Here is a 57671-nt window from a genome sequence, read left to right as displayed (position 1 = left end):
TAGATTTTTCCTTGATAATGAGGTAAATAAAAAGATTGAAAAGAAGTACAAAGAGAATAATTCCGAAATAGATTCCGCGAAGCAGCCTGTCTTTTTCATCGCGTAGCGATAATTCTGCATTTGTCCAAAGGCCAATTGGCACTTGAAGTTGCTCACCTTTAGCAGAGACTTTGAGAATAAATTCGCGTGTACTATTTGGCTGCAGCCACACTGGAAATTGATAATTTATATGCGGAACCGGGCGCTCCGAAAAGTCTTTCTCATCGCCTGCCTTAAAAAGCACCCTAGCTGTATTGCCTTCAATTTCGTAGAGGTTGCAAACGTTGAGGATGGGATTTTTAACTTCCAGCACCTTTTCCACGGCCCGGTTTTCAAAATTAAAAACGCGGAGTTTGATATATTGTGGCACATCGCTAAAGCCAAAGGTGGGCATTTTGCCTACCGGCAAAAATTCGATATCGCCCAATTCAGCGATTTCCTGAACAGATGAAACAGATCCGCTACCGGCAATGGAGCCTATGAGAAGCAATGGATTCTTTACACTGTGTGTAAATCCGGCTCCTTTTACTTCGTCCTTACCGCCGATAAAAATTACCGCAATAGCAATCAAAATAATTATTACAGGGAGAAGCAGGCGTTTCAAGGGCGTTCTTTTTGATGTTCAGTTAATTGATTGAGTACGTAGAAAAGGAGTGGAAGGTTAGCTTCCATATGCTTTTTACTTCTGAAATTAGGGTTCAGTTCAACTCTTTTTTATTCGATGGATACAAGAGCTTTTTAAGGACAAAGTGAAATATGGTCATCGGAACATAAGTTAGTTTTTGAAAGAGGGATTCGTTGCCAACGACTAAATGTTAACCAATAATGATTGGCCCAGACCCGATCCGTGCGGATGGGGTCTTTAATTTGGCGCGAAGGAGGTTGAGACAAGCTTTCCTGCTACTTTTAGAGTTCCATATAGACCTCAAAGGAGAAAAAAATACCTTTGAGGTCTTGCTAACAACTTAATTTTATTACAAAATGAGAAGGAAAGCTAAATTGAGGAAAATCACTTCTCCTTTCCGTAAGCAAGAAGCGCTTCGGCAATAGCCAAATCTTCGCTGGTAGTAATTTTGAGATTGGTGCGGTTTCCTTCTACAAGTTCTACGGCAAAATTGGCGGAAGCCGCAACCGAAGCATCATCAGTAAACGCAATATTGTAACTGGCCTGATATGCCTTTTTAATAAGATCTGTTTTAAAACACTGGGGCGTTTGCACAGCCACCAGCTCGTGGCGCGGTATGGGAATGCTGGTGCTGCCTTTTATCTTTCTAATGCTGTCTATCACCGGAAGTACGGGAATGGCAGCACCGAATTTTTCTGCGGCTTCCATGCATTTTGAAATCGTGCTTTGCGAAACCAGCGGGCGAACTGCATCGTGTATGGCAACAATCTCAACATCGGGAGCTAGCGCTTCAAGGCCGTTTCGCACCGAGTGGAAACGCTCTTCTCCGCCGAGTACTACAGTATGGTTAAGCTTAAAATTATGCGTTTTTGTCAGCTCTTCCCATTGATCTATCAGGCCCGGAAAAAGCACTAGAATAAATTGCATCTCGGAATCGAAACGCGCAAAAGCTTCAAATGTGTGAAAAATGACAGGCTTACCGGCAAGAGGCAAAAACTGCTTGGCAATCTTAGAGTTCATGCGGGTGCCAGTGCCACCCGCCACTATGATTACTGCTCTTTTTGGCATTTAGATAGTGTATATCGATATATTGAAGTGTCTAGGTCAGAAAGTTCGATAGCAAGGCGCACGTAGTTTTGAATACCAAGGAATTGAACTTTGTCAATGACTGTTTTCAAGACAAGTGCAACGCAGATAGCGGGCTTTATGGACAGACACTAGATGATGAGCATTGCATCGCCATAGGCCAAAAAGCGGTATTTTTCTTTAATGGCTTCTTTATAGGCTTTTATAACATGATCGTAACCGCCAAATGCCGCAACTTGCATAAGCAAAGTGCTCTCGGGCATGTGAAAGTTTGAAACCATGGCATCTGCAATTTCAAAATCGTAAGGAGGAAAAATGAATTTATTTGTCCATCCTGCATAAGGTTTTAGGCGACCATCTGTAGAAACTGATGTCTCTACCGCACGCATAGCCGTAGTGCCCACCACACATACCTTACCTTTGGCATCTTTGGTTCGGTTTACAATTTTGGCAGCAGCATCTTTAATTTCCATCTGCTCGCTGTCCATTTTATGCTTTGTAAGGTCTTCTACCTCAACAGGTCTGAAAGTTCCCAAACCGATATGGAGGGTTACTTCTGAAAAACTAACTCCCTTAAGCTCAAGGCGCTTCATCAGCTCGCGGCTAAAGTGTAGTCCGGCAGTAGGAACTGCTACCGCACCTTCTTCTTTGGCAAAAATCGTTTGAAAACGTTCGTCATCAATCGCTTCTACCTTTCGGTCAATATATTTGGGTATTGGGGTTTCGCCCAATCGGGTAATCGTTTTTTTGAAGTCTTCGTACTCACCGTCAAAAAGGAAACGGAGGGTTCGCCCACGGGAAGTAGTATTGTCTATTACTTCTGCTACGAGATCATCGTTTTCACCAAAGTAAAGTTTGTTACCAATTCTGATTTTTCGAGCCGGATCAACTAAAACATCCCATAAAAGGCTTTCGCGGTTGAGCTCACGAAGTAGAAATACCTCGATTTTAGCACCTGTTTTTTCTTTATTTCCATAAAGGCGGGCAGGGAAAACCTTGGTATTATTCATCACAAAAGTATCCTTGTCATCAAAGTAATTTATGATGTCTTTAAATGTTTTGTGTTCTATCTTACCGGTTTTGCGGTGTAGCACCATCATTCTGCTCTCATCGCGGTTATTGGCCGGATATTTTGCAATTAATTCTGGTGGTAAATTGAATTTAAACTTCGAAAGCTTCATTCAAGGCGTGTTTTTAGTGTCCAAAAAGCGGGTGCAAATGTAGTTAATATGTTTTAGAATTGACAGACAAGAATTATCTTATCCTTTTTCTCCTTCTAAAAGCTCCTGAAAGGCAATAGGATCTATTGCATTATCCAGATTGAAATGACCAATTGCATCTCGCCTCAATTCAGATAAATAAGCTCCCGTTTTTAGCTTTTCACCCAAATCGCGTGCAATAGATCGGATATAAGTGCCTTTTGAGCAAATAATCGAAAACCGAACCAATGGAAGTTCACTGCAATCCACGTCAAAAGTTTTAATTTCGACCGTATTTGCTTTAAGGATAACCTCTTCTCCTTTTCTCGCCGACTCGTAAGCCCGCTTTCCATCCACTTTCTTTGCCGAAAAAATGGGCGGCACCTGCTCCTGTTTTCCGGTGAGTTCTGCCACAGCAGCTTCTACATCTTGAGTAGTAATATGATCTGTAGAAGTTTTATTTTCTACCTCACTTTCCAGGTCGTATGAGGCTGTTGTAGCTCCAATGGTAAAAGTTCCTGAGTAGGATTTCTCTTCGAGAGTGAGCTCCGTAATTTTCTTGGTAAACCGTCCTGTACAAATAATTAATAATCCCGTAGCCAAGGGATCGAGCGTACCGGCGTGGCCTACTTTTATCTTCTTTAAGTTAAACTTTTTACGAATGGAATACCTGATTTTTTTTACGGCATCAAAAGATGTCCATTCCAGAGGTTTATCGATTAAAAGAAGCTGTCCTTCCAGAAAGTCTTCGGCAGATAATTGGGCGTAATCTTTTTTCAAATGCTTTATAATATTCCGTAAATCAAGGCAATAAGACCTATTGCAAAACAGTAATAGGCAAAGTAATCGAGCTTAGAGCGTTTTACAATTTTAATCATCCAGCTACAGGCAAAAAGTCCGGCAATAAAGGCGGCAACAAAACCCGCAAGCAGGCTGTAATTGTCAATTGATCTATCGGGCTGTACCTCGATAAAATCTTTAAAATCGAGTATCATGGCGCCAAAAATAACGGGCAATACCATAAGAAACGAAAATTTTGCGGCCCTCTCGCGGCTTACCCCTGCCAGTAGCGCAACAGAAATGGTAGATCCAGATCTGGAAACACCCGGCAAAACAGCTACAGCCTGAGCAACACCGATAAGCAATGCCCGCTTAAAGGTGAGTTTTCCATCTTTCTGAATAGGAATACGCGTAGTACTATAAAGAAGAATCGCTGTGAAAATCAAAGCCGCTCCAACCAAAATTATATTTCCTGTAAAGAGCGATTCTATTTCCTTTCTAAAAAGCATACCGATGATAAAAACCGGAATCATGCTGACCAGAATAAACGCCGCAAACTTGGTCTCGGCATTCCATTCAAACTTGAAAAGTCCTTTGAAAATATCTGCTATTTCATTTCTGAAAACCACAACTGTACTTAGTGCAGTAGCACCGTGAAGCACAATGGTGAAAAGCATACTCTCCTCGGCTATTCCTTCCTGACCGAATATAACTTTCGCAAGTTCGAGGTGTCCGCTGCTACTTACCGGCAAAAACTCGGTCAGTCCCTGAATAATTCCAAGGATAATTGCTTCTAAAATACTCATTTTGAATTAGGCTGCAGAAGATTTTCGTTCTTTATGAAGAATCGCATAAAAAATAATCCCGTAGCCAATAAGCGAAACAATTGGTGCGAGGGTTATTCTTCTAAAGCTAAATATCTCTTCATTAAAAACCATTGGGTCCTCACTCCCTCCGCCCAACATTAAAAGAAAACCGATGATAACGACTGCTATTCCAATAATCATAAACTTATAATTGCCTTTGCTCAAAGCAAAAGTTTCTTCTTTTGGCGTATCGGGTGATTTTTGATCTAATGTTGACATGGCTTTCTATTAGTAAATTTTACGCGCATCCATTCTCAAATAACGGCGCACTGCAAATAAAGTTGATAATCCGGATATAATGATACCAAGAAGAGCTACAAGTCCAAAAAGTTTAACAAACATTAAAATGTCGGTGAACTCAAAAAACTCGGGAATTTCCATTCGCACAGCGTAAAGAACGCCAAGAATTAAAAGTATTGCGATGAAACTGGCGTACAATCCCTGCATAATACCTGCAAAGATAAACGGCCGTTGAATAAACCCGCGTGTGGCTCCAACGAGCTGCATACTTCTAATTATAAACCGCTTAGAGTAAATGGTTAAGCGAATTGTATTGTTAATTAAAGCAATTGCAATAAGAAGCAAAAGCGCGCTAAATCCCAAAAGCACCAACCCGATCTTATTCACATTCTGGTTAATTTGCTTAATCAGATTTGGGCTGTAAACCACTTCGGCCACAGCCTCGCGATTTTCTATTCCCTCCACAATATTCTCTATACTGTCGGGATGAGCATAATCGGCATTTAGGCGCAAATCTATCGCTGCCTGCAGTGGATTATAGCCCAAAAACGAAATAAAATCTTCGCCCAGGTCTTCAGTTAATTGTTTTGCAGCCTCTTCTTTGCTCACATAAGTTGTGCTGCGGGTAAAAGTTTCAGCGTCTATTTCTTTTTTTAATCTGATTACATCGGCCTCTTTTACATCTTCATCAAGAAAAACCTGAATCTGGATGTTTTCCTTAACTGTATCTGATAATTTCCTGGCATTCAACACCAAAACACTTAATATGCCGAGCATAAAAAGCACCAACGAAATGCCTATTACCGTTGATATTGCGCTTGATCGCGCTCGTTTTCTCGCGTATTTGTCGGGACTTGCTGCCATATTTTGCGGCTAAATTAGAAATAATTAAGCGTTGATGGAATAAGTTTTGAAAACCTTTCAGCGAATAGATTATCTGGTATGAACATTGAAAAAGGTAACTTTGCGGCTTCAAAACGATCAGAATGAACTACAATTTCAGAGAAATTGAAGCCAAATGGCATAAAAAGTGGGCCGAAGAAGGCACATATAAAGTAACCGAAGACGGTGATAAAGAAAAATTCTATGTCTTGGACATGTTTCCTTATCCCTCCGGCGCCGGCCTTCATGTAGGTCATCCACTTGGTTATATTGCCTCTGACGTAATTGCGCGTTACAAAACACATTTAGGCTACAATGTATTGCACCCAATGGGTTACGATTCTTTTGGCCTTCCGGCTGAACAGTATGCCATTCAAACCGGTCAGCACCCGGCCATTACCACCGAAGAAAATATTTCCAGATATCGTCAACAACTTGAAAAACTGGGCTTTAATTACGACTGGTCACGCGAGGTTCGTACCAGTAGCCCTGAATACTACAAATGGACACAGTGGATTTTTATACAATTGTACAATAGCTGGTACAACGAAAAAACCAACAAGGCAGAGTCAATAGATGCGTTGGTTAAAGCATTCGAAACAAACGGATCTTATGCTGTAGATGCGGCCATTGAAAAAGAATGGTACAAAACTTTAGACTTATCGCAATTTGCCTTTGGCGAGTATTTTGCCGGTGAGTTTACAGCTACCGACTGGGAAGTAATGAATGATGAGCAACGCGAGCTAATCTTAGCGCATTATCGTCTTGCATTTCTTTCGGATACATGGGTAAACTGGTGCGAGGAGCTGGGAACGGTCTTGGCAAACGACGAGATTAAAGACGGATTAAGCGAGCGCGGCGGACACCCCGTAGAGCAGCGCCTTATGAAACAGTGGAGCCTGCGCATTACCGCTTACGCGGATAGATTGATCAATGATTTAGAAAAACTCGATTGGCCTGATTCAATAAAAGAAATTCAGAGAAACTGGATTGGAAAATCCCGCGGCGCCTCGGTAAGCTTTACCTTAGAAAATTACAATGATAAGATCGAGGTTTTTACCACCCGTCCCGATACCATTTTTGGAGTTACTTTTATGGTTTTGGCTCCGGAGCATCCATTGGTTGCTAAAATCACAACTGCCAATAATAAAGATGAAATTAATGCCTATGTAAAACAGGCAATGGCGCGCAGTGAGCGCGATCGGCAAAGTGATGTAAAAACTGTTACGGGTGCTTTTACCGGCGCTTACGCAAAACATCCATTTTCTGGCGATTTAATTCCGGTTTGGATTGCTGATTATGTTTTGGCAGGTTATGGCACTGGTGCAATTATGGCAGTTCCATCGGGCGATCAGCGCGATTTACATTTTGCCGGCACTTTCGATCTGCCTGTTGTTAATATTTTCGAAGGTATAGAATTAACAAAAGAAGCCTACAGCGAAAAGACAGGAAAACTTCAAAATTCTGGTTTTCTAAGCGGTATGACTGTAGAAAAGGCCACCGAAGAAGTTATTCGCGAACTGGAAGCAAAAGGTATCGGCTACGGAAAAACAAATTACCGTCTGCGAGATGCTATATTTTCGCGGCAGCGTTATTGGGGAGAGCCCTTTCCTGTTTACTATGAGAATGGAAAGCCCAAGCTTTTAAGCGAAAGTGAATTGCCACTTACCTTACCAAAAGTTGATAAATATTTGCCCACCGAATCAGGTGAGCCGCCACTGGCAAGAGCGCGACGCGAAGACTGGCCGATTTTTAAGGGCGACGCCATGGAGTGTAATACAATGCCTGGATGGGCAGGATCGTCCTGGTACTTTCTGCGCTATATGGATCCCAATAACAAAAATGCTTTAGTAGCTCCTGAAAAAGTAGATTACTGGGGTGCCGTAGATCTATATATGGGAGGTGCCGAGCACGCCACGGGTCACTTGCTCTACTCTCGTTTCTGGACGAAGTTTTTAAGCGATCGCGGGGTAATTCCTTTTGACGAGCCTTTTAAGAAAATGGTAAATCAGGGAATGATCCTGGGCAGATCGAGCATAGTTTATCGTTTGGAGCTTAACTCTTATATGATTCCCGGGCTTGATGATGATCCAAATCTCCCATCGCCAAAAAGCTTTCCAGAGATCTTTGTGACCAGGGAAATATATCTCGACTGGGAAAAAGACCAAAAGGTAAACGAGTTTAAATACAACGTAGAGCATCGTCTTGGCACACTGCTCCACGAATTGCTCCCGGAGGAGTTTCAAATGGATTTGTCAAACACCTTTTGGGAATACACATTTTCGGCCTTGCACGTAGATGTGAGTATAGTGCACAACGATGAGCTTGATATTCCCGCTTTTCGCAAGTGGCGGATAGATTATGAAGATGCCGTATTCATTTTAAATGAAAACGAAAAGTACAAGTGTGGGCACGAGATTGAAAAAATGTCAAAGCGGTGGTTTAACGTAGTTACTCCCGATTCGCTTTGCGAGGAATACGGTGCAGATACTTTGCGGATGTACGAAATGTTTCTTGGGCCGGTTGAGCAGTCAAAACCGTGGGACACACAGGGAATAAGCGGAGTGCACAACTTTTTACGGAAGTTCTGGCGACTCTTTTACAATGAGAAAGGCGAATTTGACGTAAGTGAAGGTCAGGCATCAAAAGCGGCAATGAAAACGCTTCATAAAACGATTAAGAAAATCACCGAAGATTTGGAACGGCTGTCATGGAATACAGTAGTAAGTGCCTGCATGATAGCTGTTAACGAGCTAATTACAGAGAAATGCAACAACAAAAAGGTGCTTGAAACCATGCTGATTCTGGTTTCGCCTTACGCTCCGCATTTTGCCGAGGAACTATGGGAAAAACTCGGGAACAGCACGTCCATAAGCAAGGCTCCATGGCCAAAATATGATGAAGCATGGCTAAAAGATTCTGAGTTTGACTATCCGGTATCTTTCAATGGAAAAATGCGTTTTAAGTTGTCGCTATCAACCGAATTATCTAAAGAAGAAGTAGAAAAGGCAGTTCTGGAAACAGAAGATGCTGCCAAATATTTGGAAGGAAAGTCGCCAAAAAAAGTAATCGTTGTGCCTAAGAGAATTGTAAATATTGTGGTTTAATTTTGTGGAAACACAATAAACTACGGTATGAATACGTCTTTTAATCGATGCCAAATACTGACATAAAAGAGGTTTTTATAATTTGGAACGGATTTTGGGAACAAGGGTACTATGAATAAGATCTTTTTAATTTCAATTCTGTTGATTTCGACCTTTGCAGCGTTTGGGCAAAAGACCCCTCAGGTAGCAAGCCTTGATACCCTTCCAGTTATTGAGTTGGCAACTGTTCAAAACGAAGCCTTCACAGCCGGCGAATACCTGAAGTTTGTTTTGCATTATGGTATTATAGATGCGGGCGAAGCTGAACTTACCGTAAATCATGCAGGGAAAAAATATATGGGTCGGTCGGCGTATCATATTGTTGGAACCGGAAAAACCCTTGGTGCTTTTAATTGGTTTTTTAAAGTTCGTGATCGATACGAGACCTTTCTCGACGCGCAGGGAATTTTTCCATGGCAGTTTGTGCGCGACATCCGCGAAGGCGGTTATGAAAAGAAACAGGAATACGCATTCTATCAGCACAAAGCGGCAGTAAAAACCAATAAAGGAAAGACCTATAAAATTCCACCATTTTCGCAAGATATGCTCTCGTCGTTTTATTACGCCCGAACTTTTGACTTTTCAAATGCCCAATACGGACAAGTTTATACAATCCCTACTTTTGTTGATGATGAGGAGTATCCCTTACAAATTAAATTTATTGGTAGAGAAGAGGTGAAGGTAAGATCAGGAACATATAAATGTTTAAAATTTGTTCCCGTGGTTCAGGAAGGTCGTATCTTTAAAGAAGAAGAAGACATGACTGTTTGGATTACAGACGATAAGAACAAAATTTTGATTTTGGCGCAGGCCAAAGTTTTGGTGGGAAGCATTAAAATGGAGCTTGTAGATTATAAGAATCTCGCCAATCCAATTTCAATAGTCAGCAATTAACGGTTTCAATTTTTACCTTCGTGAAATATGAGATCCCTTAAACTACGATTTTCATACTTCTCATTCTTGCCTATACTTCTTGTTTTGGGTTGCACCCCAGATGAAAACACGGATTTAGAATACAGTGATATAGAGCAGTCAATTGAAGTAGAAGAGATTGCCGAAAGGTACGGCATTCCTGAAGCATCGTTTAAAATTTACGATGGCATTATCAAAAAAAATCAGTTTCTCGCTGATATTTTATTGGGATACGGTGTGCCTTATGGCAGCATTGCATCTTTAGAAAATGTTGCTAAAGACGTTTACGATGTTCGCAAATTGCGCCAAGGCGATCCATATGCGATGTTTTGCACAAAAGACAGTACAGAATCTGCCTGCTACTTTGTGGTAGAGACCAGTCCCGACACCTATGTGGTTTATCAACTCAATGATTCCATAGCGGCATATATTGGTAAAAAGCCCGTTGTAACAAAAATCAGAGAAGTCGGCGGAGTGATTAACAGCTCTCTTTCTCAAACAATTGCAGAAAACGATTTAAGCCCTACGCTAGCAAATAAGCTAAGCGATATTTATGCATGGACCGTAGATTTTTATCGTATTCAAAGAGGCGATTATTTTAAGGTAATCTTTGAAGAAATCTATGTAGATGGCCAGAGCATTGGTATAGGCCATGTGCTTGCCGCAGAATTTGTACACCGCGATGAGGCATTTTACAGCTATCGTTTTGTGCAGGATAGCGTAGCCAACTTTTTTGATCAGAATGGCGAGAGTTTACGCAAGGCATTTTTGAAAGCACCGCTTAAGTTTTCGCGTATTTCTTCTAAATACACCATGAAGCGTTACCATCCTGTACAGAAAAGATGGAAAGCACACCTTGGTACAGATTACGCTGCACCTCCCGGCACACCCATTATGGCGACAGGAGATGGCACTGTAATAGCTTCTGCTTACAGCAAATACAATGGCAATTACGTGAAAATTAAACACAATAGTACTTACACAACCCAATACCTGCATATGAGCAAGCGCAAGGTTAAAGTTGGCCAGCGAATTCGTCAGGGAGATGTTATTGGTTTGGTAGGTTCTACCGGTTTAGCTACAGGGCCGCACGTGTGCTATCGCTTTTGGAAAAACGGAAATCAGGTAGATCCTTACAAACAAGATTTGCCACCCAGCGAGCCAATTGAATCAAAGTATAAAGACGCGTTTAAATTAGCTATGGATACGCTGGCACCCTTGCTTGAGCGAATTCATATTGAAAGAGAGGATGTTTGATGGTTTATAAACTCCTTTCGGATAATGCGCCAAAACGTTTCAATCGAGTCTCATTATTGTAATCCTTTGGTAAAATACTCGTACTGCATACCTTTTACTTTTACTCCTAATAACAAATCAATAGACATACCTTTGAAAGTAATTTAAAGACGATGTATAACATAGTTGATTGTACGGTATTAAAGGAGGAAACAGACTTTAACGTAACTGCTTCTATTAACAGTTTAGGGGGCAGTTTGGAGCTGGAATGTAAAATCCCTATTGATAGAAAAATTGCGCTGGAATTGCTCTCTACCACACGTAAAAATCTCGTTGGCAACCGGTTTTATAAATCAGGAGAGAAGATCGAAATACCATTGCAGCAGCATAATGCTGATTCATTTACGCTCGAAATATCAGATGAAAATGGGAATGCCATTACCCGGTACCGCATTATGCGGTCGTACTGTTGATTCAATCTTTACATCCTATTCATTTTAATTCTTATCAAATCAGACCGGAAAAGGTCAGATTTCGGAAGATTCATTTACCTTGTGCCATTCTGTTAAAAATTATGTCTTATATGAAGATTTCTAAAATCCTATTGGCAGCAGCTCTGGCACTGACCTGTATAACAACCTCTGCTCAAAAAGATAAAAAGTTAGTAGATAAAACTGTTACACGTCAGGGAGTAGAAGCAGCTATATCGTTTATCGCATCAGATGAGCTCCGCGGTCGCCAAACCCCTTCGCCCGGACTGGATATTGCAGCTAAATATCTCTCTACATCGCTTTTTGCGGCAGGCGCATTGACTGTCCCGGGAATTGACACGTATTTTCAGGAGGTAAAAATGGTGTCATCTTCTCCACCGAGCAAAGGCCTATTTGCAACAAGAGACTCTTCCTATTCTGTTGATAATGAGCTGATATATATTGGCGGAAGCTCAGTAAATATTGAAGCCCCGGTAGTATATGCAGGATATGGAAATGAAGACGATTTCTCCGATTTAGATGTAAAAGGAAAGATTGTGGTATTACAAGCCGGTCAGAAAACGGATCGGGGAGCCATGTCAGCTTTTAAATCGGGTGCGACAAAAGTTGCGCTGGCGAATGAAAAAGGTGCGCTTGCCGTTATTGAACTTTTTAATTCGCCCCAGCCAAACTGGAAAATATTGAGATATTATCTCAGCAATACGAAAGTAGCACTCGATTATGGGGAGCAGGACGATGAATCCATTCCTCATATTTGGCTCGAGGATGTGAACAATAATAGAAGACCGTATTTTGAATCATATGTGGGAAATGCCTCATTAACGATAGCCGGAAATGAAATAAAAAAATTCACAACCAAAAATGTAATTGGATATGTGGAAGGAACAGATTCAAAACTCAAAGATGAATTTGTAATTTATTCAGCGCATTACGATCATGTGGGCGTGGGTGAACCCGATTTAGATGGAGACAGCATTTTTAACGGTACGCGTGACAATGCAATAGGAACGGCTACAGTGCTCAAAGCGGCTGAAAATATTGCAAAATATCCGCTAAAGCGCAGCTCAATTTTTATCTTCTTTACCGGCGAGGAAAAAGGATTGCTCGGTAGTGAATGGTATGTCGATCATCCATTAGTGCCCTTAGAGCAGGTGGTGTATTGCTTTAACAGCGATAATGGCGGTTATAATGATACTTCAGCCGCTACAATTATCGGTATAGAGCGCACTACTGCAGAATCTGTATTGAGAAAAGCATGTGAGGCCTATGGATTGCAAGCAACAAAAGATCCGGTGCCAGAACAGAATCTCTATGACCGGTCTGATCAGGTGAGCTTTGCCAAAGTGGGCATTCCAGCACTAATGTACGGTATGGGAATTACCGATTTTGGAGAAGAAATAACGCGATACTATCACAAACAAGCTGATAATCCCAACTCTGTTGATTATGATTATCTCTATAAATTTACCAAGGCTTATGTGCTGGCCTGCCGCCTGGTGGGCAATATGCCCGAAAGACCTTATTGGATAAAAGGAGATAAATATTATGATGCTGGTCAAAGTCTGTATGGGAAATAAGTCTTTTAAAGGATGATTTTTTTGTAAAAACGCGAAAAGGAACCGTTGAATAATTCCCTAGTACAACAGCCCAAACAGCCATATCGGAATTTTATTCCCAAACCCAATCTCAATATTATCACTGGCCAGAAAAGCATCGTCAAGTCCTTTAATTTGGCTTTTACCTTTATTCTTGCCGCCCACCTCAAAGGTGTATTGATTATTTACAAGAAAGTCGCTTATTTTACTTGTGTTTACCTGGTTTGCTCCACTCAACTGGTTTAAGAAAAAGGTCTCCCTGATGTTTCCCTCTTCATTCGCCTGGTCTCCAAGGGCAACCATCAAATTGGTATTCTCGAGGTAAATTTTATCGGGCTTTACAAGGTAGTTGTTTCCCTTGGCGCTCGTTTTCAAATTAATTATCAGATTGGCTTTTTCCAGATAGTCTAAATATTGCAAGGTAGATGACCGTGAGGTTGTATCTATCTTTTCGGAAAGCTTTGTGATATTGGGCTGGAAAGGCACGGAAGTCGCTATTACATATAGCAACTTCTTAAGCTTGAGAATGGTCTGATATTCTGCTCTGTAAACCGACGTGACATCAGTCTCTAATATCAAGTTCACAATATTGTTTAGCTTTTGATGATATGAATTTTTTCCCTCTTTATAAAATGGGTAATAGCCCATTTTGAGGTATTGCTTAAACTCCGGTAATATTTTTAGCTCTGCAGTTATCTCGGTAGCAATTTGGTGATGATTGACGAGTATATCGCTCAAATCCAAAGGAGCGAGGTCAGCTTTTTTTTCAAAGGTGAGGTACTCCCTAAAAGAGAGCCCTTTCAATTCGTAGCTTACAGCTCGTCGGCTCAAATCTGCATCACCTTTATAAATTTCAAGCATCGAAGAACCGGTAAAGACCACCTTCAAATCTTGATAGTTGTCATAAATATTTTTGAGCTCTAATGACCAATTCGAATACTTGTGCACCTCATCAATGAATAGATGTTTTCCTCCATTTTTGTAAAACTCTTCCGCCAAATCAACCAAGCTATGCGCTTGAAAATAAATATCATCAAGACTGACGTATAATACTGTTGCGTCTATTTTAAAATTCTCTTTAATATGTTGTAGTATGAGTGTTGTTTTACCAACTCCTCTCGCTCCTTTTATAGCAATCAGCCTATCGCCCCAGTCAATGCTGTGTAGTAAATACCTCTTAAAACTTAAGGACGTATTACGCAATCGGATGGCAAATCGCTCTATTAATTTTTCCATAAGTGTATTTCTAAAAATACAAATATACGAATTATTGTATTAATAATAATACATTAACAGATTTTTATGCGTTTTTCAAAATACGATGGTATGCAATAAACGTATTTCCAAAAATACGCTATGCGGCGCTAATCGTATTATAATAAATATGTTTTATAGAAACTGAGATATGCCTGCATTTAATAATCCGCCAGGTTTTCCAAAGCACGATATTATTTTGACATTTCAAGAATCGCATCATATTCCAAAACTCTGATACGGTCAGCTTCAGTCTTCGCTTCTGCACTCATTGCCTCAGCAATATGCGAAACATGAATGGGATGATACTTTTTGAGTGAGCCAAAAAGAAGCGGCGAAAATATTTTTCCTAAAACTATACCAACCCTTTCTCCAAAGCGGCTTTCTTCACGCGGGCCCAGCAATAATGATGGATGAAAAATGATTAATTCATTAAACCCCAGCTCGCGTATGGCTGCTTCCATCTCGCCTTTAACCTGATTATAAAAAACCTTTGATTTTGCATCGGCACCCATAGCAGAAATAACAGAAAATTGGCGAATACCATTCTTCTTTGCAGCTTTTGCTAAATCAACAACATACTGAAAATCAACCTTATAAAAAGCTTCTTTAGAGCCGGCTTTTTTCATTGTTGTACCCAAACAGCAGAATACTACATCCGCCCCTTCAGTTGCACTTTCAAGTTTACTTTCCAAATCAAAATCAACTACTTTCCAGGTTGTTTTTGCCGAATTCTGTTTGGGTTTTCGCGTAAGTGCTACAACCGCATTAAATGCAGAATCATTCTCTAATTCGGTAATCAGATAACCGCCAATAAGACCTGTTGCTCCTGCTACTACTGCTTTCAATTTCCGTCCGGGTTTAGTGGTTCAATCCAGTCGCCGTGTAATTTAATTAACTCGATAAGCTCATCAACGGCGTGTTCTGATGATACGTTTCGCTTTACGACATCTTTTTCTTTATAGAGGGTTATTTTTCCGACACCAGTACCAACATAGCCATAATCGGCATCGGCCATTTCGCCGGGGCCATTTACAATGCAACCCATAATACCGATTTTCAACCCTTTTAAATGATCAGTTCGCGAGCGGATTTTTGCGGTTGTTTCCTGCAAATCGAAAAGTGTTCGTCCACAAGAAGGGCAAGAAATATACTCAGTCTTACTAATGCGTGTACGTGTAGCCTGAAGGATTCCGAAAGTCAAAGCATTTTGCGCCTTGAGCTCCATAACATTTGATTTGAGCCAGATTCCATCGCTCAAGCCATCTATAAGCAAGGCGCCAAAGTCTGTGGCAGAATACAACTGTAGCTCCTCTTTATTCAGCTTATTGTACTTTCGGTAAATCATGACAGGAATACGACATTCAGCATTCATCAATTCCATAAAAACGCGTCGCAAAGCTGCGACTGCATGAGTGTTTTGAGTTGATAATACCAAAACTGAATGCTGCGTTTGTTTCAGCTTATCGATAAATCCATCGTTGTATATTTCAGTGTCTTCTGCTTGGATAAAATTGAGTTTTTGGCTCAACTCGCCTTCTTTCTCAAACTCCGCTTTTGTGATTAGCGGATAATAACGCGGCTTAGCAGGATCTTTTTTCCAATAGTCAGCATTGGCAATGATGCCCAAAGTACCCGGTATTTGAAAATCGACTTCATTATTGCCGACAAAAATAAAATCAGTTGCCTGATCAGTAATATTCCACTTATCGAGTGGAATGCTATAATTATAGCCAAATGCAAAAAGCGATGCCGGCTTAATCGTTTCTCGTTCTGAAAGGTCGCCAATAATGCGTGGCACTTCTCCTTTTCCGATATTAAGAATTACATCCGTTTCACGGCGGTTAAATTCAAAAGGATTTATAGGGTTGTGAATAATTTCTGGAATCGGATCATGATCTCCGCGCTCGGCATACCGTTTCACCAACATTTCAGCAACCGGAATTTCTGCTTCCGGCTCTTCGGTTAGCGAAACGCGCACAGTATCGCCAATTCCATCTTCCAAAAGAGTTCCGATTCCAACTGCAGATTTCACACGTCCATCTTCGCCTTCACCTGCCTCGGTTACACCTAAATGAAGCGGGTAATTCATATCTTCGCGCATCATGTAAACCATCAACAAGCGATAAGCCTCCACCATAATCTTGCAATTACTGGCCTTCATGCTAAGCACTATGTCGTGGTAATCATGATCGCGACAAATACGCAAGAATTCCATAGCCGATTCAACCATTCCCTGCGGCGTATCGCCATAGCGGCTCATAATGCGGTCGCTCAGCGAACCGTGGTTTGTCCCAATTCGCATCGCAGCGCCATTTTGCTTACAAAGCAGCACAAGTGGAGTAAATCGTTTGCGGATTCGCTCTAATTCCGAATTGTAAGTCTCATCGGTATATTCAATGTTTTCAAACTTCTTCTTATCGGCGTAGTTTCCGGGATTTACCCGCACTTTTTCAACTATTCCGGCTGCGATTTCGGCAGCATTTGGTGTAAAGTGGATATCTGCAACGAGCGGAGTGGCGTATCCTGCAGCACGAATTCCATCTTTGATGGGGCCGAGATTTATTGCGTCGTTTTTTGTCGGCGCAGTAATTCGCACAATTTCACAACCGGCTTCAATCATCCTGATAGATTGATCGATAGTTTTTTGTGTGTCCATGGTATCGGTTGTGGTCATGGACTGTATGCGAATGGGATTGTCGCCACCAATGCCGATATTTCCCACTTTAACTTCGCGGGTCTTAAATCGGTGATAGGTAATCAGGCTGGTGGTATATTTTTTATCGTCAGAGATGGCCGTTGACATAAGAATACGCATTTTTGGAAGTACGAAGGTAACGCTTTCGGTGGATGATTGTTGTTTTCGTAATGAATTGCCAACTTACAATCGGCAAATTGAGAGATGGGGTAGGTTTAATAAGCAATTACTTGCTGCGCTGCGTGAGGTCGCTTCGCTTAGTTGGCAATGAGCAATAGGCAATGAGCAATAGGCAATGAGCAATGGGCAATTTTCAATAACGATCTTAATTACTACTTAAATCCTTCCAATTAGATTCTAATTTTTATTATACCGTGAGGTAAACTCCCTTCCTGCATCCGACGAGGCTTTTCGCCGAGAGGAATGCACGAGGGCAGCAATGAGCAATAGGCAATTTAAATTTAGGGTAGATTGCGCAGTCGCCGAGCTTTAGCTTGGGGACATTTCGTCCGGAGTCTCGCTGGGTTATTTGGTCGAAAAATTGGTATTGAAAGTAACTCTTGGATTAAGTAAATATGTCATTATGCATCCTAACAAATTTTAATCAACGTGAGCCCGGCGGGACGCCGGAATAATAAAGCCTCGCGAGACGCGAGCCTTGGCAACTACTCGCTCATATAATCAACTGCTTCTGTCGTTTCAATTTTCCCTTTCGGTGAAGGGCGTTCAGATATAAAGCTGCCAGAATCAAAACCGTTCCGGCATAGAAACCCCAGGTCATTTTTTCGCTGCTGCCAAAAATGAAAAAAGCTAGAATAATTCCGTAAACCGGCTCGAGATTTACCGTGAGTGAGACAGTAAAAGGGCTTATTTCTTCCATTACTTTTACGCTTACCACAAATGCAAAAGCGGTTGCAACTGTTCCCAGAATAGCTATCCAAAACCAATCCATTGGCGGAAGCTGAAACAAACTGACATTAAGCTTGCCTTGTATAAATAACCAAACGGTGATACCCAGCGCACCTGCCATCATTTCTACCAAACTGATGCGATATGGGTTGTCTTTTTGTATCAACTTTCCATTGATGGTGGTGAATAGCGAGGCAAGTAATGCGGCTGTCAGGGCCAGAATAATTCCGAGTTTATACTCTGTTTCGAAACTAAAAATAAGCAGTAGACCACTAACAACCAGCGAGCCAAAAAACAGCTCGTATTTGTCTACACGTCTTTTGAAAAATATGGGTTCGAGAATGGCCGTAAAAAGCGATGAAGCACTAAGGCAGGCCAGCGTTACAGATACATTCGATTGCTTAATGGCTTCGAAAAAAGTAACCCAGTGCGCGGCAATGATAATTCCCACCATACTGTAAATGAGCGCATTTACTGAAAGATTTTTTTTGATTTTACCGGTAGCGTATACAAAAACCGCAATAGCTACGCTGGCAATAATCATGCGCCACCATACCAGAATGTCTGAACTCGTTTCTATTAGCCGTCCCAAAATTCCGGTAAAACCGAAAATAAAAACAATGAGGTGAAGCAGGAATAAATTACCGAATCTCGACTGTTTCATCTTCCTCTTTATGACCCAGATCTGTAACACCACCAGAAACAATGAATTTCATTACCTCGGCTGTATTTGCCGAAATTGGAGTTACATTTTCGATTGGAACGATATATAAATTTCCAGAAAAATTGTAGCTATGTGGCAGATAAACAGCTATTTTTCCTTGCGGAAGATTTAGCATACTCAAGTCGTCATTGGTTACAAACCCCAGCTTTTCGATATTGCTGCTGCGGCTCATTTTTACCAATACGGGTCGCGAGAAACTTTTTTTTTGTCCCACGAAAGCCGAAAGAAGATCTGATATGGCGGTATAAATCGTCTTAACCAAAGGCACTCTGTCAAGCATCTTATTAGCCCTGCGGCGAATAGGTTGTGAAATGAAAGACGACCCGAGATAGCCGAGAACAGTAATACCAAGCAACAAAGTGAGCAGACCCAAACCGGGTATGGCTATGGGAATGAGCCGGTCGAGGAAAATAAAAAGGCTGTAAATTACGTAGATAATTACCGTAATGGGAACTACCAATAGAAGGCCACTAAAAAAGTAGCCCAATATGCGTTTATAAATGAATTTTTGGTCTAACATAAGACCGCAAAATTAACGCATTATATTTAGTTCGTCACGAAGTTTTTTGGTTAAACTTTTAACGATCAAATCATATGAATTATCTATCAATTCAATCAAGAGATGGTGCGGAACGCTTCCATCGCAGAGCACCCCATTCCAATGGGTTTTACTCATATGGTAAGCCCCGGAAATACCGTGGGGATACTCTTCGCGTAGCTCAATAGCTCTTTCGGGGTCGCACTTTGCAGAAAATCCGGTAAAGTCATCAATGTTACATATCGTGAACATCTTTCCCATCACTTTAAAAACCAATGCAGAAGGGCCAAAAGGCAGCGATTCTTCTACTCCTTTTTTGGCAAGACAATAGGCCCTAAATTCTTCTATATTCATTCTTTTTCAATTTTGTATAGTACCGGTTTGCTCGGCGATGCATCGTTTTCGAATGAGACAATCTGGAGGTTCAAGAGATAAGTTCCGTCGGCTACCGAATCAGGCACATAAATAAATTCAGTGATTGTACATTCCAGATCATCGGGGCGGTTTCCATGCCAAAAAGCGCGGTGGGCAAGCAGCTTTCTGCCATCTTCTTCACGATCTACAGATGGTAAGTCGGTGAGCAAGTGTTTTATTCCTTTTGCCCGCATAAAATTTAGCGCTCCCGGTTCAAAATAAACCGGATTTGTATTGGAATAATTTTTTGAAAGCTTTTCGTCTGTGTTTGGTACTGATCTGATTATGAGCGCTTCGCATTTTCTATCTCCAATTGCCAAATCCACATCTGCCTGTGTGATGATTCGGTCGCCGTGTTTTTTAAACTCTTCTTCCCTTCCGGTAAATGGCTTTGGCGCGATGGTAAGTAGCTCTGCTAAAAAGAAAAACTTATTCAACGTTCTATTAATCGAAATGATCTCATTATCAATATGCCCCACTGTTTCGGTATGGGTACCATGTCCATGCGGATTAAAAGCGATATTCCTAAAATTTACTGCTCCTCCTTTGGCTACACTTCCAGTAAATCGATCTGTCATTACCGGCTCAATGGTCATTTTATCTACATACCAGGCACGCGGCCCATCTGGGTGAAGCGGAATAGAGATATCTATCGGTTTGGAAAGATCAGTACTATATGATTCTCCGAAGGTTTCGATGCTTGCAATCATGCGATAAAATTAAAATATTTATGACTTCAGATTATTTCAATCTGGTTATTTAGAATTTTCTTCCACCAGAAAAAATTCAGAAGCTATTCCATCAGCCAGAAAAAATCCTCTTTTGGTGAGTCGGAAAATACCATTATTTAACTCCGCTTTTTTTTCCTGGACGAGTTTTTCAATCAGGTTTTCATTTCCGGTTCTTAAATCTATTTTGAATCGTTGAGTTCCGCCTAAAATATCAAGCCCCCACTTGGTCCTCAACCCGGTCATTACCCATTCATTAAACTGATCTTCAAGGCTAAGATTTTCACTGGTTATTGGCAATTCATCGGCTTCAATTTTCTGAATATACCGGCTGTTGTTCGCCACATTCCAAGCGCGCTCTGCCGGTTTAAAACTATGTGCCGAGGGGCCAAGACCGAGATATGGAATACCAAACCAATAAGAAGTATTGTGTTTTGAATAAAAACCTTCTCGCGCAAAATTGCTCACTTCATATTGTTCAAATCCTGCGGCAGCGAGTTTTTCAATTAGAACTTCAAATTGTTGAGAAGCAGCTTCATCGTCTACAGGTTTTTCGGTGCCTTTTCTAACTCGGAATCCCAGCGCGGTTGCTGGCTCAACGGTTAGGCAGTACGCCGAAATATGGGTTACTCCAAGAGCAAGCGCATTATCTATTTCAGACTTCCATTGTGAAATCTCAAGGTTTGGCAATCCATAAATCAAATCGATAGAGATATTGGTAATGCCAGCCTCATGAGCACGCTTCACGCAGGCAACGGAATCGGCACTTCGGTGCGCACGGTTCATCCACTCAAGGTATTTATCATCGAAAGATTGAATGCCGATACTCAAGCGATTCACTCCATTTTCAACTAACATGTTAAGTTTTTCAGCACTCAAATCGTCGGGGTTGGCTTCATAAGTGAATTCTATCTCATGTGCAAAATTGTAGTTTTCACGAAGGCTTTTCAGAATTGATGTCAACTCATGGGCGTTTAACAAACTCGGTGTACCTCCCCCAAAATAAAGTGTTTCAATCGGTTCAGTTCCCAGATAATCCACACGCATTTTCGCCTCTTTCTTTAAAGCATCCAGCACATTTTGCTTATTGCGCATAGAGGTAGAAAAGTGAAAATCGCAATAGGTACAAGCCTGCTTGCAAAATGGAATATGAACATAGATTCCAGCCATTAAGCTTTTGTTTTTAGCACGATTCTAAATGTGGTGCCATTGTTTGGCTCACTGCGTTTTATAAAAATCTTGCCACTGTGATAAGTCTCAATTATTCGCTTAGCAAGCGATAAACCCAGACCCCATCCACGCTTCTTAGTCGTGTAGCCGGGGTGAAAAATAGTTTTATGGTTTACACTGGGGATCCCTTTTCCGGTGTCGCTTATATCGATATAAACGTTTTGAATTTCATTGTAAATCTCTACGGTGATCTTCCCTTTTCCATCCATGGCATCAACGGCGTTTTTGAAAATGTTTTCAATTACCCAACTAAAAAGCGGTGCGTTAATCATGGCATATACTCCGGTCTCCTGATTTTGATTTATCTCAATATCCACTTTCGTTGATATCCGCGGACGCAAATAAGAAGTAGCCTGAACCATCAACTCTTTAACATCCGTTTCTTTGAGTTCGGGGGTCGATCCGATTTTAGAAAAACGATCTGTAATCATTTCAAGGCGCTCAATGTCCTTGTTTAGCTCTGTAATTGTTTCCTTATCTGTGCCTCGCGCTTCCAGAAGCTGCACCCACGCCATAAGGCTGGATAAGGGCGTGCCGAGTTGATGAGCAGTTTCTTTGGCCATTCCTATCCATACCTGATTTTGCTCCGCATTTCTAAAAGTGCTAAAAATCAAATAGGAAATAAGGAGAAACAATCCAATAATAATCAGCTGGATATAAGGGAAATATTGCAACTGAGTAATAATCACCGAGTCAGTATAAAACACATAATTTGTTTGATTTTCACCAAAATGAATTTCAATCGGCTTATTGCTGGCTTCCATTTCTCCGATTTTTTTCTGTAGTAAAAGGGAGTCCTGAACGATTGTAGAGTCAATATTGCTGTAATTTATAACATGCCTTTTTGCGCTGTCGGTTACGAGCACTGGCACCGAACCGGAGTTCATGACGGTTTCGCTGATAAACGAATTTATCAGGTTATCGATTGTCGTTTCCAAATCGGAAATAATACGAGAATCTTTGTAATACACCTTTTGCTCAATTCCTTGAATGCTTAAACCAATGGGCTCATACATTTCTCCAAAAGCAGTAATGAGACTGTCTCTACTTTTTGGAGTTCGCAAATATTTTTCATCCACATTTCTGTAAAATGGAATTTGCCTTTTAGCATCGACAACCAAAACCGGTATTGTCGTATTCTTTGACAAAATATCCTGCAAAAAACGGAGCTCGTTGTCGCTTGCCGTCAAAACCCTTCCTGTAGCTTGCGCCCAGATCTTGGCTTTGGTGCGCTCTTCGCTGCGCATATCTTTAAAAAGATTTTCGGTATAGTTTATGAGCGAGAGGCGCTCCTTAATAGCCTCGCTCCACAATTGTACTTTTTGACGTTCTTCCTGCCGTATTTTGTTTACGATATGGTTAGAGTACCATAGCGAAAGACCCACAATAACGGTAGCAAACACGAGCAATCCGGCTTTCCACCGCTGCTTTTTTGTGTATAAATTCATTTTGGAATGCTGTATTCTTCAGGTAGAAGTCTCTTCTATAGTGGGAATTTTCACCTAAAGTATAAATCTTTTCGATTTTATAAGCCAAAGATGGTGTTTTTTGCGCTCTTGCAGCTTAAACGGATTCTAAAAACGAACCTGCGATGCCTTAATTAATACCCCAGAGACTCTATAAATCATCATCTTTATCGTAAAGATCCTCATCTTGCTTTGAGTTTCCTTTTTTCTTCTTCTTTTGAGTGTTTTCCTTACCGGCAGATGTATCGTTTGCATTCTTAAACTCTTCAAAGTCTACAGAGAATTTTGCATCATTCTTTTTCTTTTGCTCCGGCACACCCGTGAGTGTTGTATCTGATTTAAACAGGCCAAACTCTTCTTTTAGAATGCTCTTAAAAGTGTTCTTCTCTTGCTCAAATTGCTGCTTGCGTTTGTTGCGTGCGGCATCTCCATCGAGGCTGAATTCGGGATTATCAACAGTTCCCTGCATCTTTAGAAAAAAGCGTAATCCGGTATTGTCATCTACCACATATCCAAATTCGTTCTGCTGTTCTCTCTTTCCTGTACGAAGCAATTCATTGATCCTGAAATTTATAGAATAGTCAATGGCGTCATCAAAGCTATGCGTGCCTGAAAGATTAAGCGTAAGTGCGGACGAACCAATCGTCATAGCCGGAATTTTAATGACACGGTTTTCGATAGCAATCGTATTGCTAAGTGTATCAAAAGCCACAACCCTAAGTTTTTTCTCAAACTCATCTACTTTTATAAGTGAGCGCCACAGTGCGTTTCCACGCAAATAATCGGAAATTGCTTGAAGGGATTCTACTTTTTTCAATTTTCCATCTAGCACCATTAATTCAATATTTGACTTAATGCTCTCTGATGCAATGGAAAGATCGCTTTTAAACAGAGCCGAAAATTCAATGGTAGCATCTGCTCTTCCTTCCAGGTTATTTGCCTGAATTACACTCTGTCCAAAATTTTCGAATGCCACAAAAAATTCTTCTAAATCAATATTTTTCAATTGGGCTAAAGCTTGAGCTTCAAATTGATTGTCAGATTTCTGTATGAAATGCACATTTGTATTTACAGTTCCTGAAGCAAGCTTAAAAGCGAATGGATTTAAAGTAAGTAATCCGCTCTTGTAGTAGGCATTGCCTGTAATATCGGTGGCTATAAATTTTCGAAATGTCATTTTTCCCACTTCCACACTTAAATCAAAAGCCACATCTTTTGGCAACTGAAAATTGTAAGTGGTATCGCGTTTTGATTCATTCTGAGTAAGAATATCATTAAAATTGAGCTCTTTAGCTTTGAAGTCGGCCTGGATACTCAATTTCTGACCTTTTCGGGAAATGTAAGGAAGCGCATTTTTTATAGTTCCCGATATTTCAAAAGGGCTTTTGTTAACCCGCGCTTTAGCCGATTTTATTATTACTGCATTGTCTTTTAACTGAATGTCTCCTTCTATTTTATCGTATAGCTGGTCCTGTCCTTCCATTTGAAAAATTCCCTCACTGAGATTTATCTTTCCTATAAAGTCTATTCCTTTTAATAAATCGAGTGTTTCATTTGTAGATTCACGAGGCAGGTTTCCTTGAAGGCGACCATCTAGCTGCACTCGTCCCTCCAGTTTCTCGAGTAGGCTTATATTTAAAAGGCTTTTTAGTTCTTCCAAATCTATTTCACCTTCCAGATTTAAATCAAATGAAGGAGCATCAAAGTCAATTATTTTGCCCCATACATTCATGTCGCCGGGGCCGATTGAGGCCTCAAGCTCATCCAGAATAAGTGAAGAGATACCATTGCGCATTTCAAACTTTCCTTTCGCTCCGCTTATTTCTGCAGTTCCAAGAGCTTCGTTGTGTTGAAATTTTCCCGAAAGGGAACTAAAAAACGCATCTAAATCGAAACGCTCCCCTGAACTCAAATTCAATTTTAAATCGGTCTTTCCCTTCGCCTTATACTTCGCAAATCTATTTCGCAGGTTTAGGGGAAGCAGATGGGTAAGCTTTTCAAGATCGGCATTTTGGGCTTCTATATTCAGATTCCACGACTGCTTGTTTTTTGGGATATAACTTCCTGTTAAGCCAATGTCTTGTCCGGCTAATTCTAAATCATCACTATTAAAGGTGTACGAATCTTTAATACGGTCTATGTCAATATTAAGATCGCCTGAAAATTTTTCAGCTTCATACAATGTATCAGATTCATAAACCACAGTTCTAATCCACATATCGCTCCCCGATTCAATAGTGTACTCTTCACTTCCAAAATCTCCGCGGGCTTTTGACTTTACCATTAGTAAATCTAAAGCGAGTTTATTTGAATCTTTAAGCCGATAGTTGAAATCTCTAATAAGAACCTCTGTTATCGAAAAGTTTGTTCCACTGCTGCTGGTGTCGTCACTGGCTTTCCAGAAATGGAAATTATCGCTTCCATTTTCATAAAAGGCCATATCAAAAAAGCCAGTGTTTATTTCTGCTTCAGATACCACATAATTCTTTCGCATGAAATTAAGCAAGCCCATTTGCAGATACATATCTTTTATATAAATCAATGTATCGGCCGTAGCTTCTCCGTTTTTCACTTGCGGAATTACAACATCGCTAAAGCGCAGCGAAGCGTATGGAAACCGCTGCAGCAAACTTAAATTTATATCGCCTACTTTTACAGGTACAGTAAGCTTGCGATTAAGCTCATACACAATTACTTTGCGCACTTCGGGCTCATACTTCTTGGCCAGGTAATACGCCACCACAAGGAGAACTGCGATGAGCGCAGCAATTATGGCAACATATTTCAGGAGTTTCTTCAATGCTGTCTGGAAAGTAAATTGGGAAAGATTTCGCCTATTCTGTTACAGCATTAAACGTACCAGTACGGTCATTATTTTAACATCTTTAGATTTATTACCTCTTGGGTAGTAAGTGCTCGCCACCTTCCGCGAGGCAAATCTTTTTTTGTAAGCCCCGCAAACATCACGCGGTCAAGCTTTACCACATAGTAACCCAATGACTCAAGCATAAGACGCACCGCTTTATTTTTTCCACTTTTCGTCTCAATTCCTATTTGCTTCTTGTCATTTTTATCACCTACGTATGATATTTCTTCTGCTTTCACAAAACCATCTTCCAGCTCCACTCCTTCAAGCAGTTTATCCATATGCTCCTTTTTCAAATTCTTATCGAGATGCACATGAAATAGTTTTTTCACTCCCAGTTTCGGGTTGCAAAGCTTCATGGTAAGGTCGCCATCGTTTGTATAAATAATCAATCCCGATGTGCTTCTATCCATTTTACCTACAGGAAGTACGCTGTGATTTCCAATTCCGCGGAGCAGTGTAAGTCCATTTCTGCGGTCCATCGTACTCTTCATTTCAGCCGTGTAGTCTTTTGGCTTATTCAGCAAGAAGTAAACCGGTTTTTCGGGTGTGATTTTCTCGCCGGCGTATTTTACAATATCGTTTGGTTGAACTTTATAGCCCATTTCGGTAATGGATTTCCCGTTTACCTCTACCAATCCGGTTTTTATTAAATCATCGGCTTCGCGGCGCGAGCAAATTCCAGAATTAGAAATATACTTGTTCAAGCGCATCGTGCCGTCTTTAGTCACATCGGCTACAGCCCGCTTACCCCGGTATCCAAAGGGTTTGCTGGCGGCGTATTTACGCACACTTGGTCGTCCACCGGGTTTACTTCCTTGTTCGTCACTTTCAGGCGTGCGCTTCCGCGAATCTGGCCATTGTGTATTTTTATCTCCCGAGCGATCATCAAAAGGTTTATCGGTGGAATATTTGCGCGCATTTGGTCGTCCTCCGGGTTTCTTTTCGTCCTCATTGGTATCGGGGTAGCGCTTCCGCGAATCTGGCCTGCGCGTATTTCTATCGGTCGTGCGTTCTCCAAAAGGCTTTCCTGTGGAGTATTTGCGAGCATTAGACCGATCACTGGTTTTGTTTTCACCTTCTTCATTTTCAGAAGTGCGCTTCCGCGAATCTGGTCGGCGCTCGTTTCTATCTTCATTCCGGTCGCTATACGGCCGACTTCCCGGACGTCTTTTATCATCAGATTTTCTATTTTCCGATCTATCGCTTTCCGGCTTCCCTCCCGGTCTTCTTCTGTCAGAATTGCCTCTTTTATTATCTCGTTCGCTCATTTATAGGTATAGCGCTCCTGAATGAACGCCGTGATTTATTGTATTAGAAATTCCAGTAAGTACTTCAATTTAATTGGCAAAGAACTTAAATTTAAAATTCATAACAACTCAATTTCAATCCTATTATAATAAAAACCTGGTTAAAAACCTACTCCTACCTTATACTATCGGGTAAAAAGCATTTGGTATATGCACTATTTCACAATTTTCATCCAATCCCGTTACAGCCACAATATCAAAGCGCGCTTCCTTATCAAGCTTTTTGCGAATAAGGTATTCATTCGCAGCCCTAATTATAAAGGCTTGTTTCTTTCTGGTTACGAATGCTTCAGGGTTTCCGTAATTATTATTTTTCCTGGTTTTTACTTCCACGAAAATTATAAACGTCTCATTTTCAGCAATAATATCTAATTCATCGTGAATATGTCGCCAGTTTCTGTCACGTATTTTGAAACCTAGTTTCTCTAAGTGCGTACAAGCATGAGATTCGCCTGCTTTACCGATTGAGTTAGTCGATTCTAAAGACATGTTAAAATTATTAATTGTGAATCTAAAGGGTTCCTTTAAACTTTCAAGTTATGAAACATTTTATGAAAAAATTTGCCGCAATTGTGCTCGGGGTTACGCTAGGTTCTATGGCTTATGCCGGTGGACCTTTCCAAGGCACCATCAAATTTACCAAAACTATTGGTCCCGTTACCGCAAATTACATTTATTACGTTAAAGGTGATAAAATTCGCGTAGAGGAATTAAGTGAAAATGGAGAAATCCAGGGTATTATGATTGTTGATACCAAAGAGAATACTGTAAAAGCGCTCAGTCCTGAGCGAAATATGTTTATAGATGTGCCAAATAAAAGGCCAGCACGTGAAACTGAAGTATTTGTTCAAAAAACGAACAACAAGAAAACGATTAACGGATATGAATGCACCGAGGTAAAAGTTACAGGAAAAGACGACGGTCGAGAGGTAACGTTCTGGGCTGCCGATGATGATTTTAATTTTATGGTTCCTATGCTGGAAACGCTAAACAGAAAAGATAAGCTGGCGGTTTACTTTATGAATATCCCAAACTTTGAAGGAGCTTTCCCGATGGTAGGAATTGAGAAAAAGACCGATGGTGTAGAGCTTACAAAGCTTCAGGTTGTGGATGTAACAAAATCTGATTTGAGCAATGATCTCTTTACAATTCCGGCAAATTACACGAAATTCGAAAGAGAGTAAAAGTCTATATTCTAAAAAGAAACTATTTCAGAAGGCTGATCGTTTTTAACGATCAGCCTTATTTTTTTGCCGTGAATCCACGCACGATTGTCATCGAGATGGCCGGATGGAAAATTGAAACATACCGGAAAATCATATTCCGCAATATGCTCACTAATAATTTCTTGAGCCGTTTTTCCAAAAGGAATTTTATTGTCATTCATATCACTCATACCGCCAATAATCAGCCCGGCGAGATTTTCAAGCATTCCGCTTCGCTTTAGTGCCATCATCATGCGGTCTATGTGGTAGAGATATTCGTCCAGATCTTCTAAAAACAAAATCTTTCCGTTTGTATTCAGTTGGCTATTTGATCCTTGCAGGCTGTAAAGCATACTCAAGTTACCACCTATCATTTCTCCTTCAGCTGCACCAGTTCTATTAAACTTATAGGTTGGAGCTGTGTAGAAAAGCTCTTTTCCCGTAAGGGCACCAACCAAAGTTTCTAAACTCTCCGGCGTGTTTTTATGAAAATCTACCGGCATGGTACTGTGTATTCCTGCCAGTCTTGCATTCATATAAAGATGATTTAAAATTGCAGTAATGTCGCTGTACCCCGCTATCCATTTCGGATCTTTTTTGAGTGCCTCCAGATCGATTGAATCAATAATTCGCACAGATCCATATCCGCCGCGAGCGCAAAGAATGGCGCGACATTCAGGATTGCGGATGGCAGCGTCAATATCTTCAAGTCGTTCGGCATCGCTTCCTGCAAACTGATTTTGCTGCTTGTACAGGTTTTTTCCTACCTCTACCCTAAAGCCAAAAGCAGTCAATTTTTCTAATGCTAGATCAATTAATTTACGATCTACAAAGCGTGCCGTAGAAACAATTTGGATTAAATCGCCTTTGGCTAAATTTTTCGGAATAATTACTGACATAGAAAAGATTGATTGAGGTGTTTATCTTTGCGCATCACAAACAAGCACATTCCTTTTGAATAATCCAAAAAGATATACAATTACAGCGGCCCTGCCTTACGCAAATGGCCCCTTACATATTGGGCATATTGCAGGCGCTTACCTCCCTGCCGATATTTTTGCACGCTACTTAAGGCTTTGCAAACGCGATGTAGTTTTTGTTTGCGGAAGCGATGAGCACGGCGCCGCTATTACGCTCAAGGCAAAAAAAGATAAAGTATCTCCACAGGAAATTGTAGATAAATACAACAATCAAATAAAAAATGCCTTTGTCGATTTCGGAATTAATTTTGACATTTATTACCGTACATCAGAGCCACTGCACCACAAAACAGCGAGCGATTATTTTTTAACCCTCCTCGAAAAAGATGTTTTTGAAGTAAAAACTTCAGAGCAGTATTATGACGAAGAGGCAGAACAATTTTTGGCTGATCGATATATTACCGGTACCTGCCCAAAGTGCGGGTTTGAAAATGCTTATGGCGACCAATGCGAAAACTGCGGAAGTACGCTTAGCTCTCAAGATTTGATCAATCCAAGATCTACCTTAAGCGGCACCCTTCCGGTAATGCGTGAAACTTCGCATTGGTTTTTACCTCTTCAAAATCACGAAACGTGGCTGCGCGAGTGGCTCGAAAATGGAACTTTGAACGGCGTAAAGCAACACAACCCTTCCAAATGGAAGAAACAAGTGCTCGGACAATGCAAATCATGGATAGACGGCGGCTTGCAACCACGTGCCATGACGCGCGACCTTGACTGGGGCGTTAAAGTACCGGTAGAAGGAGCAGACGGAAAAGTGCTTTACGTTTGGCTTGATGCCCCTATCGGATACATTTCGGCTACAAAAGCTTGGGCCGAAAGAGAAAACAAAGACTGGAAAAAATACTGGCAAGACCCTGAAACAGAATTGGTTCACTTTATTGGAAAAGACAATATTGTATTTCATTGCATTATTTTCCCTGTTTTGCTCAAAGCTCACGGCGATTATATCTTGCCTACAAATGTGCCAGCAAATGAATTTTTGAATTTGGAAGGAAAGAAAATTTCCACATCCAGAAACTGGGCGGTGTGGGTGCATGAATATCTTGAAGATTTTCCCGGCCAGCAAGACGAGTTGCGCTATGTGCTCAATGCCATCAGTCCTGAATTCCGCGATAGTGAATTTACCTGGGCCGATTATCAGGCGCGTGTAAATAACGAACTTGTGGCGGTGCTCGGCAATTTTGTAAATCGCGCTTTGGTGCTTACCCACAAGTTTTTTGATGGTAAAGTGCCTTCCGGCGAAGGAGTTGATTTAAATGAATTGGCGAAAGCAGACTGCGCCGCAGAAGTGCAACACGCGGCAGAAGATATAGCCAAATTTATTGAAGCGTATCGCTTTAGAGATGCACAGCAGGCCATGATGGGTCTGGCGCGTTTTGGAAACAAAGTACTTACCGAAACCGAGCCTTGGAAACTGGCAAAAACCGACCTTCCAAAAGCAGAAGCAATTTTGAATTTTTGTCTTCAATTGTCGGCAAATCTTACGGTAATAGCTGCGCCATTTTTGCCAAATACATGCGCAAAGCTTGGGCAAATGCTCAACACCGACTTTACCGAATGGAAAGACGCAGGAACACTAAAAATGCTCGCCGTTGGCCATGACATCAATACACCCGAATTGCTTTTTAAAAGAATAGAAGACGAAGAAGTAGAAGCGCAGAAAGCAAAACTTCAAGCTTCATTGGTACAAAACACCAAAAAAGAAAGTAGCCTTATGCCTCAAAAATCAGCTATTGAATTTGATGACTTTATGAAAATCGATATTCGTACAGCAACAATCCTGGAAGCCGAGCGCGTGCCGAAAACGGATAAGCTTATGAAGATTTTGCTCGATACGGGCCTTGATAAGCGCACTGTAGTTTCTGGAATCGCAGAGCACTATAAAGCCGAAGAACTACCCGGCAAGCAGGTTTCTGTACTAATGAATCTGGAGCCGCGAAAAATAAAAGGAGTTGAATCGCAGGGAATGATTTTGATGGCAGAAGATGCCGACGGAAAGCTTAGCTTTATGAGCCCGACGACTGAAATGCCGAATGGATCGACGGTGCGGTAGGACAAAATAGTAAAAAGAGATTTCCATAACTGTCTTTTCAAGCTCATTCAAAAGAGAAATAAAGCTCAACTATTGTAAATTTGGAGCCGGATAAATCATTCTCATGAGCTAAAAGAGTAAAACGCTAAAAGACAGTTTTCAGGATTTAAACTTTGTACATTTTACCAAGACTTGTGGCAACAAACTGTATCTGCCTCAGTCTAGGTTCTAAAAACCACGAAGCCGTTCTCTTAGCGCGTTCTCCGCATCATCTCTGCCACATACTTCCCTACAATATCAAACTCCAGATTTACCGAGTCGCCTACTTTTAGATTCTTAAAACCGGTATGCTCGTAAGTATATGGAATAATTGCTACTGAAAAAGAATCCTGGCTGCTATCTACCACAGTAAGGCTAACTCCATTTATTGTAATGGATCCCTTTTTAACAGTTACAAACTCGGCGGAAGGCGCATATGAAAAATAGAAACGCCAACTCCCATTATCTTCTTTGATTTTAGTAACCTTAGCCGTGGTATCTACATGGCCTTGAACGATATGGCCGTCGAAACGGCCGTTAGCGGGCATACAACGCTCCAAATTTATACTCATGCCTTTTTTCCATTCGGCAAGTCGCGTTTTATCAAGCGTTTCTTGTATGGCAGTAACGCGGTATTTTCTATCATTAAGGGCAACAACAGTAAGGCATACACCATCGTGGGCAACGCTCTGATCAATTTTTAATTCGTTGCTGATATTAGATTCTATTATAAAATGGATATTTCCACCATCGTTCTCTATCTCCCGAATGGTGCCCAGAGTTTCAATTATTCCAGTAAACATGTTTTTATTAATTCTGCTTTTGTGGGCGATCTGCAAATACAGTAACATACCCCGACAAATTTACCGGATCTAATCCGGATAACCGAATGGAAAACACTTTGCAGGTATAGAAATAAGTGCCATCGCTTACCAGCTCGCCGGTTTCCTTGTTGGTTCCATCCCATAAAATATCAGGATCGGTACTTTGAAAAACAATAGAGCCCCACCGATTGAAAACAGTAAATTCTACCGACTCAACCGAACGATATGGAAACGGGCCAAAAACATCGTTTTTACCGTCACCATTTGGAGTAATTACATTTGGAAATTCATAAATCGGGCAATTATCAAAACAAAGGATATTGCTAAACTCACTTTCATTTTGATTAAGAGATCCATCCGGCCAGAGCGCAAGAGAGTCGAGCGCCGTAATGGCGTAGCACCCCGCTATGGAGTTTTCAAAATATAACTGCAAGTCAGTCTGACCGCTAAAATCAATAGTCTCTAACAATTCAAATTCTCCACCTTCTACCGGTGTGAAATATATATTGTAAGCCGTTACATCATCCGTATCTACGCATTCTTCGTTAGGATTTGTCCATTCAAAATCTACCGTAAATTCTACACAATCACCATCTCCTGCAAAAACCGGTGGACAGGGTGGAGTGCGGTCATAAGGCTGATCGCAAATACGCTGCGAAAAATTTACAAGCGTATCATTCTCTTCAATAGCTTGATACGAGCCACGACTTACAATGTAATAACAGTAGTTGCGGTTGTTGACCAAATTGCTGTCCACATAGCCCGCTTCAGATGAAACATCGATTAAATCAAAGGGACCGGATCCATCGGTTTGACGATAAATATCATACTCATAATTAAGCCAGGGAACTTCTTCACGCCAGCTCAACCCCATTTGATTGTCATTTGGCGTAAGCTTCAGAAACAACGATGAAGCTTTATTAGATCGCGCGGCAAACGCTCCACCGCTAAACAATTCTACCCGATAGGTATGGGCGGTATCTTCTGTATTGATATTGTCAGAAATAAAAGAAGTTGGCAGGTCATCAATATCTGCCTGAACATCTGATGTATAAACAACTCCAGTCGGCGATTCATACCCATCGCTCCGAAGCAACTTATACTGGTACGGGCCAGGAAACACCAATGTATCAAGCTCTATCGGGCTGCGCCAAAAAATGGTATCAACACCAAAAATTGCAGTTGTTCCGACACTATTTTTCTTAATAATAGGAATTTCAAATTTTATTTGATCACAAGATTCGTTACTCGCATAGCTTTCTGCGCCATCTTTAAAATAAGCAATCACCATATAGCAAGTCTCGCGGCCAAAAATAATTTCGTCCATATCGAGGTAAGTGGTACTTTCAAGCCCTTCCAGGTCAGCTATTTGCACAAATCCGGTATATTCAGGCACCCCTGTTTCACAAGGGTCGGGCACAAAACCATACGAACCTATACGCCTGTATATTTTGTATCCGATAGCTTCAGTACACGGTGATTCATCCCAGTTTAATTGTATAGCACTTCCTACGGCTTCCGCCAATAGATTTTCGGGAGCGGGCGCCACCACATAAATATTCATGGTTTCGATGGCCACCAAATCTACTCCGGGACCATTATCGGTTGCCTCAAATACTGCGGGATAAGGAGCCAGCCTAACATGGCTGCAATTCGTATTCCAGTTAAATGTAGCTTCTACCGGAGGCAATTCACCCGTTTGAGTAACCGGATCGGCAGGTGAGCTCGCAACTTCATAAGGTGCTCCAAAACCAATAACTTCAACATTGGTGCTATTGGGATCATCGGCATAAACCGAAAAAGTGAGTGTTTGACCGGCTTCCACGCATGTGTCGTTTAAAGCTTCAATGATGGGAGGTAAATTATCGCAGGTCATTACCGTTATCTGCATATCGCGTAACACGGTACCTACTTGTAAACCATTTTGGTATTCTTCAACTAAAATTGCGATGTTGTATTCCCCTTCCCGCTGCGGCACTTCCCATATTATTGTTCCCGTTTGCGAATCAATGCTTAGATTCATGGATGTATTTGGCGGATTGGTACTTGACGGTAGAATTTGATTAGGATATTCATAAAAACCCAGCTCAAATGACTGGCAGTTTTCGCCCATTCCGGGTACCAATGAATAAACAAGGCTATCACCATCTGGATCAACAGCACCTGGATTAAAAACCCATGGTTGCCAAAGGCAGGCATCTTGTAAACAATCATTTTGAAAGGTCACTGAGCTATTCTCCTCAATAGCAGGCGAAATACGTAGTGTGGTTTGAATGGCAAATGGAATTTGTACAGATCCACCATTCGCAATGTTTAAAATATCGGCGTTTCTATTGGGATCGGTAATACATATTTTGTAAAGTCCGGAGCCCGGAAATGTATGCGATTTGATATAAATGTTGGTTTGAGAATCCTTAATCGGATCAAAAATAATCTCGGCTCGCTCTAAGCTATCGGCGGGTGATCCATCGCCCCAAAAAATAGGAAGAAAAGGCCTGTCGGCGGGCGCAGAGGTTTTGGTGCAGGTATAGACTGTAAACTCGTAGGTATTGCCATCAATATGCCTGTAAGTAATCTCGCCGGCACGATTGTGCGTGGCGTACACACCCGAAACGATGATAAGTAAAGCGAATACCGTAGTAAATAAATGTTTCAAGGTCTGTAAAATAAAGAATCTTAAAGGTAATTAAAATTCAATAGAATAAACGCTATAAATGTCATTTCTATTGTAAATAACTGCTACTGCTTCTCATATACTGACAATAGGATAGCAATAATAAAAGATTAAATTAGCGCAAAATAAACTTATGTCTGCACCAATTAAGCTCAAATCCAAGCATCAGGGCGAAGATGTGATATGTATTATTGATGGCGAATTTTCATCTGCGCTTGACGCACATATTACAGCTGAAACAAAGAAATCCCTACGCGCTAAACCCGCCGACTGGCAATCTTTTATTTCGGCATCAAGCAAGGGCATCACTTATGTAAATATTCAGAAACCAAAAGACGGTAAAAATAGTACCGAACATTATAGGATTGCCGGGGCAGCTCTTTGGGATTTTATGAAATCTATTAATAAAGCATCGGTGCATTTGGCTACTGGCAATGAGAGTAGCGCATTGGCTATTGCCGAAGGATTATGGCTTAAAAATTACCGTTTTGAACCTTATAAAAAGAAAAAGTCTGCTTTTGAAATTAAACATATTGGCGTTCAAAAAGAAATCAGCTCTAAGAAAGAAGTAGATTCTTTAATCGCTGTTTTAGATGGAATTTATTTTGCCCGCGACCTAGTTAATGAACCCGCGAATATTTTAACCGCCGTTGAGATGGCCAAACGTATAAAAGACGGCGGAAAACAAGCGGGATACAAGGTAGACATAATGGGTAGAACCAAAATTAAAGCCCTAAAAATGGGCGGTTTGCTTGCTGTAAATCAAGGAAGTACTAAGGATCCCACCTTTTCTGTTATTGAATATAAACCTGCTAAACCTAAAAACAAGAAACCAATAGTGCTGGTGGGAAAAGGCATCGTATACGATACCGGAGGCTTGAGTTTGAAGCCCACTCTCAACTCTATGGATATTATGAAATGTGATATGGGTGGAGCAGCGGCCGTGGCCGGTGCCATTTTCGCGGCAGCGACTGCAGGTCTTCCCATTCATATTGTCGGTTTGATTCCCGCCACCGACAATCAACCCGGCCCTGACGCTTATGGCCCCGGCGATGTAATTACAATGATGGATGGCACAACAGTAGAGGTAATGAATACCGATGCTGAAGGGAGACTGGTACTTGCTGATGCGCTGGCTTACGCTAAAAAATTAAAACCCGAACTAACCATTGACCTTGCTACCCTTACAGGATCGGCAATCGCGGCAATTGGCACTTATGCGGCAGCACTAATGGGCTCGGCAAGCGATGCGACAAAATCTAAATTGCTCGAAGCGGGCACAAACAGCTGGGAACGGCTGGTAGAATTCCCCTTATGGGATGATTACGAAAACGACCTGAAAAGCGACATTGCAGACATTAAGAACTTAGGATCTTCGCCACTTGCAGGGGTTATTATTGCAGGTAAGTTTTTGGAGAGATTTACAGATTACCCTTGGTTACATATCGATATTGCCGGTCCGGCGTTCTTACCTTCTGCACGTGGATATTTACCGAAAGGTGCAACCGGATTTGGTGTAAATTTGTTGTTTAGTTTCTTTAAGGATTATAAGTAATTAGCTTTAACGATTGTGTTTTACTTATTGCGGCTGTCTATAACACATCTGAGTAGTAAACAGATGTGTAAAAATTTGCACTCAGATTTTAATAGTTTTCCGATTTGCACGTTATATTAGAGGCATCACAAAAGGAAAATTATTAGGCATAACTTTCATAAGAAGCTGAAAGTTAATTAATAACTTAACGAAAAAAATGACAAGTACTGATAGAATAAGAGTAGGGATTACGCTCGGCGACATGAATGGAATAGGCCCGGAGGTTATACTCCGAACGCTTTCAGACAGCAGGCTTTTCCAAAATATAATACCCATAGTTTACGGATCAAACCGAGTAATGAACTTTTACAAAAAAGAACTAGGGCTCGACGAAATAACTTTTCAGGGAGCAAAAGATGCAGATCAGGCGGTTTACAAAAAAGCAAATCTCATATCTATTACCCGCGAAGAATTATTAGTAGAGCCGGGGAAGGTAAGTGTGCAAGCCGGAAAACTGGCATTTGAATCTTTGCAAAAAGCTGTGCAAGACCTTGCCAGCAACAAAATAGACGTACTAGTTACCGCTCCCATTAACAAGAAGAATATTCAGAGTGAGGATTTTCATTTTCCGGGTCATACCGAATATTTGGCAAAATATAGCAATGTAGAAGATGCACTTATGCTTATGTGTAGCGAAACCCTGCGTGTAGGAGTCGTTACAGGCCACATTCCGCTTAAAGATGTAAATACCCATATTACCAAACAGGCTGTTCTGAAAAAAATACTCGCCATTGATAAAACTCTGCGCACCGATTTCTCAATCGAAAAACCAAAAATTGCCGTGTTGGGATTAAATCCTCATGCCGGCGATGACGGATTGCTGGGAATGGAAGAAAAAGATGTGATAAACCCTGCCATTCATGAGGCGCGCGATCAGGGAATTTTAGCCATTGGCCCGTTTCCTGCAGATGGATTCTTTGCAAGTTCAAACTGGAAAAACTTTGATGCCGTTTTGGCGATGTACCATGACCAAGGGCTTATACCCTTTAAATCTATTGCCGGCGAATACGGCGTAAACTTTACCGCAGGCTTGCCAATTGTGCGCACATCTCCGGCACACGGCACCGCCTATGACCTTGCTGGCAAAGGAATTGCAAGTGAGCAAAGCTTTAGGCAGGCACTTTATATGGCATGCGATATTTACCATACCCGAATGGAAAACCGGGAGCTTGCTGCCAACGCTTTACAACCTCAGAAAAAAGATTAGTTTTTGAGCATTGCAATTATGAATTTTTGACTACATTTGCCGTCCCAATATTTAGGGAGGATGGTCATGGAAGAATTTATCATACCCTTTTTCGGACTGAAAGAAGGTAAACATGAGTTCAAGTTTAAAATTGACCGGTTGTTCTTTGAAGCTTTTGAGAGTAGCTTGCTTGAAGACGCCGAGATCGAGGTAAAACTCGAACTTGAAAAATCGAGCAGTATGCTCGTGCTTGACTTTAAGGCGAAAGGTAAAACTACAGTACCCTGCGATAGGTGTGGAGATGATTTTGATCTGCCCATCAAAACAAAGGAAAGAATATACGTGAAGTTTGGCGATGAGGCATTCGAACAAACAGATGATATTCTGGTGCTTAGCCATGACAGTCATGAAATTGATGTATCGCATCATATTTATGAAATGATTGTTATTAGCCTTCCCAATAAGCGGGTACACAGCAAAAAAAGCGATTGTGATCAGGAAGCAATTGAGCGACTGAAGAAATTAAAAATCAAAGCAGAAGAATTAAAAGCAAAGAATACAGATCCCCGATGGGACGCATTAAAAAAATTGAAGTAACATAAAACATATATAATGGCACATCCTAAGCGAAAAATATCCAAAACAAGAAGAGATAAACGCCGCACACATTACAAAACCAGTGGGCCTACTCTTGCTACGGACTCTACTACCGGCGAAGTACATCAGTACCACAGAGCGCACTGGTATGAAGGAAAACTTTATTATAAAGGTAAGGTCGTAATGGATCCTACCGCCGCCGAATAAGAAATTCTTAAAGCAATTTAGAATCAGCCTAAATGGCTGATTTTTTTTGTGCGCACACGCCGAAGTGTCTTGCGTGCAATAAGTTTTCTAACTTAGCGCCTTAATCACATCCAATTTTTCAGATAAACTGCATACTAAATGACCAAATTACGGGCAGCAATTACAGCGGTAAATGGTTACGTGCCGGACGATAAACTCACAAATGCCGATTTAGAAAAAATCGTTGATACCAACGATGAGTGGATCAGAGCGCGTACCGGAATCCAGGAGAGAAGAATTTTAAAGGATCCCACAAAAGCGAGCAGCGATATGGGAGCCGAAGCCGTAAAAGGCTTACTGAAAAAACGGGGTATCGGGCCAGAAGAAATTGATATGGTGATTTGTGCTACGGCTACTCCAGATCATCTATTTCCTTCTACCGCAAATTTAATTTCGCATAAATGCGGAATAAAAGACGCGTGGTCATACGATATTATGGCAGCGTGTAGCGGATTTTTATACGCCCTTACAACCGCAAGCCAATTTATTGAAACTGGCAAATACAAGAAAATTATTGTTGTAGGTGCAGATAAAATGAGCTCTATCGTTGATTATACCGATAGAAGTACTTGCATAATTTTTGGAGATGGTGCCGGAGCAGTGCTTCTTGAGCCAAATGAGGAAGGAATGGGAATTCAAGATTCCATATTGCACACCGATGGAAGCGGAAGAGATTATTTGCACCAGAAAGCAGGTGGATCGCTCAATCCCGCCACTGTAAAAACAGTAGAAAACAAAGATCATTATATTTTTCAGGAGGGCCGAACCGTATTTAAATTTGCGGTGAGCAAAATGGCCGATGTTTCTGCAGAAATTCTCGAGAAAAACAATCTTACCGGCGAAGATGTAGCATGGCTGGTACCTCATCAGGCTAATTTACGCATTATCGATGCTACCGCTAATAGAATGGGGCTTGACCCATCTAAGGTGATGATTAATATTCACAAATTTGGAAATACAACGAATGGAACAATTCCCCTTTGCTTATGGGAATGGGAAAACAAGCTAAAAAAAGGCGACAACATTATTCTCGCGGCTTTTGGTGGCGGTTTTACCTGGGGTTCCATTTATTTAAAATGGGCATATGATACCAAATAGCCCAAACATTTTTATATTTAACGCCCGCATTTATCCAACTCACCAATTATGAAATTAACTGAGATACAGGATTTGATAAAGTTTGTAGCCCGCTCTGGTGTAACCGAAGTGGAAATAGAACAAGCAAACTTTAAGATCACCATTAAAAGCGAATCTGATAAGAAAAAGAAAGGATCGCAGCAACAGCAGGAAGCATACCTACAGCAGCCCATGCAAATGATGCCGCAGATGATGCCACAGCAAATGCAACCGGTACAGCAAATGCAGCAACAAGCACCTTCAGCTGCTGAGCCAACCAAAGACCAAAAAGCAGAGGATGAATCAAAGTACATCACGGTAAAATCTCCGATGATTGGTACCTTCTATCGTTCGCCTGGGCCTGATAAAGATCCTTTCCTTTCGGTAGGAGACGATATTAAAGAAGGAAAGGTGATTTGCATCATTGAAGCGATGAAACTCTTTAACGAAATAGAAGCCGAAATAAGCGGAAAAATCGTTAAAGTGCTCGCCGAAGATGCATCGCCGGTTGAATACGACCAGCCATTATTTTTGGTAGATCCTTCTTAAGTTTTCTATCTTTTTTGAAACCTGACGCCTCTTCTTATGTTTAAGAAAATACTTATAGCCAATCGCGGTGAAATAGCTTTGCGGATTATTAGAACCTGCAAGGAAATGGGCATTAAAACCGTTGCCGTATATAGCACTGCCGATGCAGAAAGTCTGCCGGTTCGTTTTGCAGATGAAGCCGTTTGTATTGGCCCTCCTCCCAGTTCGGAGTCTTATTTACGCATTCCAAATATTATTGCGGCCGCAGAAATCACTAATGCAGATGCAATACATCCGGGATACGGATTCTTGTCAGAAAACGCTAAGTTTTCCAGAATCTGTGCTGAGAATGGAATCAAATTTATTGGTGCCCTGCCTGATCAAATTGAAGGAATGGGAGATAAGGCGACGGCCAAAGAAACTATGCTTGCTGCCGGTGTGCCTTGTGTTCCCGGTTCGGCAGGATTGCTAAAAGACGGCAAACATGCCATTAAAATGTCAAGAGAAGTTGGCCTTCCGGTAATGATGAAAGCTACTGCCGGTGGTGGTGGTAAAGGGATGCGCGTAGTTTGGAAAGAAGAAGATATTGAAAATGCTCTGTCCGCCATCCAGCGCGAAGCGCAAGCTGCCTTCGGAAACGATGGTGTTTATATGGAGAAGTTTATTGAAGAGCCACGCCACATAGAGATTCAGGTTGCCGGCGATCAGTTTGGTACATTTTGCCATATGAGCGAGCGCGACTGCTCTATTCAGCGTCGCCACCAAAAGCTTGTTGAAGAAACGCCGAGTCCATTTATGACTAAGGCCCTTCGCAAAAAGATGGGCGAGGCGGCTATAAAAGCTGCCGCTGCCGTAAATTATGAAGGAGTAGGAACAGTAGAATTTTTGGTTGACAAACACCGAAACTTCTATTTTATGGAAATGAATACCCGTATACAGGTAGAGCATACCATTACCGAAGAAGTAATTAATTTTGACCTTGTAAAGGAGCAAATTAAGATTGCCGCCGGGATTCCAATAAGCGGTATAAATTACGAACCTCAAATGCACGCTATCCAGTGCCGAATAAACGCTGAAGATCCATTCAATAACTTCAGACCAAGTCCTGGGAAAATTACAGTTTATCACGCTCCCGGAGGCCATGGTGTGCGCATAGACACTCACGTTTACGCCGACTATACCATTCCGCCAAATTACGACTCAATGATCTCTAAACTCATCGTAAGAGCCCAAACTCGTGAAGAGGCAATCAAAAAGATGTATCGCGCTTTGAGCGAATACATTATTGATGGGGTTAAAACCACCATACCGTTCCACATTCGTTTATTTGAAGACGAGAAGTTTAAAAAAGGAGATTTTACTACCAAGTTTTTGGAGACATTTGACTTGAAGCCGTAGGCTTTTTTTCATCCATACGTCACCTTGGCGTGAGTCGTTAACCAACGTCACTCGTTAACCAACGTCACTCTGAACTTGTTTCAGAGTCTGTTCACTGTGCTTGGGTCTAATCAGAGTCTGTTCATTGTGCCTGGGTCTAATCACTTCTTCCCTTTCTCCTTATCCATCTTCTTCTTCTTATACTCCAGTATTTCCTCATCGGTAAACATTCGCAGGCCAGATCGATCAAATCTGGATTATTCTCTTTAATAAAATTCCATTTCCACTCTTTATGCCAGTTTTTAAGTTGCTTTTCGCGCTTAATGGCATTTACAATAATCGGAATTGTCTCAAAATACATTAGGTCGTACACGTTGTACCGCGAAGAAAAAACACAACCATGACCGCTTTTATGCTGTAGCATTCTAAGTCGAATTCTGCTCGTTACACCAACATAAAGAACCGTTCTGTTCTTGTTGCTTAATACATAGGTATATCCAGTTTTTGGCATTAATGGGGGATGGATAAGATTAGACAAGATCAGAAAAAACACTGAAATAAAATTCTATTTTCAGAACAGCTCGCGGATACGAACCCATAAAAAAAGCCTTGCGAATCTTCGCAAGGCTTTTTCGATAGAAATTTTATTCTCTTATCCGTTCAATGCTTCTGCACCTGCAACAATTTCCAAAATCTCATTGGTAATAGAAGCCTGACGGGCTTTGTTATAGGTAAGTTTAAGATCCTTAAGCATATCAGTTGCATTATCGGTAGCCTTGTGCATGGCAGTCATACGCGCACCGTGCTCACCTGCATTCGAATCTAATATCGCTTTATAAAACTGTGTTTTTAGCGATTTGGGAATCAATTCTGTTACAATTTCTTCCTTGTTTGGTTCAAAAATATAGTCGATTTGCGAAGTTGATTCTGAAGAAGCTTCTGGCGGAACTATAGGCAGAAACTGCTCCGTTTCTAATATTTGAATCGCTGCATTTCTGAATGAGTTATAAACCAGGTAAACCTTGTCTAATTTACCGGCTTCAAACTTATCCATTACACATTCTGCAATAGAAGAAGCATCGGCAAAATTTAAATCCTCATAGATTTTGTACGCTTCGGTAGGATAGCCTACACCCGGAGCATAATCAGTCTTCTTAAATACATCAAAAGACTTTTTACCAATTGACAAAACCTGAATGCGCGCACCCGGATTTTGTGCAATAATAGTCTTTGCCTGCTTAATGACGTTGTTATTGAACGCACCACAAAGACCACGATTTGAAGTAATAGAAACGATGAGTATTCTTTTCACTTCACGTTGAGCGGCATACGGATTTTCTGACACGTCGAGTGCACTGCTTAGATTTTGCAATATCTCCTGCAATTTCTCAGCATACGGACGCATCTGGGTAATAGCATCCTGAGCTCTCCTGAGTTTCGCAGCAGAAACCATTTTCATAGCAGCGGTAATCTGTCGTGTAGAGTTTACCGATGTTATTCTGGATCGTATTTCCTTTAGATTTGCCATATTTTCTTAGTCGGTTATGCTGCCAAAAGGCGGCTCAGCGATCAATTAATATTTTGATGAAAGTTCTGAAGCTACTTTTTCAAGTACAGCTGTTATTTCGTCGGTCAATTTACCTGCTTTCAATGAATCGAGCACATCGCGGTGCTTGGTGTCCATAAATGCAAGAAATTCTTCTTCAAATTCACGAATCTTATCTACCGGTACTTTGCTCAACAAGCCTTTTGTACCTAAATAAATTATCGCAACCTGATCCTCTACCGGCATTGGAGAGTTTTGTGCTTGCTTCAAAATTTCTACGTTACGTGCTCCTTTTCCAAGAACCGACATTGTAGCAGGGTCAAGATCTGAACCAAATTTCGCGAAAGCTTCAAGCTCACGGTACTGCGCCTGGTCAAGTTTTAGCGTACCAGCTACTTTCTTCATTGATTTAATCTGAGCATTACCTCCAACACGCGATACAGAAATACCAACGTTAATTGCAGGCCGCACCCCGGCAAGGAAAAGGTTTGACTCAAGGAATATCTGACCGTCTGTAATCGAAATTACGTTGGTAGGAATATATGCAGATACGTCACCCGCTTGTGTTTCAATAATTGGAAGTGCTGTTAGCGAACCACCACCTTTCACCACTCCGCGAAGTGATTCTGGAAGGTCGTTCATTTGCGAAGCAATCTCATCAGAGTTGATAACCTTAGCCGCACGCTCAAGAAGACGAGAGTGAAGGTAGAATACATCTCCAGGATAAGCTTCACGCCCCGGAGGCCTTCTTAAAAGAAGAGATACCTCACGGTAAGCAACAGCTTGTTTTGATAAGTCATCATAAACGATCAATGCCGGGCGGCCTGTATCTCTAAAATATTCACCGATTGCTGCTCCTGCAAATGGGGCAAGAAATTGCATTGGCGCTGGGTCTGAAGCGTTAGATGCAACGACACAAGTATATGGAAGTGCACCGTTTTCGTCAAGTGTTTTAACGATTTGTGCTACCGTAGATCCTTTTTGACCAATGGCAACATAAATACAGAAAACAGGCTCACCGCGATCGTAAAATTCTTTTTGATTGATAATGGTATCAATCGCAACAGTAGTTTTACCGGTTTGGCGGTCACCGATAATAAGCTCACGCTGACCACGGCCTACCGGAATCATGGCATCGATAGCTTTAATACCTGTTTGCAAAGGCTCGTTTACCGGCTGGCGGAAAATAACCCCTGGAGCTTTACGCTCAATAGGCATTTCGTATAGCTTCCCTTCTATCGGACCTTTACCATCTATTGGTTGACCCAGAGTGTCTACTACACGTCCGAGCATTCCTTCGCCTACCTCTATAGACATAATAAGGCCGGTTCGTTTTACGGTATCACCTTCTTTAATGGTTGTTGACGCACCCAAAAGTACGGCTCCAACGTTATCTTGTTCAAGGTTGAGAACCATCCCTTTAAGGCCTGATTCAAACTCTATCAACTCTCCGGCTTGTACACTTGACAATCCGTAAATTCGAGCAATACCATCTCCTACCTGAAGAACGGTTCCTACTTCTTCAAGTTCTACTTGAGATTTAAGTCCTGCGAGTTGTTCTCTTAGGATTGCTGATACTTCTGCTGGTTTTATTTCAGACATGATGATCTGTTTAAAATTCTACTGTAAATGATTTTTTGAAAAAGTGCGCTTAAGCGCTGTAATTCGGCTTGCCACTGATGCGTCGTACTGTTTATCGTCAACGCGTATGATAAAGCCGCCAATAATATTTTTATCTATTTTTTCGATCAATTTCACCTTTCCGGTGCCCATTCCTTGAACTACAGCAATTGCTTTTTCGCGCTCGTTATCAGAAAGCGCAACGGCACTGGTTATTTCGGCAGAAACAATACCGAGATGTTTGCGGTAAACTGTTGTAAAGGCATTTGCTATTTCGGGAAGGATGTTTTCACGTTTTTTTCCTGCAATTACACCAAGAAAGTTAAGCGTTACGCTCCCTATTTCACCACCAAAAATCTCTTTGATAACGGTTAGCTTTTTTTCCGGCTTAATAATCGGACTCTTCAACATTTGTCGAAGATCTTTGCTATTAGAACAAGTTTGTGAAATAAGCGCCATATCCGCAGCCACCGCCTCAAGTTCTTTGCGCTCTAGCGCAAAGTCTAAAAGCGACTTAGCATATCGTATAGCTACTTGCGAGTCTTGTTGCATTTTAATTCAGTTTTGCTTCTTGCAAATATTTATCAATCAATTGCTTTTGCTTTTCGTCGCTTTTCAGCTCTTCACGAATAACGCGTTCAGCAATTTCAATACTTAAAGTAGCTACCTGCTCTTTAATCTCGGCTATTGCCGCAGATTTTTCCTGGCGGATAGCATCTTTAGCAGAAGCCAATATTTTATTGTATTCCACATCAGCGCGGTCTTTGGCTTCAGAAATAATTTGATCTTTCGTACCGCGTGCATCTTTGAGCATACCATCGCGCTCAGCTCTAGCCTCATTTAAAAGTGCTTCATTGCTCTTGGTAAGATTAGCCATTTCTTCTCTGGCTTTGCTGGCAGATTTAAGCGCATCGTCAATAGAATCTTCGCGCTCTCTAATCGATGCCAAAATTGGTTTCCAAGCCAGTTTAGCCAAAAGAAATAGCACAATTAAAAATGCTATGGAGCTCCAAACTACTGTACCTATACTAACTGAAAGCATATTGTTTATTTTTTAATGGTCAATTTTTTTCAAAAAAAGAAAGGGGCTACGACCAACCGTCGCAGCTCACCTTTCCATAGTTCTACGCAAGTACAACCAAAAGACAAACAATAACACCGAAAAGTGCAACCCCTTCAATAAGGGCTGCTGCGATGATCATATTCGCTCTAATGTCTCCAGTTGCTTCTGGTTGACGCGCCATTGATTCAAGGGCAGAGGCACCAATTTTACCGATACCAATACCTGCACCAACTGCAGCCAAACCAGCACCAATACCAGCCAAACCAGCATTTGATGCAACTTGTAAAAGAATGTTTAATAATTCCATTTTGCTTTTGTTTTTATATAGTTATTAATAAAGCCTAGATTAATGATGAGCTTCCTGTGTGGCATCGCCAAAATAAAGGGCTGCAAGCAATGTGAACACATAAGCTTGCAAGAATGCAATAAGCAACTCAAGAAAAAACATAAATACCATAAAGAGAATACTTCCTACACCCACTCCATAACCAGCAGCGGCGCCCATCTGTCCAAAAATCAACACCAGAGCTACGAATGCCAATATAATTATGTGTCCCGCTGTAATGTTTGCTGTGAGTCGTATCATCAAGACCAATGGCTTGATGAAGAGTCCGGCGACCTCAATAGGAACAAGAATAAACTTAATAGGAAGAGGAACACCTGGAGGCCATAAAATGTGACCCCAATAATGCTTGTTCCCACTAATAGTAGTGATAATAAATACAATCGCGGCAAGCACAAGTGTTACGCTTAGCGTTCCAGTAACGTTGAAACCACCAATAAATGGAATAAGACCGAGAATATTTGCTATCCAAATAAAGAAGAAAGTAGAAAGCAAGAAGGGCATATACCTATCCGCTTTTTTAGCACCAATAGATGGAATGGCCACTTCGTCTCGAATAAACAAAATAAGCGGTTCCATAAACGATTGAAGCCCTTTTGGTGCGCTGCCCTTGCGCTTTTTATATCCGCGAGCTACAGTGCCAAATATCAAAAGAAGAACCAAACAGGTAATTAAAATTCCGGTAACGGTTTTAGTAATAGAAAAGTCTAGAACAGAAGCGTTATTTACTTCGCCTGTTTCAGCGTTAAGCGATATACCACCATCTGCGGCAGCGTAAATATGCTCGTGGTGCATTACAAAGCCATTATACTCATAGTAATGCTCAGATTCTCCTTCGGCATTTGTAAAATGCTTTTCGTTGTGATAAAAGTGTGAGCTTGAGAAAACTTTCACACTGTTATCTGCATATAGTATTACCGGAAGGTAGATGGCTGCATCGCCAAAAAGGTGAATTTCATGCGCATCGGAAATGTGGTGGATAATCATCTCACCGGCATTAAACTTCTCTTTTTCGACTTCATGCTGTGTTGAGTCGGGTTGCTCTGTGTGCTCTTGAGCAAAAAGCACGGGCTGCGATGCCAATAACATGAAAGTTACAATGGCGAAAAACGGGCGGCTTAATTTCTTTAAAGTCATTGACATTCTACGCTAGTTTTCGCACGTTTTGGAGCGCGAAAATTGGACTGCAAAAATAGATATTTAATATTGAGAATGAAATATATTGATCACCTTTTTTTTATTTGCCTAATTTACTGGATAAAACACTGAATATCAGCGATCAGAATTTCTAATCAAAGGCAATAAATTTTTTAATTCGACGACAGTGAGAAGTGTATAGACAATAAAGAAGCCTATTGCTGAGAATTTAAGATTAGAACGGTCGGCCAACCCTACCACTAAAAGCAGAATTGCCGATAGCATTAATTTGCCTGTAAGTGCAGCCAAAAAATAATTTACAAATACCGGTGGCCGCTTATTTACATTGGCATCCATTAAGATTTTGAAAATAAAAAATGTGGCTATGCTAATAAACGCCGTCATAATCCAGAAAGATAGTGGTACGGCTTGATGCAGCGCAAACTTAGCCGTTGCATAGGCGCCAAGGCAACATAGTATTACCACAATTAAAAACTCGCGGCGAAATTTAGATGTTTGTTGTTTCATTTAGAAGATTTTGGGTGGCCAGTTTAGTTACAAGGAATTACCTATCTCAATCTGTTTAACCGCTCCATACGGACACTCCCTCCAGTCTAAAGGCGCTAAGATTTACGCCCCACACGGGCTTCAAAAGTTGAAAGGTTGCAAATGAGTAGTGGATAGATTCATATTCAGGGTTTGTCAATAGCATTCAGCGTTTGGATCATAAGATTCAAGACCAGGCATAACGAAGCTGTTGGACTTGGTATACAGACACTATTTGGAAGTATCAGTTATAACAAAGTAGATAGCCACAGCCACACCAATTAGCGACAAGATTATTGTCATCCAAGGGTTTGCGTTGCCCATTTTTTCATCGAGATATTGCCCGCCAAACACACCGGCAGCAATTGCCACTGCCATTTTCACGGCCATTCCCGAGTATTTTAATGCCTCGTTAGAATTGCCGCTATCTTTCTTTTGACTGGGCATGAGATGAGTCTTGAACTCGTTGACGCCCCTGATCTTCCATGCTTTGCTTCATGTCTTTTACTACGCCGCCACCCATTACACACTTACCGCTGAATACGGCACCGGGCTCAATGGCCAGTTTCTTGGTGGTAATATCACATTCAAGACGGGCAGTAGACTTAAGCGAAAGGATGCCATTTACAGTAATAGTACCAGTTAGCGCACCTTCAATATCGGCATTTTCACAAATCACTTCTCCTTCTATTTTTCCGGTGGGGCCCACCACCAATCTGCCCTTGGCAGTAATGGTGCCTTTTACCGTTCCATCTATCCGAATATTGTTATCCGAAACGATTACTCCTTCTATTTTAGTGCCCGCTACTATGCGGTTTAATTGCTCAGGTGAGTGAGTTTCGTTTGTCTTCGCCATATCTCGTTGATTTGTGCTTTTAAACATGTTTATTTAGTTAAGATGTATATCACAAGTATTTACTTTCGAAAAACTGTTGATATACGTCTGCGTTCTTATTTCTGAACAAAACAGTAAAATTCTTGGTTGAAATTACGAATTTTTGATAACTCTGCACCCCGTTTATTTCTTTGAGGATATCGTCATTAACCATAAAGGTATTGTAGAAGTCCATTGCGGCGGCGCGATCTGCAAAGCTACGAACAATAATGATTTGGTGGTCGCGGTCAATAAAGCTATTGGTAATGCGCAACTTTTCGTTTCTAAAAAACTCAGTATTAAAATTACCAATGGTGCTTTTTAATTTAGTCGCGTCGCCATCTGGTTTTGGAAAAATAAGGGCAAAAAAGTGTTCAGAAGCTTCTTCGTAGGTAAACATTGCAATATCCTCTTCACTTGCTGCATCGTTAATAGCGGCAGTTGCATCGCCGTCGGCATCAGCATTGTTGGTATTGTCATCGTTTTTCTTGTTTCGCGCAAGCTCTGCTTTTAGTTTATTGAGCTCACCCAAAAGTTCAGCAGCTTTTTCTGCCTCGGGAGTACCCTTAAACTTTACAATTATTTCGCGCAGCAGAGTTTCATAATTGTCCGCATCTCTGCGAGCGCCCACGGTAAGTGCTTTAATAAGGTAATACTTAGAGATAAAATTATTATTGGGCTCTTCCTGTATTACGGTATTACACGCTATGAGCACATCAGTGTACTGCCTCCTGTTGTATTTTTTATAAGTTTCTTCATATATGGCCTTTTCAGCTTGGTACCGCTGATTTGCCGATGTAATAAAACCGGGATCGAGAATAAGTTTTGCAAATTCGCTATCGGGATAATCTGATAGAATAACATCTTTATAATAAGCCGAATTGTCTTTATAACCCGTTCCAACAAACCCACCAGCCTGCTCTTTTTCGAGATAGATTCGGTAAAGCTGATAGTATGCCTGAGGTGCCACCGCGCTTGTATCGTACTCATTGGCTATACGCAGAAAAGACTCTATGGCATTGTCGTCGTCTTTGAGGCGCTCTTTATAAATGGTGCCGATATCGTAAAGAGCTTCGATAATTTTGTTGTGGGCCGCTGCTATTTCTGCATCGCTTTGCGGAAGCTCGGCGAGGTACTCGTCAAGCGATTTCACATTCGATTTTTCTTGCCCCATTTCCGCTAAAAGCGAATCGGAATCGGCTCCCATAGTTCCATCACCACCGGCAAAGGTTGTTTTAGTCAATCTGCGCCAATCGTCTTCCAGCTTCCGCTGACCCCAAATGCGTTTAAACTCCTGAAAACCGCTTCCCACAGTTGAGGAATTATAGAAATACCAGGATTTACCGCCTCCCCCTCGGCCTTTATCGCCCCCGGTGGGAACGGCATTTTGAATTCTTTCCAATGCTGCAAGTTCTTCCTGCTTTTTGCGATCTTCTTCTGCCTCCAGATCGGCAATCATGCGGAGGAGCTTTTTGTCACGGTCTTTGTCATCCATCATCGCCAGAGCAATAATGCTGTCGTTGTATTGTACTGTGAAAATATTCGTTACCAAATCATTTAGCGACGCGCCTGTGGCAACAATAGTCTCATAACCGGGATATTCTTCGGGTAGATAGGTAGCGGTGCTGTCATAATAATTCTTGGCAAGCACGTATTCGCGATCTATAAAGTAAATTTCGGCCAGGCGCAGAAAGCTTTTTCCTTTTTGCCGCGGATTATTTATACTCTTTTGAGCCGATGTTTTTAAAAGCGTAATCCCCTCCGGAATATTTTGATTCTCAATTTCTATTTCGGCTAGAGCGTAATAAATCTGATCGTAATACTCCTCGTTCTTTTCATCTTTGGCCATAGCCCAAAGCATATCCATAATTTTTTGCGGATCGAGCCGGCGGTCGTAAGCCAGCGCCTGGCTTATTTTAGCGTAAAACTCCATCTCGTAAGCTGGTCGCTGCTTAATAACATCTGCGTAAGCATCAATTGCCTGCTGCGATTTATTTTGCTCCTTATACACTTGGGCGAGAATAAATGTCAGGCGTGCTTTCATTTGTTTATCGGTAGTAAGACGGGCAGCATCTTCGAGGTGCGGCTCGGCATCTTTATAGCGCTCCTGTCTGAGGTATAAATCGCTATACACCGTTTCAAAATTGGCCAAAAAATCTTTAGGTCTATCCTTACTCTCATCTTTTTCTACTACCGAAAGAACAGTAAGTGCTTTATTGTATTGTTTTTGCTCTACATAAGTGCGGGCAAGCCAAAGGGCGGCATCAAAGCGCGACTCCTGACCCTTATACTTCTTGGCGCAGTACGAGAACATTTCTTGTGCCGTAGCATATTTTCCTTTGTAATAATTGGCAATACCGATAAGCAAAAAATTATCGTCTATCCATTTATTGTATTCTTTTTTCTTGATTTCCATGCTGTGGCGGTCTATTACCGTACTGCACTTATCAATTATTTCGTCCATTTGGGGATACAGACCTTTTTGAGCCGTTTCATCTGGCAAAACATAAACGGGTAAAAGCTCCAAATAATCATCTTCCTTGCTTAACCAGAGTTGATTTTGGGTCTGCTTCATCATTTCATTGGCATTAAAATACCAGTTATAATGCGAAGTAGTATTGTGATAAAGCCGATGGGTAAAGCCCGATTTTTTTCGCGAACAGCCACTTAACACAACCATCGCGGCAACAAAAAGCAAAAAAGTGAGTCTATATAAAGATGTAATTTTCAATATCAAATACTTTGGGTAAGCGTTTAACTCAAAGATTACAAAATTATTGCATTTTTTAAGAACTTAGAAACTAATGTGGTAATTCCGCCAATTTAAATTTCAGATATTTACGCCCGATTGAAAATTGATGGCAAAGAAAAATCCAAAAGAACGCAAGAAATTAATTCGCAAGCTCCGCAATAAGTATCGGCTTGTGATTATTAATGATGCGACTTTCGATGAGCGCTTCTCCGCATTTCTTACTCCACTGAACGTTATTGCCGGAGTGGCGCTGGTATTTGTGATTATTACAGCTGTGGTTGTATCGCTCGTTCTGTTCACGCCGCTAAAAGAGTACATTCCCGGATACAGCGATACCAATATGCGGCTCAATGCGTTGAATGCTGCTCTTAAAGCCGATTCACTGGAAGAGGCACAGGATCAGTATCAAGCTTATTTCGTAAACCTGCAGCATATTTTAAACGGTACAATTGGCAAAGACAGCACCGATGTGGAAGGCGATGGGGAAACAAAAGTTTATACGGGACTTGATTTTTCGGTATCGAAAGAAGATTCGTTGCTTCGGGCAGAAATTGAATCGAAAGAGCAGTATGCCCTAACAACACAAAACGCTACATCTTCAGCGTTCTTAGGTCTGCCGGGAGTCTTGTTTTTCACACCCATTCGGGGAACCGTTACCTCATCGTTTAATTCGGCTATTGGGCACTTGGGTGTGGATGTTGCAGCACAAGAAGGTGAAGCTATAAAAGCCGTTTACGACGGCACCGTTATTATGGCTTCTTTTACCAGCGATGGCGGGAATGTTATCCAAATACAGCACTCAAATAATCTGATTTCAATTTACAAGCACAACTCTGCCCTGCTCAAAAATGTGGGAGATCAGGTAGTTGCCGGCGAGAGTATTGCTATTATTGGGAATTCGGGCGAACTGACCGACGGGCCGCATTTGCATTTTGAACTTTGGTACAATGGCTCTCCGCTTGATCCCCAAGATTTTATTGCTTTTTCAAGTTAAGATTTGTCTTAAAGGTTTCTCGCAAAAAGGGTTTCACGCAAAGCCGCAACTTAGCGATAGCGATTTCACGACTAAAAGGAGCCCGAAGGGTGAGCAAAGCGAATAAAGGCGCAAAGTGGGCTTCGCGCTGCGAAAAGACAAAACCTGCGAAAGGGTGGCGAGATCAATATGCGCTCTTTCTGCCTTTTTTTCGAGCTTTAGCTAAAATTTCCCTTGTCTGTGGCTTGATCTAAAATTTGCGACCTTTCGACCGTGAGAAGTCAATATGGAGCGTGTTTTTTTTCTCTCTAATTTTGCGTGAGCCTCCAGAGCTATAACTCTTTGCGCTTTTGCGAAAGCTTCGGAGCAATATAAATAAAGCTTTGCTGAGGAATTCACCAATTAAACCATATAACGCTATATTTGGAAATTCAGACTACAACACGCTCTGAACACCAATTAATACTTCAACTCTGCACATGAGCCTAAAAAAATTCTTCGGTAAAATCATTGCGAAGCAAACCCGAAAAAAGGTCGATGCCTGGAAAAAGGATGCGGTAAATCGGCAAAACCAAACGCTCTTAAAAATTACCGATAAGGCCAAGGATACCCAATTTGGCAAGGATCATGATTTTAGTACGATTAAATCATATAGTGATTTTAAAAAATTGGTTCCTGTACGCGATTACGAAGCATTGAAACCGTATTTCGACAGACTTGTGAATGGTGAGGCTGATATTTTTTGGCCGGGATTACCTAAATATTTTTCAAAAACATCTGGAACGACTTCCGGTACGAAGTATATTCCCATTTCGAAAGAGTCGATGGGACATCACCTTACCGCTGCCCGCGATGCACTTTTGCTCTATATTAGTCAAACAGGAAATGCGGATTTTGTTGATGGGAAAATGATTTTCTTGCAGGGAAGCCCGGTAATGACAGAGAAAAACGGAATTGCTACCGGTCGCCTTTCGGGAATTGTGGCGCATCACATTCCTGCCTATTTGCAAAAAAATCGATTGCCGAGTCTTAAAACGAATAGCATTGACGATTGGGAAACAAAAGTAGATGCGATAATAGATGAAACTATAAATGAAGATATGACCCTAATTTCGGGGATTCCGAGCTGGGTTCAGTTTTATTTTGAACGCATTCTCACGCGATCGGGTAAGCAGCATATCAAAGAGGTTTTTCCAAATTTCAACCTCTTTGTATATGGCGGTGTAAACTTTGAGCCTTACCGCAGCCGGTTCGAAAAACTGATAGGCAAAAGAGTAGATAGCATAGAAACCTATCCTTCCAGCGAGGGATTTATCGCTTTCCAAGACGATCAAAACGATTCTTCGCTCCTGCTAAATGTCGATGCGGGAATATTTTTTGAATTTATTCCTGCCGAAAATTATTTTGATGAAAATCCACCCCGTATATCACTCGCTGAAGTGGAGGTCGATAAAAATTACGCTTTGATACTCTCTACAAATGCTGGTTTGTGGGCCTACAGCATTGGCGATACGGTGAAGTTTACTTCGCTAAACCCTTATAAAATTCTCGTTACCGGAAGGATTAAGCATTTTACTTCGGCTTTTGGTGAGCACGTCATTGCAGAAGAAGTTGAAGCGGCACTTCGCGAAGCGGTTGAAAAATATCCTGCCGAGGTGATAGAATTTACGGTTGCACCTGAGCTCAATCCTACTGAAGGTCTGCCCTATCATGAGTGGTTCATCGCTTTCGCGAAAGCGCCCGAAAACATGACTGCATTTGCGGAAAGCATAGATAAAACGATGCAAAAGAGGAATGCTTACTACGCTGATTTGATAAATGGGAAAATTCTTCGACCCCTTCGGATAACATCTTTGAAGCAAGACGCGTTTAATGCCTACATGAAATCGCAGGGCAAGCTTGGTGGCCAGAATAAAGTTCCCAGATTGAGCAACGACCGCAAAATTGCCGATGTACTTACAGAATGGCGCGAAAAATGAGTTTAAGTTTTCTTTTTAGTGTTTTGATTTTATCGGCTTCGGCGCAGCTCGCCATGGTTGATAAAGTGAAAGATTTTGGTATTTTGCGCCGGGCCGATCCCAACTGGGTTGACTTTGAAATTCGCAATTCGGGCAGTGCCGATGCGGTAATCTTTAGAGTAGAAGGGCCAAAAAATACTGACATAAAACTTTCGGCAAAAACCGTGATAGCCGGCAAATCTGAATTTATTCGTGTGGCGGTGAGCCCAAAGGCAGAAGGAAAATTTAGCATTGATCTGGCAGTGCACGCTAGCCCATGGGCGAAACCGGAAATGATTGAAATCAAAGGCGAATCCACATTTGCAGCAAGCAGCCTGATTCCATGTCCTGATTTTGGAAGCAATACGGCCGCCAACGACAATCAATTTCATATTTCAGTTCGCGAATTGATCAAAAATATCCCTGTTGAAGAAGCTGAAATAGCGGTGTATAAGGATGGAAGAAAAATTGATAATCTTTCTACAAATCAACACGGCGAAGTATCGGCGCAATTGCCTTACGGCAGATATTTTTTCTCGATACAACACAATGGTTTTCAAATGGATACAGCACTCTATGTAAATGCTGTAAATTCGCATTTACTCGCCATGCTTGAGGCGAAAGAGATTATTTACGAGGAAGCCATTAAAGAGTATGTTATTGAAGACGAAGAGGTTGCCTTGGAGGAGGAAGAAATTGAAATTCCTGTTGAGCCAAAACCGTTAAGTACGCCGACGGTTGAGCAAACCCCGAGAGATATTCCCATACCAGTAGAGCCTGAAAATTCAGTACTTCCTTTAAGTGGTTTTAAGCAAAACAATTTGGTTTTTCTGGTAGATGTTTCCACATCAATGAAAAAGGATGGCAAACTTGATCTGCTAAAAATCGCTATGGTAGAATTGCTTGATGTGTTGCGACCTGTTGACCGATTTTCGCTTATCAGCTATTCTAATGAAACGAATGTAATCATAGAAACAGAAAGCAATCTGGATCGCGATGCTTGTATAGCTGCTATACTCGCGCTTGAGCCGGGCGGAGGAACAGCGGGAGCAAAAGCAATCAATAAAGCAGGGAGTGTGGCAATGAGCCATTTCGTAGATAACGGAAACAATCAAATTATTCTCGCTACTGACGGCGCCTTTAATGAAGGGGTAGACAAAGCGATGAATTATACATCAAAATACAAGCGAAAAAATATTCAGCTATCAGTGCTGGGAATAAAATGCGGGCCATTTACCACAAAGCAAATGAATCAGCTTGTTGACGAAGGCGGTGGGCGGTTTGTGGCTGTAAATCAGGCAAGCGATGCAGGGAATCAACTTATTGATGAGATTAAGAAAAGTTCTGTTCGTTGAGGTGGATTTCAAACAATGAGATAAAACAATCTCTTTTTGGTTCACAATCTGTACTTTCGCACCACTATGCAAGTAGAAGAAATTATTGAAAATATCAATAAACTAAAAAACGAGGGCAAGTCACTTTTCGTGACGTCGTCGTTTCAAACACATTCTATTCCGCTAATTCACATCATTGCCCGCAGTGGTCTGGATATTCCGGTTTATTGCTTAAATACCGGGTTTCTATTTCCTGAAACACTGGCTTTTAAAGATGAGCTAGCAAAGGAGTTTGACATTGAAATACGGAGTATTTTTTCTGATATTCCAAAAATTCAGCAGCGAGACAGCTTGGGAAATATGCTCTTCACATCAAATCCGGATTATTGCTGCCAAATCAACAAGGTAAAGCCGACAGAAAATCTTTTAAAAACCCATGATGTATGGATTAATGGGGTACGACGTGACCAAAATGCCAACCGGAAAACCATGAAGACTTTCCAAACGGCAGGGCAGGGAGCGATGCGTTTTCATCCGATGCTTGAGTGGAGCGGAAAAAACATTTTCGACTATATTAAAAAACACAATTTGCCACGTCATCCGCTTGATGAGAAAGGCTATTCGAGTATTGGCTGTGAGCCATGTACGCGCAAAGCTATGCCAAACGATGCCCGCGAAGCACGCTGGTTTGGAATGAACAAGACTGAATGTGGTCTGCACACCGACTTAGTAGAGAAATAAATGAAAATATTGATTACCGGTGGTGCCGGATACATTGGTACCGAGCTTTGCAGCAGACTGATGCATCATCCTGACGTGTCATCCATTCGGGTATATGACAACCTGAGTCGCAAGAATTTTAATTTCTTTTTGGGCGATCATAAGCTCACTTCCAAGGTCTCATTCGCGGAAGCAGACGTATTAGACTCTTATACCCTCCGCAAAGAAGTCGCGAAAGTTGATGCGGTAATTCATCTGGCTGCAAAAGTTACCACACCTTTTGCCGATCAAAGCCCCCATCTATTTGACCAGGTAAACAACTGGGGAACAGCTGAATTAGCTTACGCCGTAGAAGAATCTGATTGCCAGCGTTTGATTTATATGAGCAGCGTTAGCGTGTACGGTTCCAGTGAGGACGAAGTGGGTGGAGATACGCCTACAACACCGAAAACGTTTTACGGAATTTCAAAGTTGAACGGTGAAAGGCATGTGGAGAGACTCAAGTCTAAAAAAGCTGTTTCGATTGTGAGATGTGCCAATGTTTACGGCTACTCACGAAGTATGCGCTTTGATGCTGTAATAAATAAATTTGTTTTTGACGCCAAGAATGTGGGTCGCGTAACCATTAATGGAAACGGAGACCAGGGTAGAGCCTTTGTCGGCATAAACCGAGTTGTTGATTTTATGGAAAAACTGCTTTTTGAAAAGGATGCCGGGCTACATTATGATTTGATAGACAGAAATTTAAGTATTAATGATGTTGCCTATTCACTAAAAGAAATCTTTCCAGCAATGGAGATGCTTTATGTTGATCAGCAGCTTAGCTTGCGCCAAATAAAAGTAAAACCTGATAGCGATGTGCTTGATTTAATTGGCGAGAATAAAGAGACCTTTTTGGATGAGCTTAGGTTTTTTGTTGGTAAGATGGCTTGATAATGTGGCGTTTTTCCCGGAAAGAGTAATTACAATAAATCACATTTAAATTAGAGGTAGTTGTATATAATTTACTAAAGTTTCGCACATCTAAAAGTACACTAAAACATGATATTTATTCTTTTAATCTTCCTCAAGAAATTGATTTAACCGTTTGATATTTGGGATATTGTTAATGGTTGTTCCAAAATCGGTTTT

Annotated in this window: 52 protein-coding genes (1 of these 52 running past the window's edge); 19 read left to right on the top strand and 33 right to left on the bottom strand. The window is 41.3% G+C overall.

Annotated elements, in window-relative coordinates; all coding sequences use genetic code 11:
* From G3O08_RS13825 to G3O08_RS13795, 7 genes are all read right to left on the bottom strand, one after another.
* On the bottom strand, positions 1-643 hold the 5' end (the start) of the coding sequence (locus G3O08_RS13825) for a 7TM diverse intracellular signaling domain-containing protein (RefSeq protein ID WP_163285975.1). 1469 nt of this gene lie to the left of the window's left edge; 643 of the gene's 2112 nt are visible here — the first part of the coding sequence; it begins with the start codon at positions 641-643; the stop codon falls past the left edge of the window.
* 405 nt (positions 644-1048) lie between these two features.
* The gene (locus G3O08_RS13820) at positions 1049-1732 is read right to left on the bottom strand and encodes a 2-C-methyl-D-erythritol 4-phosphate cytidylyltransferase (protein ID WP_163285974.1); all 684 of its coding nucleotides are present in this window, start codon (positions 1730-1732) and stop codon (positions 1049-1051) included.
* A gap of 149 nt (positions 1733-1881) precedes the next feature.
* Positions 1882-2931 (bottom strand): tRNA preQ1(34) S-adenosylmethionine ribosyltransferase-isomerase QueA, encoded by a 1050-nt coding sequence (gene queA / locus G3O08_RS13815; RefSeq protein WP_163285973.1) that lies wholly within the window; start codon positions 2929-2931, stop codon positions 1882-1884.
* 78 nt (positions 2932-3009) lie between these two features.
* Positions 3010-3729 (bottom strand): tRNA pseudouridine(55) synthase TruB, encoded by a 720-nt coding sequence (truB, locus tag G3O08_RS13810; RefSeq protein WP_163285972.1) that lies wholly within the window; start codon positions 3727-3729, stop codon positions 3010-3012.
* A 5-nt stretch (positions 3730-3734) separates the two neighbouring features.
* Positions 3735-4535: an undecaprenyl-diphosphate phosphatase gene (locus tag G3O08_RS13805; RefSeq protein WP_163285971.1), complete on the bottom strand. Its 801-nt coding sequence runs from the start codon at positions 4533-4535 to the stop codon at positions 3735-3737.
* Between the two features lie 6 nt (positions 4536-4541).
* Positions 4542-4814, bottom strand: coding sequence for a DUF3098 domain-containing protein (locus tag G3O08_RS13800; protein WP_163285970.1), 273 nt, complete (start codon positions 4812-4814; stop codon positions 4542-4544).
* A gap of 9 nt (positions 4815-4823) precedes the next feature.
* Positions 4824-5699, bottom strand: coding sequence for a cell division protein FtsX (locus G3O08_RS13795; RefSeq protein ID WP_163285969.1), 876 nt, complete (start codon positions 5697-5699; stop codon positions 4824-4826).
* A 122-nt stretch (positions 5700-5821) separates the two neighbouring features.
* On the opposite strand from G3O08_RS13795, the gene G3O08_RS13790 reads away from it, so the two are divergent.
* From G3O08_RS13790 to G3O08_RS13770, 5 genes are all read left to right on the top strand, one after another.
* Positions 5822-8824, top strand: a complete 3003-nt coding sequence (locus G3O08_RS13790) for a leucine--tRNA ligase (RefSeq protein ID WP_163285968.1) — start codon at positions 5822-5824, stop codon at positions 8822-8824.
* A gap of 111 nt (positions 8825-8935) precedes the next feature.
* Positions 8936-9757, top strand: coding sequence for a DUF3108 domain-containing protein (locus G3O08_RS13785; protein ID WP_163285967.1), 822 nt, complete (start codon positions 8936-8938; stop codon positions 9755-9757).
* 27 nt (positions 9758-9784) lie between these two features.
* Positions 9785-11032: a M23 family metallopeptidase gene (locus G3O08_RS13780; protein ID WP_163285966.1), complete on the top strand. Its 1248-nt coding sequence runs from the start codon at positions 9785-9787 to the stop codon at positions 11030-11032.
* 152 nt (positions 11033-11184) lie between these two features.
* The gene (locus G3O08_RS13775; RefSeq protein ID WP_163285965.1) at positions 11185-11484 is read left to right on the top strand and encodes a hypothetical protein; all 300 of its coding nucleotides are present in this window, start codon (positions 11185-11187) and stop codon (positions 11482-11484) included.
* 110 nt (positions 11485-11594) lie between these two features.
* Positions 11595-13079: a M28 family peptidase gene (locus G3O08_RS13770; protein WP_163285964.1), complete on the top strand. Its 1485-nt coding sequence runs from the start codon at positions 11595-11597 to the stop codon at positions 13077-13079.
* Positions 13080-13136: 57 nt separating this feature from the next.
* On the opposite strand, the gene G3O08_RS13765 is transcribed toward G3O08_RS13770, so the two are convergent.
* From G3O08_RS13765 to G3O08_RS13710, 12 genes are all read right to left on the bottom strand, one after another.
* Positions 13137-14333, bottom strand: a complete 1197-nt coding sequence (locus G3O08_RS13765) for an ATP-binding protein (RefSeq protein WP_163285963.1) — start codon at positions 14331-14333, stop codon at positions 13137-13139.
* Between the two features lie 212 nt (positions 14334-14545).
* Entirely contained in the window at positions 14546-15199 is a 654-nt protein-coding gene (locus G3O08_RS13760) for an oxidoreductase (RefSeq protein WP_163285962.1), read from the bottom strand.
* Positions 15196-17157, bottom strand: a complete 1962-nt coding sequence (ispG, locus tag G3O08_RS13755; RefSeq protein WP_163285961.1) for a (E)-4-hydroxy-3-methylbut-2-enyl-diphosphate synthase — start codon at positions 17155-17157, stop codon at positions 15196-15198. The genes G3O08_RS13760 and ispG overlap by 4 nt, the downstream gene beginning before the upstream one ends.
* 565 nt (positions 17158-17722) lie before the next feature.
* Positions 17723-18622 (bottom strand): DMT family transporter, encoded by a 900-nt coding sequence (locus tag G3O08_RS13750; RefSeq protein ID WP_163285960.1) that lies wholly within the window; start codon positions 18620-18622, stop codon positions 17723-17725.
* On the bottom strand, positions 18600-19202 hold the full coding sequence (locus G3O08_RS13745) for a DUF502 domain-containing protein (RefSeq protein WP_163285959.1): 603 nt from the start codon (positions 19200-19202) through the stop codon (positions 18600-18602). Before G3O08_RS13745 ends, G3O08_RS13750 begins: the two co-directional genes overlap by 23 nt.
* A 12-nt stretch (positions 19203-19214) precedes the next feature.
* Positions 19215-19574 (bottom strand): MmcQ/YjbR family DNA-binding protein, encoded by a 360-nt coding sequence (locus tag G3O08_RS13740; RefSeq protein ID WP_163285958.1) that lies wholly within the window; start codon positions 19572-19574, stop codon positions 19215-19217.
* Complete coding sequence (locus G3O08_RS13735; protein ID WP_163285957.1) at positions 19571-20344, bottom strand: cyclase family protein; 774 nt, start codon at positions 20342-20344, stop codon at positions 19571-19573. The genes G3O08_RS13740 and G3O08_RS13735 overlap by 4 nt, the downstream gene beginning before the upstream one ends.
* 45 nt (positions 20345-20389) lie before the next feature.
* A complete protein-coding gene (gene hemW / locus G3O08_RS13730) occupies positions 20390-21532 on the bottom strand; it encodes a radical SAM family heme chaperone HemW (RefSeq protein ID WP_163285956.1) in 1143 nt (380 codons plus the stop codon).
* The gene (locus tag G3O08_RS13725) at positions 21532-23040 is read right to left on the bottom strand and encodes a sensor histidine kinase (protein WP_163285955.1); all 1509 of its coding nucleotides are present in this window, start codon (positions 23038-23040) and stop codon (positions 21532-21534) included. Before G3O08_RS13725 ends, hemW begins: the two co-directional genes overlap by 1 nt.
* 169 nt (positions 23041-23209) lie before the next feature.
* Positions 23210-25858 (bottom strand): AsmA-like C-terminal region-containing protein, encoded by a 2649-nt coding sequence (locus G3O08_RS13720; protein WP_163285954.1) that lies wholly within the window; start codon positions 25856-25858, stop codon positions 23210-23212.
* A gap of 71 nt (positions 25859-25929) precedes the next feature.
* Positions 25930-27195 carry a pseudouridine synthase gene (locus tag G3O08_RS13715; RefSeq protein ID WP_163285953.1) on the bottom strand — a complete coding sequence of 422 codons (1266 nt, stop codon included), beginning with the start codon at positions 27193-27195 and terminating at the stop codon, positions 25930-25932.
* 159 nt (positions 27196-27354) lie between these two features.
* Entirely contained in the window at positions 27355-27723 is a 369-nt protein-coding gene (locus G3O08_RS13710; RefSeq protein WP_163285952.1) for a YraN family protein, read from the bottom strand.
* 50 nt (positions 27724-27773) lie between these two features.
* Between G3O08_RS13710 and G3O08_RS13705 the strand changes: the two genes are divergently transcribed.
* Complete coding sequence (locus G3O08_RS13705) at positions 27774-28418, top strand: DUF4412 domain-containing protein (RefSeq protein WP_163285951.1); 645 nt, start codon at positions 27774-27776, stop codon at positions 28416-28418.
* An 11-nt stretch (positions 28419-28429) separates the two neighbouring features.
* Here the strand turns inward: G3O08_RS13705 and G3O08_RS13700 are convergent, their stop codons facing one another.
* Complete coding sequence (locus G3O08_RS13700) at positions 28430-29338, bottom strand: S66 peptidase family protein (protein WP_163285950.1); 909 nt, start codon at positions 29336-29338, stop codon at positions 28430-28432.
* Between the two features lie 55 nt (positions 29339-29393).
* On the opposite strand from G3O08_RS13700, the gene metG reads away from it, so the two are divergent.
* Positions 29394-31475, top strand: a complete 2082-nt coding sequence (gene metG, locus G3O08_RS13695; protein WP_163285949.1) for a methionine--tRNA ligase — start codon at positions 29394-29396, stop codon at positions 31473-31475.
* Between the two features lie 230 nt (positions 31476-31705).
* Here metG and G3O08_RS13690 read toward each other — a convergent pair whose 3' ends face one another.
* Positions 31706-32296, bottom strand: a complete 591-nt coding sequence (locus tag G3O08_RS13690) for a riboflavin synthase (protein ID WP_163285948.1) — start codon at positions 32294-32296, stop codon at positions 31706-31708.
* A gap of 7 nt (positions 32297-32303) precedes the next feature.
* The gene (locus G3O08_RS13685; protein ID WP_163285947.1) at positions 32304-34973 is read right to left on the bottom strand and encodes a T9SS type B sorting domain-containing protein; all 2670 of its coding nucleotides are present in this window, start codon (positions 34971-34973) and stop codon (positions 32304-32306) included.
* 151 nt (positions 34974-35124) lie between these two features.
* Between G3O08_RS13685 and G3O08_RS13680 the strand changes: the two genes are divergently transcribed.
* The 7 genes from G3O08_RS13680 to accC all read left to right on the top strand — a co-directional run bounded on the left by G3O08_RS13680 (position 35125) and on the right by accC (position 41656).
* A complete protein-coding gene (locus G3O08_RS13680) occupies positions 35125-36546 on the top strand; it encodes a leucyl aminopeptidase family protein (RefSeq protein ID WP_163285946.1) in 1422 nt (473 codons plus the stop codon).
* 196 nt (positions 36547-36742) lie between these two features.
* Positions 36743-37792: a 4-hydroxythreonine-4-phosphate dehydrogenase PdxA gene (gene pdxA / locus G3O08_RS13675; RefSeq protein WP_163285945.1), complete on the top strand. Its 1050-nt coding sequence runs from the start codon at positions 36743-36745 to the stop codon at positions 37790-37792.
* Positions 37793-37858: 66 nt separating this feature from the next.
* The gene (locus G3O08_RS13670) at positions 37859-38368 is read left to right on the top strand and encodes a YceD family protein (RefSeq protein ID WP_239541226.1); all 510 of its coding nucleotides are present in this window, start codon (positions 37859-37861) and stop codon (positions 38366-38368) included.
* A gap of 15 nt (positions 38369-38383) precedes the next feature.
* Complete coding sequence (gene rpmF, locus G3O08_RS13665) at positions 38384-38575, top strand: 50S ribosomal protein L32 (protein ID WP_163285943.1); 192 nt, start codon at positions 38384-38386, stop codon at positions 38573-38575.
* A 138-nt stretch (positions 38576-38713) separates the two neighbouring features.
* The gene (locus tag G3O08_RS13660; RefSeq protein WP_163285942.1) at positions 38714-39712 is read left to right on the top strand and encodes a beta-ketoacyl-ACP synthase III; all 999 of its coding nucleotides are present in this window, start codon (positions 38714-38716) and stop codon (positions 39710-39712) included.
* A 48-nt stretch (positions 39713-39760) separates the two neighbouring features.
* The gene (gene accB / locus G3O08_RS13655) at positions 39761-40279 is read left to right on the top strand and encodes an acetyl-CoA carboxylase biotin carboxyl carrier protein (RefSeq protein WP_163285941.1); all 519 of its coding nucleotides are present in this window, start codon (positions 39761-39763) and stop codon (positions 40277-40279) included.
* 36 nt (positions 40280-40315) lie between these two features.
* A complete protein-coding gene (gene accC / locus G3O08_RS13650; RefSeq protein ID WP_163285940.1) occupies positions 40316-41656 on the top strand; it encodes an acetyl-CoA carboxylase biotin carboxylase subunit in 1341 nt (446 codons plus the stop codon).
* A gap of 136 nt (positions 41657-41792) precedes the next feature.
* Here accC and G3O08_RS13645 read toward each other — a convergent pair whose 3' ends face one another.
* From G3O08_RS13645 to porW, 11 genes are all read right to left on the bottom strand, one after another.
* Positions 41793-42146, bottom strand: coding sequence for a GIY-YIG nuclease family protein (locus G3O08_RS13645; protein ID WP_163285939.1), 354 nt, complete (start codon positions 42144-42146; stop codon positions 41793-41795).
* Positions 42147-42287: 141 nt separating this feature from the next.
* Positions 42288-43163, bottom strand: coding sequence for an ATP synthase F1 subunit gamma (gene atpG / locus G3O08_RS13640; RefSeq protein WP_163285938.1), 876 nt, complete (start codon positions 43161-43163; stop codon positions 42288-42290).
* Positions 43164-43208: 45 nt separating this feature from the next.
* A complete protein-coding gene (gene atpA / locus G3O08_RS13635) occupies positions 43209-44783 on the bottom strand; it encodes a F0F1 ATP synthase subunit alpha (RefSeq protein ID WP_163285937.1) in 1575 nt (524 codons plus the stop codon).
* Between the two features lie 18 nt (positions 44784-44801).
* Positions 44802-45353, bottom strand: a complete 552-nt coding sequence (gene atpH, locus G3O08_RS13630; protein ID WP_163285936.1) for an ATP synthase F1 subunit delta — start codon at positions 45351-45353, stop codon at positions 44802-44804.
* A gap of 1 nt (position 45354) precedes the next feature.
* Positions 45355-45843, bottom strand: coding sequence for a F0F1 ATP synthase subunit B (locus G3O08_RS13625; RefSeq protein ID WP_163285935.1), 489 nt, complete (start codon positions 45841-45843; stop codon positions 45355-45357).
* Between the two features lie 82 nt (positions 45844-45925).
* A complete protein-coding gene (gene atpE, locus G3O08_RS13620; RefSeq protein ID WP_163285934.1) occupies positions 45926-46171 on the bottom strand; it encodes an ATP synthase F0 subunit C in 246 nt (81 codons plus the stop codon).
* A gap of 39 nt (positions 46172-46210) precedes the next feature.
* On the bottom strand, positions 46211-47350 hold the full coding sequence (gene atpB / locus G3O08_RS13615) for a F0F1 ATP synthase subunit A (RefSeq protein ID WP_204336881.1): 1140 nt from the start codon (positions 47348-47350) through the stop codon (positions 46211-46213).
* Positions 47351-47479: 129 nt separating this feature from the next.
* Positions 47480-47872: a hypothetical protein gene (locus G3O08_RS13610; RefSeq protein ID WP_163285933.1), complete on the bottom strand. Its 393-nt coding sequence runs from the start codon at positions 47870-47872 to the stop codon at positions 47480-47482.
* A 249-nt stretch (positions 47873-48121) separates the two neighbouring features.
* Positions 48122-48337, bottom strand: a complete 216-nt coding sequence (locus G3O08_RS13605) for an AtpZ/AtpI family protein (protein ID WP_163285932.1) — start codon at positions 48335-48337, stop codon at positions 48122-48124.
* A complete protein-coding gene (locus tag G3O08_RS13600) occupies positions 48315-48746 on the bottom strand; it encodes a bactofilin family protein (RefSeq protein ID WP_239541224.1) in 432 nt (143 codons plus the stop codon). Before G3O08_RS13600 ends, G3O08_RS13605 begins: the two co-directional genes overlap by 23 nt.
* A gap of 49 nt (positions 48747-48795) precedes the next feature.
* Positions 48796-51495: a type IX secretion system periplasmic lipoprotein PorW/SprE gene (gene porW, locus G3O08_RS13595; RefSeq protein WP_163285930.1), complete on the bottom strand. Its 2700-nt coding sequence runs from the start codon at positions 51493-51495 to the stop codon at positions 48796-48798.
* A 127-nt stretch (positions 51496-51622) separates the two neighbouring features.
* Here porW and G3O08_RS13590 point away from each other — a divergent pair, with 127 nt between their 5' ends.
* From G3O08_RS13590 to G3O08_RS13570, 5 genes are all read left to right on the top strand, one after another.
* The gene (locus G3O08_RS13590; RefSeq protein ID WP_163285929.1) at positions 51623-52510 is read left to right on the top strand and encodes a M23 family metallopeptidase; all 888 of its coding nucleotides are present in this window, start codon (positions 51623-51625) and stop codon (positions 52508-52510) included.
* A 458-nt stretch (positions 52511-52968) separates the two neighbouring features.
* On the top strand, positions 52969-54468 hold the full coding sequence (locus G3O08_RS13585; RefSeq protein ID WP_163285928.1) for a GH3 auxin-responsive promoter family protein: 1500 nt from the start codon (positions 52969-52971) through the stop codon (positions 54466-54468).
* Complete coding sequence (locus tag G3O08_RS13580; RefSeq protein WP_163285927.1) at positions 54465-55841, top strand: VWA domain-containing protein; 1377 nt, start codon at positions 54465-54467, stop codon at positions 55839-55841. The genes G3O08_RS13585 and G3O08_RS13580 overlap by 4 nt, the downstream gene beginning before the upstream one ends.
* 36 nt (positions 55842-55877) lie before the next feature.
* Entirely contained in the window at positions 55878-56561 is a 684-nt protein-coding gene (locus G3O08_RS13575; RefSeq protein ID WP_204336880.1) for a phosphoadenylyl-sulfate reductase, read from the top strand.
* Positions 56562-57473, top strand: coding sequence for an NAD-dependent epimerase/dehydratase family protein (locus G3O08_RS13570; RefSeq protein WP_163285926.1), 912 nt, complete (start codon positions 56562-56564; stop codon positions 57471-57473).
* Positions 57474-57671 lie beyond the last annotated feature (198 nt).

Origin of the sequence: Cryomorpha ignava, assembly GCF_010686655.1 — a bacterium.
In the GTDB taxonomy this organism is placed as follows: Bacteria; Bacteroidota; Bacteroidia; order Flavobacteriales_D; family Cryomorphaceae; genus Cryomorpha; species Cryomorpha ignava.
This window is presented reverse-complemented; position numbering and strand designations above follow the sequence as displayed.

Excerpts from the sequence above, each read along its gene's own strand:
- G3O08_RS13610 (WP_163285933.1), bottom strand. The coding sequence starts at position 47,872 with ATGAAACAACAAACATCTAAATTTCGCCGCGAGTTTTTAATTGTGGTA.
- accB (WP_163285941.1), top strand. The coding sequence starts at position 39,761 with ATGAAATTAACTGAGATACAGGATTTGATAAAGTTTGTAGCCCGCTCT.
- G3O08_RS13800 (WP_163285970.1), bottom strand. The coding sequence starts at position 4,814 with ATGTCAACATTAGATCAAAAATCACCCGATACGCCAAAAGAAGAAACT.
- G3O08_RS13670 (WP_239541226.1), top strand. The coding sequence starts at position 37,859 with ATGGAAGAATTTATCATACCCTTTTTCGGACTGAAAGAAGGTAAACAT.
- G3O08_RS13590 (WP_163285929.1), top strand. The coding sequence starts at position 51,623 with ATGGCAAAGAAAAATCCAAAAGAACGCAAGAAATTAATTCGCAAGCTC.
- G3O08_RS13795 (WP_163285969.1), bottom strand. The coding sequence starts at position 5,699 with ATGGCAGCAAGTCCCGACAAATACGCGAGAAAACGAGCGCGATCAAGC.
- G3O08_RS13785 (WP_163285967.1), top strand. The coding sequence starts at position 8,936 with ATGAATAAGATCTTTTTAATTTCAATTCTGTTGATTTCGACCTTTGCA.
- G3O08_RS13700 (WP_163285950.1), bottom strand. The coding sequence starts at position 29,338 with ATGTCAGTAATTATTCCGAAAAATTTAGCCAAAGGCGATTTAATCCAA.
- G3O08_RS13745 (WP_163285959.1), bottom strand. The coding sequence starts at position 19,202 with ATGTTAGACCAAAAATTCATTTATAAACGCATATTGGGCTACTTTTTT.
- G3O08_RS13690 (WP_163285948.1), bottom strand. The coding sequence starts at position 32,296 with ATGTTTACTGGAATAATTGAAACTCTGGGCACCATTCGGGAGATAGAG.
- G3O08_RS13770 (WP_163285964.1), top strand. The coding sequence starts at position 11,595 with ATGAAGATTTCTAAAATCCTATTGGCAGCAGCTCTGGCACTGACCTGT.
- G3O08_RS13680 (WP_163285946.1), top strand. The coding sequence starts at position 35,125 with ATGTCTGCACCAATTAAGCTCAAATCCAAGCATCAGGGCGAAGATGTG.
- accC (WP_163285940.1), top strand. The coding sequence starts at position 40,316 with ATGTTTAAGAAAATACTTATAGCCAATCGCGGTGAAATAGCTTTGCGG.
- atpB (WP_204336881.1), bottom strand. The coding sequence starts at position 47,350 with ATGTCAATGACTTTAAAGAAATTAAGCCGCCCGTTTTTCGCCATTGTA.
- pdxA (WP_163285945.1), top strand. The coding sequence starts at position 36,743 with ATGACAAGTACTGATAGAATAAGAGTAGGGATTACGCTCGGCGACATG.
- atpA (WP_163285937.1), bottom strand. The coding sequence starts at position 44,783 with ATGTCTGAAATAAAACCAGCAGAAGTATCAGCAATCCTAAGAGAACAA.
- G3O08_RS13605 (WP_163285932.1), bottom strand. The coding sequence starts at position 48,337 with ATGCCCAGTCAAAAGAAAGATAGCGGCAATTCTAACGAGGCATTAAAA.
- G3O08_RS13750 (WP_163285960.1), bottom strand. The coding sequence starts at position 18,622 with ATGAAACAGTCGAGATTCGGTAATTTATTCCTGCTTCACCTCATTGTT.
- G3O08_RS13790 (WP_163285968.1), top strand. The coding sequence starts at position 5,822 with ATGAACTACAATTTCAGAGAAATTGAAGCCAAATGGCATAAAAAGTGG.
- G3O08_RS13740 (WP_163285958.1), bottom strand. The coding sequence starts at position 19,574 with ATGAATATAGAAGAATTTAGGGCCTATTGTCTTGCCAAAAAAGGAGTA.
- G3O08_RS13715 (WP_163285953.1), bottom strand. The coding sequence starts at position 27,195 with ATGAGCGAACGAGATAATAAAAGAGGCAATTCTGACAGAAGAAGACCG.
- G3O08_RS13820 (WP_163285974.1), bottom strand. The coding sequence starts at position 1,732 with ATGCCAAAAAGAGCAGTAATCATAGTGGCGGGTGGCACTGGCACCCGC.
- G3O08_RS13660 (WP_163285942.1), top strand. The coding sequence starts at position 38,714 with ATGACCAAATTACGGGCAGCAATTACAGCGGTAAATGGTTACGTGCCG.
- G3O08_RS13710 (WP_163285952.1), bottom strand. The coding sequence starts at position 27,723 with ATGTCTTTAGAATCGACTAACTCAATCGGTAAAGCAGGCGAATCTCAT.
- G3O08_RS13735 (WP_163285957.1), bottom strand. The coding sequence starts at position 20,344 with ATGATTGCAAGCATCGAAACCTTCGGAGAATCATATAGTACTGATCTT.
- ispG (WP_163285961.1), bottom strand. The coding sequence starts at position 17,157 with ATGTCAACGGCCATCTCTGACGATAAAAAATATACCACCAGCCTGATT.
- G3O08_RS13775 (WP_163285965.1), top strand. The coding sequence starts at position 11,185 with ATGTATAACATAGTTGATTGTACGGTATTAAAGGAGGAAACAGACTTT.
- G3O08_RS13570 (WP_163285926.1), top strand. The coding sequence starts at position 56,562 with ATGAAAATATTGATTACCGGTGGTGCCGGATACATTGGTACCGAGCTT.
- G3O08_RS13585 (WP_163285928.1), top strand. The coding sequence starts at position 52,969 with ATGAGCCTAAAAAAATTCTTCGGTAAAATCATTGCGAAGCAAACCCGA.
- G3O08_RS13645 (WP_163285939.1), bottom strand. The coding sequence starts at position 42,146 with ATGCCAAAAACTGGATATACCTATGTATTAAGCAACAAGAACAGAACG.
- G3O08_RS13580 (WP_163285927.1), top strand. The coding sequence starts at position 54,465 with ATGAGTTTAAGTTTTCTTTTTAGTGTTTTGATTTTATCGGCTTCGGCG.
- G3O08_RS13765 (WP_163285963.1), bottom strand. The coding sequence starts at position 14,333 with ATGGAAAAATTAATAGAGCGATTTGCCATCCGATTGCGTAATACGTCC.
- atpG (WP_163285938.1), bottom strand. The coding sequence starts at position 43,163 with ATGGCAAATCTAAAGGAAATACGATCCAGAATAACATCGGTAAACTCT.
- hemW (WP_163285956.1), bottom strand. The coding sequence starts at position 21,532 with ATGGCTGGAATCTATGTTCATATTCCATTTTGCAAGCAGGCTTGTACC.
- G3O08_RS13725 (WP_163285955.1), bottom strand. The coding sequence starts at position 23,040 with ATGAATTTATACACAAAAAAGCAGCGGTGGAAAGCCGGATTGCTCGTG.
- G3O08_RS13780 (WP_163285966.1), top strand. The coding sequence starts at position 9,785 with ATGAGATCCCTTAAACTACGATTTTCATACTTCTCATTCTTGCCTATA.
- G3O08_RS13625 (WP_163285935.1), bottom strand. The coding sequence starts at position 45,843 with ATGCTTTCAGTTAGTATAGGTACAGTAGTTTGGAGCTCCATAGCATTT.
- atpE (WP_163285934.1), bottom strand. The coding sequence starts at position 46,171 with ATGGAATTATTAAACATTCTTTTACAAGTTGCATCAAATGCTGGTTTG.
- G3O08_RS13600 (WP_239541224.1), bottom strand. The coding sequence starts at position 48,746 with ATGGCGAAGACAAACGAAACTCACTCACCTGAGCAATTAAACCGCATA.
- G3O08_RS13705 (WP_163285951.1), top strand. The coding sequence starts at position 27,774 with ATGAAACATTTTATGAAAAAATTTGCCGCAATTGTGCTCGGGGTTACG.
- atpH (WP_163285936.1), bottom strand. The coding sequence starts at position 45,353 with ATGCAACAAGACTCGCAAGTAGCTATACGATATGCTAAGTCGCTTTTA.
- queA (WP_163285973.1), bottom strand. The coding sequence starts at position 2,931 with ATGAAGCTTTCGAAGTTTAAATTCAATTTACCACCAGAATTAATTGCA.
- G3O08_RS13805 (WP_163285971.1), bottom strand. The coding sequence starts at position 4,535 with ATGAGTATTTTAGAAGCAATTATCCTTGGAATTATTCAGGGACTGACC.
- rpmF (WP_163285943.1), top strand. The coding sequence starts at position 38,384 with ATGGCACATCCTAAGCGAAAAATATCCAAAACAAGAAGAGATAAACGC.